Consider the following 57671-nt stretch of genomic DNA (forward strand, 5'->3'; position numbering starts at 1 on the left):
CGGGCCTGCCTTGGCGGCCGTCGAGGGGTGAATCATCGGCGGCAGACGCTTATCTCTTAAAGTAATCTTTAAAGTTATAGATAGATCTAAATTGAATAACCGAAACATCCGGATACGCCGAGGCCACGTCCTGCGCGGCCTGGCGCCGAGGGGGAAAATCTCAATGCTTTTCAGGCATAAGAAATATTCTCTAAAGGCATCGGTTCAGAGACAGCACTTACGCAATTGATCGCGCAGTTCAACAGCCACCTTCGTGAATCCCGACACCCAGTCACAGAAAATCACTTCGTCCAAGGCCTTCATCGACATCTGGGAACACAACCTGAGCAAACCGGCTTCATCCAAGGCTAACCAACACCCAGCACTGCGTCCCTGTTGAAAATTCATCTCAAGCATTCGTCGGCATCCCAACGGACTCAAGTCAGACAGGCCCATCGTGCAATGCAACGTCACACTTGCCGCATTCTTCGGCATTTCGATGATTACCGCTTCCTGTTGCCGAGCGTCGGCCAAAGCGCACACACCGTCCTGCAATGAAAAATTGCCACCAAACCTTTTGCTCAACGCCGCCATTAGCAAATTGCTAGCTTCCACCGTCATTCTCCCTTGAGTTGTACGGCACAAAGAGTGGTTAGACGGCGACTCAGAGTTCCATGCAAAGCGTAGGAAACTCTCCGCAGCAGCCGTACGGCGTTTGGAACTGCGCTCAGCAACCGTACCACTGAGCTAAACCAATCTGAGAAAAGGTAACCGCATGTTCATCCATCAATCCGTCCCTTCCATGCCCCCACTCGTTGGCGTGGAACCTCCTCAGCTAAACCAGCTTCGCCAGCACACGGCTCCACCTGTGTCGCGCAGCGAGTCCTTGATCGAAAGGGGCGCGCGTGGAGCAGATTTGACTGCCCTCCAGCAGGTTCCTCTGCCTGCTCTCCCCAAAACGACTGCCCAGCCTCAGCACACGGGCTTTGTCGACCCAGCCACTCGTTCCGCCGCAAACGGCCAAACACGACAACTGGCGTTGCAACAGACCATGAGTGCCAGGGACCTGCTCTATAACCCAGGCGAGGCGCTACGCACCGAACTGGGATTGGCCGCAGGCCGCGCGCACGACATGATCAGCGGCCTCGGTGATCTGCAGGACCCTCTGGGTGGGCACTTGTTCGGAGCAGAAGGGCTCATGCCAGGCCAGAACGCGCAGGCATTGCTCGACACCTTGAAACGCATGCATAACGACATACCTCCGGGCCGCAGCAACGCGACGGCGAAAGACCGATCGATATTGATCGCGCTCATGGGGGATATCGGCGCGATTCTGAGTGATTCCACTACGGGTGTTGAGCGTACAAAAGACCAGGACAAGCAGCTCAAGGAATTGATTCCAAAGCTACTGAACCTTGCGACGTCACCAGAGACGATCATGGCGCCCACTGCGGCATTGGGAGGCTCTGGCACCATAGGCCCGGCCAAGAAACAGGAAAGAATCAAGCCACCCAATGAGCAGCCTCCCCGCACAGGTATTCATAATCTGGGAAAAGAGGCGGATGACCAGTTAGGTATTGCGCAATCAGGACGGCTGCTCCCCAGCCGATGGGATGTGTCGCAGCTGAAAACCGAGCGAGTCCTCCAGACGACAGAGCCTTTGGTAGCCCATATGTCAGGTACCCAGGCGGAAACCCTGGCCGTCTGGGACATGCTTCGTGGAGAAAAAACACCCTACACGGGGGTAATGGAAAACCTCAGGGCACAACCACAGCAGGCAAACGACCCCATGGCCCATTTGCCTGACGACGAACGGAACGCCCGATACGCGCGTGCGGCCGGCACTGCCGCGTTCCTGATCAGCAATGGCTACCATAGTGCGGTGGAAGTTCTGGGCGGAACACTGGCTTACACAGGCCAGGATGGACAATCTGTGGTCGGCCCTGGACAAGACGCTGCGCATCTCTTCGGGCAAGGTGCCGCGACGGAACTCGTCAGCGAACTGATGAGTAAACAGAGGTCTCCTCGCACTTAAGCCGTGGCACCATGACCGGGCACGTTCATCGCCCCGGCCATGGTGCCTGTTTGATCCAGCCCATCGCTCTCACCTGCCTGCGCATAACTTTACGATTTGCCGTTGTAACGTCTGCCCTGCGGCTCCCAGGCCTCCCCGCACATACAACGCCAGACGCACCCCCTGCACCACGGGCAAACCACTGTCCGTCCCGAGCACGATATGCCCCGCCTGCACCACTCGCCGTGGCAACAGGCTGATGCCCAACCCCGCCCCCACGGCCGAACACACACTCGCCAGGCTCGCGCTTGAATAGCCGATGCGCCAGCGCCAGCCACCCACTTCCAGGTGCTGCAGCATTTCATTACGGTAAAGGCCGCCTACGGGAAATGCCACCAAGGGCAGCGGGTCACGGCCCAGGGACGGCGTACTCAGGCTGTCCACCCAGCACAGCGGCTCCGGCCAGGACGCCACGCAGTCATCGCTGTCGCCCATCTGCTTGACCAACAAAATATCGAACTCACCACCACGATACTGACGCTGCAATTCAGGGCCCAGCCCGCTGGTGACTTCCAGCCGCACTCGCGGATACGCCACAACAAACGCCGACAGCAGCGGCATCAGGCGCTCCGCGGCAAAATCCTCCGGCACACCCAGGCGCAATACACCGTCGCTCTGCTGGTTGATCAGCACGTCGGCGGCCTCTTCGTGCAGCGCCAGGATGCGTCGCGCATAGGCCAGCAACCGTTCGCCTTCTACGGTGGCCACCACGCGGCGCTGATCACGGTCGAGCACCTGGCTGCCCAGCGCGTCTTCGAGGCGGCGGATCTGTTGGCTGACCGTGGACTGGGTCAAATGCAGGCGCTCGGCGGCGCGGGTGAAATTGCCGCAATCAACCACGGCGACAAAACTGCGCAACAAGACGGGATCGAACATGGGCCTCACCATTCTATTTGCCACTGATTGGCATGGTTATATTTAATTTCAGAATACCCCTGCGGCTGCCCATACTTCACGCCTCATTGCGTACGAGGGGGTTTCCATGACTGACGATCAGCAACATCTGCATCACGCCGTGCAACTGGCCCAGGCCAACGTCGCCGCCGGTGGCCGTCCGTTTGGTGCCGTGCTGGTGCGCGACGGCGAGGTGCTGGTGGAAGCGGTCAATGAAATCCACTTGAGCCAAGACCCCACCGCCCACGCCGAGATGCTCGCCATCCGCGCCGCCAGCCAACAACTCGGCCCGCGCCTGGAAGGCTGCGTGATCTACGCCAGCGGCCAGCCCTGCCCGATGTGCCTGAGTGCGATGTACCTGTGCGGCGTGTCCCGCGTGGTCTTCGCCGCCAGCAACGAAGTAGCGGCGCCGTTTGGCCTGTCCACAGCGGCGATCTACCAGCAATTGGCGCTGCCGCTGGCGGAGCAAAAATTGCCCGTACAGCACCTGCCGCAGGCAGCGATGCAGACCCTTTACGCGCAATGGCAGGCCCTGCATGACGCTGAATAATTCGTTCGCCGGCAAACTCGCCGGCTGGGGCTTGCTGGTGGTGCTGGGGCTGAACCTGCGGCCCATCCTCAGTTCCATCAGCCCGTTGCTGGGGGAAATCCGCCTGGCCACCGGCCTGAGTTTCCAGAGCAGCGCGCTGCTCACCAGCCTGCCGGTGATCTGCATGGGCCTGGTGGCGTTGGTGGGTGTGCGCCTGGAGGCCAAGCTGGGGGAGCGCCGCGGGATCGCCCTGGGCCTGATGATGATTCTGCTGGCGTGCCTGGCGCGCTGGCTGTTTGGCCAGGCGCCGGCGCTGCTGGCCACCGCGTTGTTCGGCGGCGCGGGTGTGGCGCTGATCCAGGCATTGGTGCCGGCGATGATCAAGCGCCAGTTTCACCAGCGCGTGCCACTGGCGATGGGGGTGTACTCGGCGTCGCTGATGGGCGGCGGTGGCTTGGCGGCGCTCCTCAGCCCGCTGGTGGCCGGGCATTTCCAGCACTGGCAGGCGGGGCTCGGGATATGGTTGCTGCCGGCGCTGGGAGCGTTGTTGCTATGGGCCTGGCTGCCATTGGGCGCGGCGAAAAACCCGCAGGTGACAGCGCCATTCCAAGGCCTGCGCAACCGTCGCGCATGGCTGCTGGCGCTGTATTTCGGTTTGGTGAATTGCGGCTACATGAGCATGGTCGCGTGGTTGCCGGCCTACTATCAGCAGTTGGGTTGGGACGTGCTGCCCAGTGGCTCGCTGCTGGCGTTCATGACGATCTTCCAGGTAATCGCCGCACTGTTGATGCCCGCATTGGCGCAACGCGGCATTGATCGTCGACCGCTGCTGAGCATCAGCCTGCTGGCCCAGACCGTGGGCTATATCGGCCTGCTGACGGCGCCGCTGCAATTCCCGCACCTGTGGGTGGCGCTGATCGGCTTCGGCCTGGGGGCGTGTTTTGCCCTGAGCCTGCTGCTGACCCTGGATCACCGCCGCGACCCTCGGGAAGCCGGTCAACTGGCAGCGTTCGTTCAGGGCGTGGGCTTTTTGATCAACGCTATCTCGCCGTGGCTGACCGGCTGGCTGCGGGAGCTGACCGGCAGTTTCGTCAGCGCCTGGATGGTGCTGACGGTGACGGTGGTGGCGATGCTGATACTCACCCGGGTGTTCAGCCCGGCCACCTACCGCACCGGCTCTATGAATATGCAATTTGAGTCTAGATAAAACAATAAAGCTTCTTTGGCGGAATAAGCGAGACGATTAGAATCCCGGTTTCCTTCAGGACGCCGGAAAACTCCATGGACCTTCGCCAACTGCGCTACTTCATCGCTCTGAACGAGTACCGCAGTTTTGTGCGCGCCGCCGATGCCATGGGCATTACCCAGCCGGCGTTCAGCCGCAGTATCCAGAGCCTGGAACAGGAGTTCGGCTGTGTGCTGGTGGACCGCGCCCACAAAGACCTGCGCCCCACCCCCGAGGGCCAGGTGGTGTTGCAACATGCCCTGTCGCTGGTTCAGGGGGCGGCCCGGCTGAGCCACGAAGTTACCCGCATGACCAAGCTCGACGCCGGCGAATTGCGCTTTGGCTGCGATGCCGTGGCGGCAGTGAACCTGGTGCCCGAGGCGATCGCGCGGTTTGTCGGCGCCCATCCCCGAGTACGCAGCGGTTTGCAGGTGGATAACTGGGAAAAACTCGGGCGTAGCTTGAGCCGCGAGGAGATCGAATTCTTCATCGCCGATGTGCGCCACTTCGAGGCCGATCCGAACTTCCAGACCCAGGCCCTGACACCCCGGCGCAATGTATTTTTCTGCCGCGCCGGGCACCCGCTACTGGCCAAGGACAGCCTCTCAACCAACGATTTGTTTGACTACCCGCTGGCCACACCGCTGATCGCTCCCGGGGTACGCAAGCTGCTGGCCAACCTGAGCGGGCGTATCGACTTTTCTCCCGCAATCGAGCTGGAGCAGTTTGCGGCGCTGGCAGCCATCGTGCGCCAGTCCAATGCGATCGGCCTGGGCGCCGAGGATGCGTTTGCCGAAGACGTTGCCCGTGGCGCACTGACGGTGCTGCACTGGCGCAATGTGCCTCACAGCCTCGACAGTTTGAACAACCGCTGCGGGATCATCAGCCGTACCGGGTTTCGCTTGTCGCCGGCGGCGAAGGCGATGATCGAAACCCTGGTCACCGTGGACAGCCCCTCTGCTGAAGCAAGCTTGCTCGCCCGCAGCTAAAAAACCGGGCGTACGCGGCAACCCATTCTCTTGATTTCAATGAAACTGTTATCGGCAATCAGCGGGTTTTTTCGTCTGCCGGGAACCGACACCATTGGCTCCAGAACAGAAAAACCCGGAGCCCCGCCATGTACTTGAAATACCCACTCAGCTGGACTGCCCTTGCCTTGGCAGTGGCCCTCACCGGCACTGCCGCCCAGGCTTCCATGCCGGCGAACCTGCCCGCCGATCAGAGCGTTGGCGCCATCGAGCAGGTGCACGCCTTCCACGATGCCATGCCCACCGGCGTGAGCGTTACCGAGACCGGACGCATCTTTGTCAACTTTCCTCGCTGGGGCGACGAGGTGCCGTTTACCGTCGCAGAACTGCGCGATGGCAACGTCGTACCCTACCCTGACCAGGCGATAAACCAGGCCAACCCCAAAGACCCGGCCAAGGGATTTATCAGCGTACAAAGCGTGGTGGCCGACGGGCGTGGGCACCTCTGGATACTGGACACCGCAGCGCCTGGCTTCTCGTCTCCACAGCCGGGGGGTGCCAAGCTCGTCGCGGTTGATCTCGCCACCAACAAAGTGGTCAAGACCCTCGTATTCCCGAAAAACGTCATGCTGCCCGGCACCTACGTCAACGACATGCGCTTTGATTTTCGCGTAGGTGACCAAGGCGTGATCTATATCACCGACTCCTCCCTTACCGGCCCGGGCGCGATCATCGTCATGGACATCGCCAGTGGCACGGCCATACGCCGGCTCAGTGGTGCACCCTCGACCTCGGTCGACCCGAACTTCGTGCCCACGGTCGAAGGCCAGGTCCTGAAAGTGCGGGATGCCAAAGGCGGTACCCAACCGTTTGCCGTGGCTTCGGACGGCATCGCCCTGTCGGCGGATGGGCAGACCTTGTACTTCTGCCCGCTGTCGAGCCGGCACCTGTATTCCATCCCCACGGCACTGCTGCGAGACGCGACAGTCAGCGAAGCGCGCCTCGAGATGGCGGTCAAAGACCTCGGGGAAAAAGGCGCCTCGGACGGGCTTGAAGCCGACGCCTCGGGGGCCGTCTATGCCGGCGACTACGAAAACAACAGCGTGCGCAAACGGCTGGCGAACGGGCAATGGCAGACCATCGTCCATGATCCTCGTGTGCTCTGGCCCGACACACTGTCAATCGGTCCTGACGGCTACCTGTACTTCATCGCCAATCAGTTGCACCGCCAAGGCATCTTTCACGCAGGCAAAGACTTGCGCCAGAAACCCTACAGCCTGCTGCGAGTGAAGATCGATGCCGCACCGGCGCCCACCCACTAGCGGCGCACAAGCATGAATATCGATGCGTTGAACCTTTTCATGCGATCAACAGAACTGGGCAATATCACCGCAGCCGGCAGGGAGCTGGGACTCGCGCCCTCGGTGGCCAGCCACAAACTGGCGAAGCTTGAAGAATACCTGGGCATGCGCCTGCTGCATCGCACCACCCGCCAGGTCAGCCTGACCGAAGACGGCGCGCTGTTTCTGCCCCATGCAATCCGGGTGCTGGCAGCCGTGGACGAGGCCTATCTGGTCGCGGTGAAAGGCAAGGACGTGGCCAAGCGGGTGTTAAGAGTATCCGCCCCCGGGTCCTTCGCGCGGATGTGCCTGATGCCGGCCATTACCCGGTTCCTGCACGCCAACCCGAAGCTGAAGATCGACCTGATACTGTCGGATCAAATGCAGGACCTGACCGAGATCGGGATTGATGTGGCAATCCGCATCGCCGCCTTGAAGGACTCATCCCTGGTGGCGCGCAAGCTCGGCTGCGACCGGCGCATCCTGTGTGCGGCACCCGCCTACCTCCAGGCGCATGGCGAACCGACTTCACCGGCGGAGCTGGTCAACCATTCCTGCATCCTGCTGGGCGACGAGGACCATTGGCGTTTCGTGGGCGCCCAGCCACACGAAGTCACGGCAATCAGTGGTTCGCTCAGAGTCAATTGCGGCGAAAGCGCGCGGCTTGCCGCCGAGGGTGGGCTCGGCATCGTCTCTGTTTCACAGTGGAACGTCAGGGCCTCACTGGAAAGCGGCGCGTTGGTGGAAATCATGCCGGTGTGTGTGTTGGAGCAAACCCGGGATATCTGGGCGATCTACCCCAGCGCGCGGTTGATCTCCTCCAAGGCTCGGGCGTTCGTCGAGTTCATGATCGCCGAGTTCCAGGGCGATTTTTAGCATAGGAAAAAATCATGACGGTGACTCACCAAACTGCAGGCAAAACAAATCTCGCGAGCGGCCCACGCGTCGTTCGACTAGGGGTAACGGACCTGTCTTTCCATCGGGTTACCGCTGCGGTAGTAGCGCAGGTGTTGCAACGCATGGGCCTGACCGTCGAGCGCCACTATGCCCTGCACGAGGAAAACTTCGAGCAGTTGCGCAAAGGCTCGGTCGACATGCTGGTCTCCGCCTGGATTCCGTTCAGCCACGGGCTGTACAAGCAAGCGGTGGAGGCAGTGACGCCCACTCGCGAACTGGGCCTGCACTACCAGCCTTATGCCTTGTGGGGAGTGCCGGACTATGTCAGCGAACAGGACGTGGAATCCATCGAGGACCTGCTCAAGCCCGACGTCCGGGCCCGGATGAACCCGCTGATCCAGGGGATCGGCCCGGGTGCAGGCATTACCCGTTTCTCGCTGAAAATCATGGACGAATACGGGTTGAACAACGCCGGATATCAGTTCCGCACGGGCAGCCAGGACGATTGTATTAAGGCGTTCGAGGCGCTGTATCAGCAGCGGCGCTGGGGCATCGTGCCGCTGTGGCACCCTCAGTTCCTGCACCACCGTTATCGAATTCGCGACCTGAAAGACCCCAAGGGATTACTCGGCAGTGTCGACAGAGCGGTGCTGCTGGCCCGCGAGGATCGCTTGGTGTTACTCACGGCTGCCGAAATCCAGGTGCTGGACAATATTCGCCTCTCCAACCTCATCGTTGCCGAACTCGATGATGCGCTCAACCGTGGAGGGCAAGCCGCGGATGACGCCGCGAGCGACTGGCTGGCAAGGCATCCCGACACCTTGCGCACCTGGCTCGCCCCGCTGGCCTGACTGGGCAACGAGGCCTTTTACGAATTCTGAATTCGCGGCGGGCTGGCTACAAGGGCCCGCTCACTGAGGCTAGTTTGGCGATGCAGATGTTCTGCAATCTCCCCAAACCGAGGATTCCAACATGCTCTACCTGGTTTTCAGCGGCACCATCAAAGAAGGCAAACAGGCCGAGTTCTATCGTGATGTAGCGGCCGTCTCACAGAAACTCACCCATCAGCACGACAAGGCCGTGGTCTATCAATGGCATAAGGATGAAGAGAACCCCAACCGGTTCTTTCTCAACGAACAGTGGGAAAGCGTCACCGACCTGCACGCGCATTTCGAAACGCTCTACAAAGCCTTCGGCCCGGCGAAACCCACCGAGCGCCTGCCGGCGAAAATCCTCGCGTACCTCGATGAAGCACAGGTGAACTTCTACCAGGCCATTCAGTAAACCGTACCCGGTCACCCCAGGGTGACCGGGACGCTTGCTCAGCGCGCGGTCGTTTCCACCGGGTTGAGTTCGCTCAGCCGTCCCTCCTGGCGCGCAAACCGGTTAGCCCGGGCAAAGGTGCCGAAATCATTGAAGCGCACGCCCATCTCAGCCATCACCTTGTGCGCCGTTTTCACCGTCATCTGGCGAATGTAGAACGGCTCCTTCACCACAAAATGATGAATCCCGTGGGTGCTGCCGAAGTTGAAGCAGAACGCCTGCAACGGCCACAGCCACCAAGGGTTGAGCACCTGGGTTTGCTGGATCACATTGCCCGGTTCGATGTCGCCGTAGTAGTGCATGTTGGAGCTGACAAAGTGCAGGCAGAAGGTGCGCAGCACATTGGGGCCGATGATCACCACGGCGGCGATGTCGATGACGTGCATCACCGCCAGGGTGTTGGCCGACCAGTCGATCGGCGCGCCCAGCAGGCTGGCGATGCCATTGGCCGCATGGAAGCCGAGGAACACATACCACGCGCCCCAATGCAGCAACGCCAGCGGTGCGTAGACCAGCGTCGTACGCTTGAGAATGCCCAGCTTGTGCTTCCAGGACGGCGCCCGCAGCACCCGGATCAACGCCGACATGATGTTGTCGCCGACCATTAGCAACCGCGCGATTCCCCACGGCTCACCGTTGGTGATTGCCCGCTCCTCGATGTCGGTTTCGCTGCCGGACACCTTGTGGTGATTGAGGTGCAGATGGCGCCGCACCCAGGGGTTGATGGTGCTCGGCCGCGCCAGCCACACCAGGCCCATCATCAGGTTGTGGGGCAGGCGTTGCTTGCGAAAGTACATGCTGTGGATCAGGTCGTGTTCCAGCTCGTGGGTCAGTGACGCGAGGAACGCGTTGAGCAACAGGCACACCCACCACGCCATGTGCCCGGTGATATACAGCGCCGCCGAACCCAGCATGCCCACCAGGGCAAAGGCCAGGATGCCCGCGCCCAGCGCGTCCTGGTGCAGCAGCCAGGGGTGGCGCTCACGCAATAACAGACCCTCGGCCAGCACCACTTCACGAATGTGCGCTGAACGCTGTTGCGCGTTCATCTGCCGGGGACTTGCAGAAGTACCGTCCATGCTTCCATCCTCTGTCTTATTGATGCGTACATCCTGCCCTATGCGATCTGGCGGGACGCTAGCCCCACACGCCAACCTGTTGACCGCAAGCGCCAATCAACATGACTGAACCGACCTCCCTCGCCAGCTGGACCCGCGCCCTGCGCAAGCAGTTGGACGCCCTGGACCTCGACAGCGCCGCACTGTGCGCCAAGGCGGGGCTCGACCCGCAGTTGATGGACGATCCCAACGCGCGCTATCCGTTGTCGGCCACCACACGCCTGTGGGAACTGGCGGTGCAGGCCAGCGGCGACCCGGCGATTGGCTTGCGGGTGTCGCGGTTTGTCAGCCCCACCACCTTTCATGCCCTGGGTTATGCGCTGGTGGCCAGCGGCAGCCTGCGGGAAGTGTTCGAGCGGATCGTGCGCTATCACCAGGTGGTCAGCGATGCCCTGAGCCTGGAGCTTAGCCGGGAGGGCGAACGTTACCGCTTTCGCCTGCAACAGCCCGCCGGCACGCCCGCGCCGGCGTTTGAGGCAATTGATGCATTCGCGGCGATCTACGTGCGCACCTGTCGCAATCGCCTGGGCCGCGAATATGCGCCGCTGGCGGTGTACCTGCGGCGGCCCGAGCCGGCCGACCCCAAGCCGTGGCACACGGTGTTTCGCGCGCCGGTATTTTTTGCCGCCGAGGAAGACCGCCTGGAATTCGCCGCCCGGGACTTCGACAGCCACCTGGACGATGCCAACCCGGAGTTGGCCGAACACAATGAAACCGTGCTCAAACGCACGCTGGCGCAACTGCGGCCGCTGACCTGGGAGCGCAAGGTGCGTTCGGCCATTGAAGCGCAACTGCCCGACGGTGAGCCGAGCGCCGAGCGGATTGCCCAGGCGTTGCATTTGAGTTTGCGCAGCTTGCAGCGGCACCTGGCAGACGAAGGCTGCCGGTTTGATGCGCTGCTGAATGAGTGCCGGGAGAACCTCGCGCTCCTGCATCTGCGGGATCCCGAGTGTTCGTTGGCGGAGATCAGTCATTTGCTGGGGTTTGCCGATACCAGCAGTTTTAACCGGGCGTTCAAGCGCTGGACAGGGATGACGCCGGGGCAGTTTCGCGATGGTTTAAGGTAGTTGGAGATGCGGTGGCTGTTAGGGCCTCATCGCGGGCAAGCCCGGCTCCCACAGTTGACCGAGTTGGCTTGGGCAACAGTGTTCAAATGTGGGAGCCGGGCTTGCCCGCGATAGCGATGGTTCAGCCACCACAAATACCAGAGGCAGTCAGCGCCCCCGATCCCGCCGCAACACCTTCTTCACCCGCGCCACCAGCGCCCGGGCTTCAAACGGCTTGAGCAAATAATCATCCTCATGCAATTCCAGCCCGCGCAGCCGATCCTCAATCCCGTCGGGCGTGGTCAGGAACAGCATCGGCGTCTCGCCTTTCAACCGAATCGCCTGTTGCAGCTTCCAGGCATTCAACCCCGGCAGCATCACATCCAGGATCACCAGGTCGTATTCAGTGCTTTCCACAAAGCGCAGGGCCGCCATGCCATTGGCCGCCACCTCCACCGTGTAGCTGGCCTCCTCAAGACTGCGGCCCATCGCCTCGGCCGCCTCTGACTCGTGTTCCACTAGCAGGACGCGCATAACACACCTCGAATAATCGTGAGCGCAGGCTACCACCCTCAGGCGTGCGCCGCCTCGCGCAAACGCTGCGGGTCAAGGATTTCGATCTCGCCATAGCCCAGGCGCACGATGCCCTGGCCTTGCAGCTCCTTGAGCAAGGCGTTGGTGGTCTGGCGCGACAGGCTCAGCATCGCGGCCAAGTCTTCCTGGGGCAGTTGCAACACCTGTCGCGCCTGTTCGATGTCGCCGTAGCCTTCGGCGATCATCAGCAAGCGGTGCGCCACCCGCACCGACGCCGGCATCAGGCTCAGTTGCTCGATGTTGATAAAGGTCAGGCGCAGCTTCTGGCTCATCAACAGGGCCATATCGCGCCAGTAACACGGAGCGTCTTCGAGGATTTTCAGCAGGGCCGGCTGCGGCACTTGCAACAGCGTGCAAGGCCCGACGGCGCAGGCGTCGTGGGTGCGTGGCAAGCCGTCGAACAGGGAGATCTCGCCGAACCAGTACGGCAACTCTGCCAGGCTCAACACCGCTTCCTTGCCATGCTCGTTCACCGCGCTGATGCGCAGGGAGCCTTCCAGCACCGCGTACAACCCGCACGGCGGGTCGCCGCGCTTGAACAGGTACTGCCCCGCCGTCAGCTGCCGCAGCCGGGCGCTGGCCAGCAAGCTATTCTGTAAGTCAGCAGGCAGATGGCTGTACCAGTGACCGGTGGCCAGCCGTGGGTGCCATTTCTCTGCATCCATGAGAACTCCGAAGATTGTCGGCCAGTTGACAGTGTGTCGAAGGCCTACAGGGCATGATCAAACATCCTACAGGAGGAATAACAATGAAAAGCCTCGTCGACCATCTCAGTCAATACGCCGCCTACCACCGCGACCCGCGCAATATCGCCAGCCACTTTATCGGCATCCCGCTGATTGTGGTGGCCGTGGCCGTGCTGCTGTCACGCCCCGAATGGACAGTGGCCGGGCTGTGGCTGTCGCCGGCCGTGGTGGTGGCGCTGCTCTCGGCGTGGTTCTACCTGCGCCTGGAACTGGCCCTCGGTGTGCTGATGACGGTGCTGATGGGCCTGTCGGTGTGGGCCGGGCATGTGCTGGCGGCGCAAAGCACGCTGGTGTGGCTGAGCAGCGGCATCGGCATGTTCGTGGTGGGCTGGGTGATCCAGTTTGTGGGGCATTACTACGAGGGCAAAAAACCGGCGTTTGTCGATGACGTGTCCGGGTTGATCGTGGGGCCGTTGTTTGTGGTGGCGGAGTTGGCGTTTCTGGTGGGGCTGCGGCATGACCTGAAGCAGCAGATTGAAGAGCGCTCGGGGCCGGTGGCCGTGCGGCACAAGAACGCCACGGCCTGACAAGCAACACAAACTAAATGTGGGAACCGGTTTCCTGTAGGAGCTGGCTTGCCTGCGATGCAGACGCCTCGGAGTATCAGGTACACCGAGGGGATGCCATCGCAGGCAAGCCAGCTCCCACACAAGCCAGCTCCCACATTGGTTTTGCAGCGGTCTTAAGCTTTTTGCCAGACCTTGGGCTTGAAGAACAACGTCTCGCCCCGCGCCAAACCGGTCAGGCTGTCGTGATCCTTCACCACTTCAGCCTCGATCAGCTCGCTCTGGCCTTCGACCTTCAGGGTCACCCGAGTGGTCGCGCCAAGTGGGCGAATATCACGTACTTCAGCGGCGTGGTGGTCTTCCAGCTCATGGCGCGACAGCGACACTTCATGAGGACGGAACAGCACGTGCTTGTCCTCGCCCAAATGCAGGCGGTTGGAATCACCGAGGAAGTGATAAACGAAATCGCTGGCCGGGTTTTCGTAGACCTCTCCCGGTGAGCCAATCTGCTCGATCACACCCTTGTTCATCACCACGATGCGGTCCGCCACTTCCATGGCTTCTTCCTGGTCGTGGGTCACGAATACCGAGGTCAGGTTGATGTCTTCGTGCAGGCGCGCCAGCCAGCGGCGCAGCTCCTTACGGACCTTGGCATCCAGGGCGCCGAACGGTTCATCCAGCAGCAGCACCTTAGGCTCTACCGCCAGGGCACGGGCCAGGGCGATACGCTGGCGCTGGCCACCGGAGAGTTGTTCCGGGTAGCGATCCGACAACCAATCGAGCTGCACCATGTTCAACAACTCATGGACTTTGACCGCGATCTGGCTTTCGGTCGGGCGCTGGTTTTTCGGTTTCATGCGCAGGCCGAACGCGACGTTGTCGAACACGGTCATGTGGCGGAACAGCGCGTAGTGCTGGAACACAAAGCCGACGTTGCGATCACGCACGTCGTGGCCGGAGACGTCTTCACCGTGGAACACGATGCTGCCGTCATCCGGGGTTTCCAGGCCTGCGATGATGCGCAGCAAGGTGGTCTTGCCGCAGCCGGACGGGCCCAGCAACGCCACCAGCTCGCCACTCTGGATGTCCAGATTGATGCTGTTCAGGGCCTTGAAGGCGTTGAAGTTCTTGCTGACATTACGGACTTCGATCGACATGACTTATTCCTCACCAGCGCTTTTGCGCAGGCGGTTGATACGGTTCTCGCTCCACTGCTTGAGCAGCAGGATGAAGAGCGCCAGGATCAGCAACAGGCTCGCGACGGCAAACGCGGCGACGTGGTTGTATTCGTTGTAGAGGATCTCGACGTGCAGCGGCAAGGTGTTGGTCACGCCGCGAATGTGGCCGGACACCACCGACACCGCACCGAACTCACCCATGGCCCGCGCCGTACACAGCACCACGCCGTAGATCAGGCCCCACTTGATGTTCGGCACGGTGACATGCCAGAACATCTGCCAGCCGTTGGCGCCCAGCAGGCGCGCGGCCTCTTCTTCCTGGGTGCCTTGTTCCTGCATCAGCGGGATCAGTTCACGGGCCACGAACGGCACGGTGACGAAGATCGTCGCCAGCACGATGCCCGGCAAGGCGAACACGATCTGGATGTCATGGTCTTGCAGCCAGGGGCCAAAGAAGCCCTGGGCGCCGAACATCAACACGTAGACGAGGCCGGCGATCACTGGCGATACCGAGAACGGCAGGTCGATCAGCGTCACCAGGATGCTTTTGCCACGGAACGAGTACTTGCTCACGCACCACGCGGCGCTGACGCCGAACACCAGGTTGAGCGGCACCGAGATCACCACGGCGATCACCGTGAGTTTCAGCGCCGACAACGCGTCCGGCTCAAGGATCGCAGTGAAGAACGCCCCCAGGCCATTCTTCAGGCCCTGGGACACCACGATAAACAGCGGCAGCAACAGGAACAGCGCGAACACCAGCCAGCCAAGGCTGATCAGGATGCGTCGGGACACCGCACTGCCACGGCGGGCAGCGTTGGCCGAGGACGCGGCGGAAATAGACGATTGGGACATGTTCCGCGCCTCCTTATGGGTGTTCGATGCGCCGCTGCAGCAAGTTGATCAGCAGCAGCAGGACAAAGGAAACCACCAGCATCATCACGCCGATGGCCGTGGCGCCGGTGTAGTCGTATTGGTCGAGCTTGACCATGATCAGCAACGGCAGAATCTCGGTTTTCATCGGCATGTTGCCGGCGATGAAAATTACCGAACCGTACTCACCCACGCCTCGGGCGAAGGCCAACGCAAAGCCGGTCAACCAGGCGGGCAGCAGCGCCGGCACCAGGATGTAGCGGAACACTTGCAGTGGCTTGGCACCCAGGCAGGCGGCGGCTTCTTCGATTTCCCGGGGGATATCGGCCAACACCGGCTGCACAGTACGCACCACGAATGGCAGCGTGACGAAGGTCAGTGCCAGGGTAATGCCCAGGGGGGTGTAGGCGATCTTGAAGCCCAGGTCTGCGGCAAACTGCCCGACCAGACCTGTCGGCGTGTACAGCGCAGTGAGCGCAATACCGGCAACGGCGGTGGGCAGGGCAAACGGCAGGTCGATCATCGCATCGATGATCTTGCGACCCGGGAAGGTATAACGCACCAGTACCCAGGCCAGCAGGGTGCCGATAATGCCGTTGATGATCGCTGCGCAGAACGCGGTGCCGAAGCTCAGTTTCAACGCCGCCAGCACACGGGGTGCGGTGATGATGTTCCAGAACTGATCCCAGGTGAGTTGAGCGGCATGTACAAACATCGCCGCCAGGGGGATGAGTACGATCAGGCTGAGGTACACCACGGTGTAGCCCAGCGTCAGCCCGAAGCCGGGTATGACGGGGGAGATACGACGCGACATAAGAGTCCTTGGTTAGCGGGTAGATACCACTGTAGGAGCGCGCTTTCTGTGGGCGCCGGCTCTTCTGTGGGAGCCGGGCTTGCCCGCGATAGCGTCACCTCGGGGTGTCAGCCACACCGCAGTGATGCTATCGCAGGCAAGCCAGCTCCCACACAAGCCAGCTCCCACAGAAAGGCGCGCTCCTACCGGTAGTTTGGCTTACTGCGCCGAGTAGATCTGGTCGAACACGCCACCGTCATTGAAGAATTTCGGTTGGGCAGTTTTCCAGCCGCCGAAGTCTTTGTCGATAGTCACCAGGTCCAGTTTCGGGAACTGCTGGGCGTATTTGGCGGCGACTTTCTCATCGCGTGGGCGGTAGAAGTTCTTCGCCGCAATCTCCTGGCCAGCCGGGCTGTACAGGTGCTTGAGGTAGGCGGTGGCAATTTCAGTGTTGCCCTTTTTCTCGGCGTTCTTGTCGACCACGGCCACTGGCGGCTCGGCGAGGATCGACAGCGAAGGCACAACGATGTCGAACTTGTCGGCGCCGCCGTCTTCTTTCAGGGCCAGGAAGGCTTCGTTTTCCCAGGCCAGCAACACGTCACCCTGACCGTTGTTGACGAAGGTGATGGTCGAACCGCGAGCGCCGGTGTCGAGGATCGGCACGTGCTTGAACAGTTCTTTCACGTATTCCTGGGCCTTGGCTTCGCTGCCACCGGCTTTCAGGCCATAGGCCCAGGCGGCGAGGAAGTTCCAGCGGGCACCGCCGGAAGTTTTCGGGTTCGGGGTGATCACGGAAACGTCTTTCTTGATCAGGTCGCCCCAATCCTTGATGCCTTTAGGGTTGCCCTTGCGCACCAGGAACACGATGGTCGAGGTGTACGGGGTGCTGGCGTCCGGCAGGCGGGTTTGCCAGTTTTCCGGCAGGGTCTTGCCCAGTTTTGCGATTTCGTCGATGTCGCCGGCCAGGGCCAGGGTCACCACGTCGGCACGCAGGCCGTCGATCACCGCACGGCCTTGCTTGCCCGAACCACCGTGGGACTGCTGGATCTTGACGTTGTCGCCCGGATGCTCTTTCTTCCAGAAGCTGGTGAATTCAGCGTTGTAGTCCTGGTAGAGCTCGCGGGTCGGGTCGTAAGACACGTTGAGCAGTTCGTAATCCTTGGCAACAGCGGAACCGGCAAACACGGCACTGGCCAGTGCTGCCAGGGCATAACGGCGAATCGACGACATAGAAGGCTCCTGAAATTCTTGGGTGTTGGCTTTTTTCTTATAGTTGCGGGTCTTGCAATCGAATCGCCGATCTTGCTCAGCTCGGTTTGTTGCCCGGGTTCTGCAAACGGAATTTCTCTTTGCGTTCGATTTGTACTACCTGGGCGTTGTGCACAGTGATTTCCACCGCACCAAACCGCAGATCGCGCAGGGCGCTCTGGATCTCGCGCAAAATGGCTGCTTCGTCCTGGCCGTCAACGCTACGTAGAGATGCGCTCATGGTCGTGCTCCTGAAATGAGAAGTGCCTCGCAGTGGCGGCACTGCTTGCGGCGTGAGGGCGATAGTAGATAAGCGCGGATATTCTTAAAAATACTATTTAAGAATGTTTATATAACCAGAAAGAATTTTCTGGTGGGGCGTGGGGTTGCGCGGGGTTTGGGCCTGAAAATACCGAAGCAAGAACGAGTGCTGTACTTGTGGCGAGGGAGCTTGCTCCCGTTGGACTGCGTAGCAGTCCCATTTTTTGGGGGCGCTGCGCACCCCAGCGGGAGCAAGCTCCCTCGCCACAAAACCCACATGATGTTCAGCGAATGATCGGCGCCTTGGCCCAATCCAGCTCATTGGCCGGCATCGGCCGGCCAAACCAATACCCCTGGCCCAGGTCACAGCGCTGCTCCAATAGAAACCGCGCCTGTTCAACCTGCTCGATGCCCTCGGCATGCACCTGCATGCCCATGCTCTGCGCCAATGCGATCACCACCCGTACAATCGCCGCGTCGTCTTCATCCCACGGCAACCCGGCGACGAAGCCCTGATCGATCTTGAGCTTCTGCACCGGCAACCGCTTGAGCCGCAACAGCGATGAATAACCGGTGCCGAAGTCATCAATCGCCAGGCGCAAGCCCAGCTCCCGCAGGCGGTGCATTTGCTCAAGGGCGACTTCCGGGTCTTCCATTACCGCGCTTTCGGTGACTTCCAGCTCCAGGAACGCCGGATCCAGCCCCGTGTCATGCAGCACCTTGGCCACTTGCCCGTACAGCTCACGCCGGGCAAACAGGCGGCTGGACACGTTCACCGCGAGGAACGTGAGCGGCGCGCCCTCGGCCAGCCACTGACACATCTGCCGGCAGGCCTGGTCCATGACCCAAGCATCAATATCGGCAATCAGCCCGGTACGCTCGGCAATCGGGATAAATTCCCCCGGCGGCACCAGCCCGCGCTCCGGGTGCTGCCAGCGCACCAGGGCTTCGACGCCGATCAGGCGGCTGTCTTGCAGGTCGTGCACCGGCTGGTAGTAGACCCGCAGCTCTTGCTGATCCAGGGCACGGCGCAGTTCGCCGGCCATTTCCACGCGGTGCTGGGCGTGGGCGGTGAGTTCTTCGGTGTACAAGGCGTAGCCTTCGCGGCCGGCGCTTTTGGCCTTGAACAGCGCGGAGTCGGCGTTGCGCAGCAGTTGTTCGGCGCTCAAGGCATCGCTGGGAAACAGGCTGATGCCAATGCTGACGCTGATAAACAGTTGATGACCATCGAAGATCACCGGGTCTTTCATCGCGTCGAGAATCCGTTGCGCCAGGGCCGCGGCCTGGACCACCTGTGGACAACTTTCCGCCAGCACCGCGAACTCGTCACCACCCAGGCGCGCCAGGGTCACGCCGGGACCAAACAGGCCTTGCAAACGTTCGCCCACGGCCTTGAGCAACTGGTCACCGACATTGTGGCCGAGGCTGTCGTTGATGATCTTGAAGTGGTCCAGGTCGAGCAGCAGCAAGGCGCAGCCGCGTTTATGGATCTGCGCCGAGGCCAGGGCCTGTTCGGCGCGGTCGGTGAACAGCAGGCGGTTGGGCAGGTCGGTGAGCGGGTCGTGGTGGGCCAGGTGCGCCAACTCGTGCTCGGAGTGCTTGATGGCGCTGATGTCGGAGAACACCGCGACGTAGTGGCTGAGCTGGCCCTGCTCATCGCGGATCACCCGGATGGTTTGCCACTGTGGATAGATTTCGCCGCTTTTACGGCGGTTCCAGATCTCGCCGCTCCATTCGCCTTCGCGCTCCAGGGTCTGGAACATCTGTTGATAGAAACTGGCGGAGTGGCGCCCGGACTTGAACAGGCTCGGCTGGCGGCCCAGCACGTCGTCGCGCTGGTAGCCGGTGATTTCGATGAAGGCCCGGTTGACGTGAACGATCAGCCCTTGGGCATCGGTGACCAACACCCCTTCACGGGTGCAATCGAACACGGCGGCGGCCTGGCGCAGGCGCTCGCGGTTTTCCTTCAGGGGCTGCTGGATCAGGTTTGCCCGGGCAAAACGGGCGCAGATCAGGTAAATCGCCAGGGCACTGAGGCTGACCCACAGATAACCGCGCATCTGAAGCCAGCGGCCCAACTCCAAGGGCTCATCGATAAAGTTGATCAATACCTGATGGCTGAGCTGAATCCACACAATCGAAACCAGCAGGTACATCAGCCCCGCACGCAGGGCACCTCGGTATGAAAACAGCATATGGTCAGTAATCCTTACTAAAAAACCAGAATCGCCCTACAAACGACCCGGATTATAGAATAGGAAACACCTTGTAAGTCTTATCTGAAACGGTCACTGGTTTTATCCGAAAAGGGAGTGATAATGCGGATGCTGTTTTTTTCTTTATCTGAGGGCCATACAGCCTATGTGGTACAACGGTTTTCTTGACTTGTCGGCCTGGCAACTGGTCGCGGTCACCCTGTTGATGACCCACGTGACCATTGTCGGGGTCACGGTCTATCTGCACCGCTATTCAGCCCACCGCTCCCTGGAGCTCAATGCTGGCCTGAAACACTTCTTCCGCTTCTGGCTGTGGCTCACCACGGCGCAGAACACCCGCGAGTGGACCGCCATCCACCGCAAACACCACGCCAAGTGCGAAACCGTCGACGATCCCCACAGCCCGGTGATCAAAGGCTTGTCTACCGTGCTGCGCAAAGGCGCCGAGCTGTATCGGGCCGAGGCCGAGAACCCCGAGACCTTGCGCATCTACGGCAAGAACTGCCCGGAAGACTGGATCGAACGCAAGCTCTACACCCCGTACCCGTTGCTGGGCGTAGCAATCATGGGCGTGATCGACCTGCTGCTGTTCGGCACCATCGGCATCACCATCTGGGCCATCCAGATGATGTGGATCCCGTTCTGGGCCGCCGGCGTGATCAACGGCCTGGGCCATGCCATCGGCTACCGCAATTTCGAATGCCGCGACGCGGCGACCAACCTGATTCCCTGGGGCATCATCGTTGGCGGCGAAGAGCTGCATAACAACCACCACACCTACCCCAACTCCGCCAAGCTGTCGGTGAAGAAGTGGGAATTCGACCTGGGCTGGGCCTGGATCAAAGTGTTCAGCTTCCTGCGCCTGGCCAAGGTGCAACGGGTGGCGCCGATCGCCCACCGGGTCGAAGGCAAAGGCCACCTGGACATGGACACCGCCATGGCGATCCTCAACAACCGTTTCCAGATCATGGCCCAGTACCGCAAGTTGGTGATTGGCCCGCTGGTCAAGCAGGAACTGGAGAAGGTCGATCACTCGGTACGCCACCAGTTCCATCGCGCCAAGCGCCTGCTGTCGCGGGAAACCAGCCTGCTGGACGACCGTCACCACGTGCGCATCCAGAGCATGCTGGAACACAGCCAGGCGCTGAAAGTGATCTACGAAAAGCGCCTGGCGCTGCAACAGATCTGGCTGAAAACCAGCACCAACGGCCACGACATGCTGGCGGCGATCAAGGAATGGGTACACGAGGCCGAGGCCAGCGGGATTCAATCCCTGCGGGACTTTGCCCACCAGTTGAAGACCTATTCGCTGCGGCCTGCGGCGGTCTGACACGGCTGTAGCGAGCCGATTTTTTGTGGCGAGGGGGCTGCTGTGGCAAGGGAGCTTGCTGTGGCGAGGGAGCTTGCTCCCGCTGGGCTGCGTAGCGGCCCCAAAATCTTGGGAGCGCTGCGCACTCCAGCGGGAGCAAGCTCCCTCGCCACAGCAAGCTCCCTCGCCACAGCAGCCCCCTCACCACAGCTATCTCCCTCACCACAGCAGCCCCCTCCCCACAGCTATCTCCCTCCCCACAGCAAGCCCCCCACCCCAACAAGCTCGTCCCTACATGTTTCTGACGCCATTTCTTGGTCGCCTCAAATCGACGCTGATAACGGAACTTAGCTGCAAATTCCCCCTCTCAAACAACACTTCGCCATCCCGGCGGCCCTTGTTGTGACCGCTGCCCAACCCCGCGGCATGCCCAGAGAGAGTTGTGCCGATGGTCCACGAAAAGACCTTCACCGACCCACCCGTCCTCGACCAGCCACGACCGGCCGCCGCCGCTACGTTGCTGGCGCTGATGCATGCCCAGGGCGAAGTGGAGCGTTTGAGTGAACGCGAGCAACTGCTGAGTTCGCTGCTGGTGAGCGTGAATGCCGTGCTCTGGGCCATCGAGTGGGACACCCGCCGCGTGCTGTATGTCAGCCCGGCCTATGAGCGGGTTTTCGGACGTACGGCGGGCCTGCTGCTGAGCGACTATCGGGAATGGCGCGACAGCATCCACCCCGAAGACCTCGACTACGCCGAACACAGCCTGGCCCAGGTGCTGCACAGCGGCGCCGTGGAAGACCGCGAGTACCGCATCATCACCGCCGACGGGCAGATCCGCTGGCTCAGCGACAAGTGCTACATCAGCCAGCAGGCCGAGCCCGGCCAGCCGGTGATCGTGGTGGGCATGGCCGAAGACATCACCGACAAAAAGCAGCTTGAGCTAGAGCTGCACCGCCTGGCCACCACCGACGTGCTGACCCGCAGCAGCAACCGCCGACACTTCTTCGAGTGCGCCCACCACGAGTTCGAACGCGCCTGCCTGCAAGGCACGCCGCTGGCGTTCCTGTTGCTGGACATCGATGACTTCAAAGTGATCAACGACACCTACGGCCATCTGGAGGGCGATCAGGTGCTGCGGCGTATCGCCGAGAGCGGTCGAGGGGTTTTGCGCCGTGGCGACCTGTTCGGGCGCATTGGCGGCGAAGAATTCGCGGCGGTGCTGCCCGGTTGCGCCCCGGAGATGGCCATGCAGGTGGCCAAACGCCTGGGACACGAGATTGCGCAACTGAGCTTCAGCCATGACGGCGAGAGCTTCGCGGTCACCGTCAGCCAGGGCCTGGCCAGCCTGACCGCCGAGGACGCCAACCTGGACAGCCTGTTCGCCCGGGCCGACGCCGCGATGTACGAGGCCAAGCGCCAGGGCAAAAACCGCGTGCTCACGGGCTGACGCACCACGATTCCCTGTAGGAGCTGGCTTGCCTGCGATAGCATCACCTCGGTGCAACTGACACACCGAGGTGCCTGCATCGCGGGCAAGCCCGGCTCCTACAAAAGCCAGCTCCTACGCTGGCCCGCATCGCCTGCTAGGTTTTGCGCATACGCGCCAATTCCGGCAAACCCACCTTAAGCAAGCGCGCGGTCTTGCCTTTGGCCAGCGCCTCGACGCCTTCATGCTCGGTCAGCCGTGCCAGTTGCGCCGCCAGGTTCACCACCAGCGCTTCCCGGGAATACACCCCGCCCTCCAGCGAATAAATCGCCGCGATCAACTGGCGCAACTCCAGCGGCAAGCGCCAGCGGGTACGCAACGCCGAGCCATAGGCCGCACCAAAGGTGTAAAGCGACTCGCCAATCACTTCGTCATCCAGCTCGCCGCCGCCCTGCAGCCAGTCTTGCAGGCACCGCAGCAAGGCCAGGTCGCCGAGGCGATGGAGGATGCCGGCGCTGTAGCAGCGCTCGTGATCCAGGTCGAGCATGCGCGCCAGGCTGCAGGCGTAATCGGCGGTGCGCTGGGACAGTTGCCAGTGACGCTCGGCGTAATCCACAAGGCTTGGGTCGCTCAGCACCACGTTGTGCTTGAGGGCGAGCCCCAGGATCAGGTTCATGCTTTGCCCGGCCGCCAGCTTGTGCAGGGCCATGGACAGGGTTTGCACCGGCGAGCCGTGATGGCCGGCGCTGTTGGCCGCGGCGATCAGCACGGCGGTGATTTGCGGGTCTATGCGCACCTGTTCTTCCAGGCGCTTGAGGTCCAGGCCTTCCGGTTCCAGGCTGTGTTGCACTGCGGCCTGCACGTCGACCCGCAGCGGCGCGCCGTCGGACGCTTCGCGGCGCCGCTCCAGGAACACCGCCAAGGTCATACCCGGCGCCAGGGCCGGGACTTCGCAGTACACCGTCTCGCCTTCGTTCAGCAGCAAGTCTTGCAGGCGCTGGGTCAGGCCTTCCATGTTCAGGGGTTTGGTCAGGTACGCCGTCGGCGCCAGGGGCAAGGCTTCGCGCACGCTGGCGCTGTCGTTGCGGGTGCTCAGCAGGATAAACGGCAACAGCGGCGATCGCCGTTGCTGGCGCAGGCTGCGCAGCAGGCTCAGGCCATCGACGCCGGGCAGCTCCCAGTCGGCGATGATCAGGTCATAGGGTTTTTCTCGCAGCAACTCGGCAGCCCGCTGGCCATCGGCACACACATCCAGCCGCGCGTCACAGCGCACATTCAACAACACCTGCTTGAGCAAATCCCGGGACCAAGGATCGGCCTCGGCAATCAACACACGGGGTACCGCAGGTAAATCAACAGCAGTCATCCAGCACGCTCCATCGGCAATACCTGCACCTTAGACAAAGGAGCCGCCTGCGTACAATGAACAACCGCTGAATACCGTTCATCGGGCACAAAAAAACCCGCCTAAGCGGGTTTTTTGTCGATCAGGTCAACTTTTGATCACAGCTCGGAGAAGCACTCTTCGATGATCGCCAGGCCTTTGTCCAACTGCTCGTCCGGCGAGGTCAGCGGAACCAGTACGCGCAACACGTTGCCGTAGGTGCCGCAGGACAGCAGGATCAAGCCCTTGTCGCGAGCCTTGGCCACCACGGAAGCAACGGCTGCTGCGTTCGGCTTGTGGCTGTCGCCATCTTCGAACAGCTCGACCGCAATCATCGCGCCCAGGGCACGTACTTCACCGATCACCGGGTACTTGGCCTGGATAGCTTTCAGGCCGGTCACCAGGCGCTCGCCGACAGCCTTGCAGCGGTCCAGCAGGTGCTCTTCTTCGAACACTTCCATCACGGCCAGGGCCGCGGCGCAAGCGATCGGGCTACCGGCGTAGGTGCCGCCCAGGCCGCCTGGCGCGATGGCGTCCATGTATTCAGCCTTGCCGCATACACCGGCCAGCGGGAAGCCGCCTGCGATGGATTTGGCGAAGGTGGTCAGGTCGGCTGCAACGCCCATCTGTTCCATGGCGAAGAAGGTACCGGTGCGGCCGGCGCCGGTTTGCACTTCGTCGGCGATCAGCAGGATGCCGTGCTTGTCGCACAGTTCACGCAGGCGCTTCATGAAGGATTTAGGCGCGACGTAGAAACCGCCTTCGCCCTGCACCGGCTCGATGATGATGGCAGCGATATCACGCGGCTCGGCATCGTTCTTGAAGATGCGTTCGATGCTGGCGATGGAGTCGTCGTCGCTCACGCCGTGCAGTTCGTTCGGGAACAGCGCGCGGAACACGCCGCCTGGCATCAGGCCCATGCCGGCCGAGTACGGCACGACTTTACCGGTGAGGCCCAGGGTCATCATGGTGCGACCGTGGTAAGCGCCGGTGAAGGCGATCACGCCGGCACGGCCAGTGGCGGCACGGGCGATCTTCACGGCGTTTTCTACCGCTTCGGAACCGGTGGTGACCAGCAGGGTTTTCTTGGCGAAATCACCTGGCACCTTGGCGTTAACTTTTTCGCACAGCTCAACGTATGGCTCGTAGGCCAGTACCTGGAAGCAGGTGTGAGTCAGCTTGTTCAGTTGCTCGGTCACGGCCGCGATGATTTTCGGGTGCACGTGGCCGGTGTTCAACACGGCGATACCGCCGGCGAAGTCGATGAACTCGCGACCTTCAACGTCGGTCACGGTGGCGTTCTTTGCCGACTCGGCGAAGATCGGGTGAATCTGGCCAACACCGCGGGGTACAGCGGCTTCGCGGCGTTTCATCAGGGATGCGTTGGTCTTGCTCATAAAGTCCTCATTCGCCACTCATCGGGTGGCGTGGTCCAAGGAATACGTGGCGGGGAGGCAACTACGGCAGCATGCGATGATCGACTGCCACAGCTTTCCCGGCCACTACGAATAACGGGGTGAAACACGCAAAGGGACAGCGCTCTCGTGCCCTTTGCGTTTGCAGCAATCCTTTACCCGGCTTAGATGCCCAGGCAGAGGTATTTGATTTCCAGGTAGTCTTCGATCCCGTACTTGGAACCTTCACGGCCCAGGCCCGACGCCTTGATGCCGCCGAACGGCGCCACTTCGTTGGAGATCAACCCGGTGTTGACGCCGACCATGCCGTATTCCAAGGCTTCAGCCACACGGAACACACGGCCCAGGTCGCGGGCATAGAAGTAGGAAGCCAGGCCGAACTCGGTGTCGTTGGACATCGCGATCACTTCGGCTTCGTCTTTGAAGCGGAACAGCGGCGCCAGTGGGCCGAAGGTTTCTTCCTTGGCGACGGCGGCGTCTTTCGGCACGTTGACCAGGATGGTCGGCTCGAAGAAGTTGCCTTCCATCACCTTGCCGCCGGCCAGCAACGTTGCGCCTTTGCTCAGGGCATCAGCGATGTGCTCCTGAACCTTGGCTACCGCTTTCTCGTCGATCAGCGGGCCGGTGGTGGTGCCTTCTTCCAGACCGTTGCCGATCTTCAGCTTGGCCACGGCCACTTTCAGTTTCTCGGCGAACGCGTCGTACACCGAATCCTGAATGTACAGACGGTTGGCGCAGACGCAGGTCTGGCCGTTGTTGCGGTACTTGGAGATGATCGCGCCTTCGACGGCCTTATCCAGGTCGGCGTCGTCAAACACGATGAACGGCGCGTTGCCGCCCAGTTCCAGAGAGACCTTCTTGATGTCCTTGGCGCATTCGGCCATCAGCTGGCGACCGATTTCGGTGGAGCCGGTGAAGGACAACTTACGCACGATCGGGTTGCTGGTCAGCTCGCTGCCGATATCGCCGGCGCTGCCGGAGACCACGCTGAACACGCCTTTCGGAATGCCGGCACGCTGGGCCAGTTCAGCCAGGGCGAACGCCGAGAACGGGGTTTGCGACGCAGGCTTGAGCACCATGGTGCAACCGGCGGCCAGGGCCGGGCCGGCTTTACGGGTGATCATCGCGGCCGGGAAGTTCCACGGCGTGATGGCAGCGGTAACGCCGATCGGCTGCTTGATCACGATCAGGCGCTTGTCCGGCTGGTGGCCGGGGATGACATCACCGTAGACGCGCTTGGCTTCTTCGGCGAACCACTCGATGAACGAGGCAGCGTAGACGATTTCGCCCTTGGCTTCGGCCAGTGGCTTGCCCTGTTCCAGGGTCATCAGGCGGGCCAGGTCATCCTGGTTCTCGATGATCAGTTCGAACCAGCGACGCAGCTTGTTGGCGCGGTCCTTGGCGGTGAGTGCACGCCAGGCCGGCAGGGCCTTGTCAGCTGCTTCAATGGCGCGACGGGTTTCGGCGGCGCCCATTTTTGGCACGGTACCGAGGATTTCGCCGGTAGCGGGGTTGTTGACCTTGATCGTTTGACCGTTGTCCGCATCGACCCAAGTGCCATCAATGAAGGCTTGCTGGCGGAACAACTGGGTGTCTTTGAGCTGCATGTCGGCTTTCCTTAACAGCACCGCGCACGCGCGGAGCGAATTAGAGTTGTTGAAAGGCGCCTTGAGGGCTGCCGTCAGGGAAATCATTCACTGGGCTGAAGCACGTAAATAGCGCACGGATGGACAGATGTGCGGTTCAGCACCCAGACAAGAGCGTTTGAAATCTCAAACGAATCCTAGGATCAATGGGGGTGCAGGGCAATAGTCTGTTCGAAAAAAAGAACGAAAACGGCGCATTTGCTCCATTTTTCTGATCAGCGTATTTCAGGTGAGTTCCACCCCGATGGGCCAAGACGCCCGGCACAGGGCTTCAGCGGCGCGTAATCCTACGGGCGGGCGGGCGAAAAGCGGCATGGACGCCCAAGGTCGACATGGGTATGATGTCGCCCGCACAAGCATCCGTAGCTCAGCTGGATAGAGTACTGCCCTCCGAAGGCAGGGGTCGTGGGTTCGAATCCCGCCGGGTGCACCAGATACAGATGAAAAAGCCCCAGGTCGAAAGACCTGGGGCTTTTTTGTGGGCGCTGACTTATGGCTTCTGCAACGCCTCCAACCGCGCCGGCAAATCCTCCTTGGGAAAGCGCTTATGCAACTCCAGCAGTTTCTCATCCGCCGCCTTGGCCTCTCCCGCCTGGCGCAACCGCAGGATTTCCTGCAAGCCTTGCTCCAGCGGCGACAGCACAACAGCCGCGCGTTTGCTCATCTTCGCTACTGGCTCATCCGCCAGCGAACCCGCGACTTCTGCCTGCACCTGCGGCGCGCTATCGGCCTGCGGAGCCACAGAGAATCGAGCCATCGGCGCGGCTGCCGGGGCTGGCCGGGCCAGTTCTTGCGGGGCGGCCGCGTAAGTCCCTGTGGATAACTCCGGCTGCGGCACCGGCGAGCGCGTTACCAAACCAATCATCAGCGCCACGCCGGCCACGGTGGCGAATGCCATCTGCCAGCGCGGCCGTTGGCAGGCCTGCAACCAGCGTTGCCAAAGGTTGGGCTGGCGCACAGGGGCTTCACGGTGGGCGGTGGCCAGGATGAAAGCGTCCAGGGAAGCCGGCGGCTCACCGCTGGCGTGTTGACGGAAATGCTCGATCAGCAGGTCGTCGTTTGAATCCTGGGTATGTCGGGAGTCAGTCATGCGGGTACCTCCTCGGCCAGCAGTCGGCGCAGTTTCTGCTGGGCGTAACGCAAGCGGCTTTTTACCGTTTCCAGTGGGGCGCCGGTGAGCGCGGCAATTTGTGGCACTTCCAGGTCGCCGTGCAGGCGCAGCAGGAACACTTCGCGCTGGTCTTCGGGCAAGCTTTGAAGTGCGGTGTCCAGGCGCGCCTGGTCGCGGCTCAGGCTCAGCTGTTGCTCAGGCCCGGCGCTGTCGTCGGGCTGGCCGTGCAGCTGCTCATCGTAGCTGTCGTGCAGCGGGTTGTGGATGCCGTGCCTGCGCCAGTGGTCGATCAGGCGGTTGCGGGCAATCTTGAACAGCCAGGTACGAAAACTCGCCCGCCCCTGTGGCTCGCTGGTGCTGCGGATCAGGCTGAGCCAGGTGTCCTGGAACACTTCCTCGGCCAGTTCGGCCTTGTTGCTCAAGGACACGAGGAAACGGTACAGGCCCTGTCGATGCCGCGCATACAGGGCCTCGAACGCTGCGCCGTCGCCGCTGCGATAGCGGGACAGCAGGGCTTCGTCGCTGGGTGAATCCATCAGGTGGCACACTCCTTTGAGGTGAATCAGTGTTTGGCCGGGGCCTGGAGGCTCTGGGCCAATTCGACCAGTTGCACAAACTCGCCGCGCAAGCCGAAGGGGTCGTCGCCCCGGGCGGAGCGGGCCAGTGCGGCCGTGTCCTTGAAACTCATGCTGCCAGTGTAGCGGCCATCACCCTTGAGTTGCTGGGCGAAAGCGGCCACGGCGGCAGAGAAGCGCAGGTCGTCGCTGGGTTTGGCGCTCTGCTCGTTGCTGATCGGGCGTTCGATCAGTCGGCTATTGCCACCTTCAGCCGGCTTGTAACGTACCCGCAGCATGGCGAATTCGGAGGTTTTACCGTCAGCGTTGGGTGGCGATGCGTAGCGCAGTGGCTCCAGCCAGCCCTGTTCGCCCTTCGGGACAATTTCATACAGAGCCGTCACCGTGTGGCCTGCACCGATCTCTCCGGCGTCGACCTTGTCGTTGTTGAAATCCTCTCGTTTCAAGGCACGGTTTTCATAGCCCAGCAATCGGTATTCACTGACCTGCGCCGGGTTGAATTCCACTTGCAGTTTCACATCCCGGGCCACTACCGCGAGGGTCGAGCTGAGTTGGTCCACCAGCACCTTGCGGGCTTCGCGCAGGTTATCGATGTAGGCGTAGTTGCCGTCTCCGGCATCGGCCAGTTGTTCCATCAGGTGTTCGTTGTAGTTATCCACACCAAAGCCGAGGGTGGTCAGGGACACGCCGCTTTTGCGCTGGTCCACAGCCATTTGCTTGAGGCTGTCGAAGTCGCTCACGCCCACGTTGAAGTCGCCGTCGGTGGCCAGCAGGATGCGGTTGATGCCTTTGTCGATAAACCCTTCGCGGGCCATTTGGTAAGCCATCTCGATACCCGAAGCGCCTGCGGTGGAGCCGCCGGCGGTCAACTGGTCGATGGCGTTGCGGATCGTGGTTTTGTCCCGACCCGAAGTGGGCTTGAGCACCACCCGCGATTCGCCGGCGTAGACCACCAGCGACACGCGGTCCTGGTCGCGCAATTGATCCACCAGCAGCTTCAGGGTGCTCTTGACCAGTGGCAGGCCTTCGCGGCGGTTCATCGAGCCGGACACGTCCACCAGGAACACCAGGTTGGCCGGTGCCAGGTCGGCCACGGCGCGGTCCGAGGCCTTGATGCCGATGCGCAGCAATCGGGTGTGGGGGTTCCAGGGTGACGGTGCCACTTCGGTGGTCACGCCAAAGGGCGAGCCATCGGTGGGCAATGCGTAGTCGTAGGGGAAGTAATTGACCATTTCTTCAAGTCGCACAGCACCCTCGGGTGGCAGGCTGCCTTGGTTGAGGAAACGTCGTACGTTGGCATAGCTGCCGGTATCAACATCGACGCTGAAGGTGGAGACCGGCGTTTCGGCCACGCTGCGGATCGGGTTGTCCGGGAGGTTCTGATATTGCTCCCGGTACTCCATGGCAGCCGAGTCACGCATCACCAACTGCGACGCCATCGGTGCCGGCGCAACCATGCGCTTGACCATGGCGCCCTGGGCGCGGACGGGTTCGCTTTGCAGCTCCACAACAGGCGCAGTGTCAGCGGGCTTGGCCACATCACGGGATGAAGAAAGCCCACACCCGGCAAGCGCCACCAGCAGGGTCACGGCAAAGCCTTGGGCGGCAGGACGCAACAGCAGAACAGGACGGGACATGGTCTGAACCTCGTGAGTGAATGATCCGTTCACAAGGTCAGACGCAAGGGATTGGTGATTCGGGTTAAAGCAACTTAGCGCGACGGAATATCGCGCAAATCATCGACGATAAAGCGGCTCAACACGCCCGTGTAAAAAGGCTCGACGCTGGTGTTGCCGGTGTTGCTGATGACCCCGCCCATGGTCTTGTACTGCTGCCACTGGCCCAGCACACCGCCGGGCACCAGGCCACTGCGGTCCTTGGCAAAGTGCAACACCTCGGCACCGCCCTTCTTGACCTTGACCTGATAGCTGAAGTCGACACTCAGCAAGATGGTGTTGTCATCAACAAGCACCGTGGCGAGTCCGCCCTTGGAGTCCTGGATATGGCGGGTGTAGACCAGATTCACGTCCAGCAGGTAATCGGCGGTTTCTTTGCTGGTGGCGTAGCGCTTGGCCTTGAGCAGGCGGTTGACCAGGTCGACGCCCAGTTGCTCGCGGACTTTTTCATCAGGCAGGAAGCGTGTGTTCTTGCCCACCACTTCAACATCGAAGGTGTCGAGCCAATAGGTGGCGGTCTTGGGGATGTGAACCGGTGCGGGGGAAATGTAGTAAGCCGGCTTGGAGGCGCAGCCCGCCAGAAAGCTGAAGGCCAGGAGTAAAGCAAAAACGCGCATGTCTGAGTTCTTCCCTGAGTGATGTCAATTTGACTTCATTTTACGGAATTGTCCGCGCCTTTTCGAGCCCGACCTCAATTCGAGGCCTGGCGAACTTTTCTGACATAAACATAGACATGGCAGGGGATAAACAGGCACAGCAGTGCATGCACATTCCCCGAGCGCCGGGCAGCCGCCAGCGCGTGACCTTCATTTCAGCCGCGGTATCCGCCGCGGGCTTAATCGCCACCTTTACATCGGCGTCAGCCTGCAGCTCCTGTCGCCGCTGCCACAGTCGCCACAGGGATACGCTCATTGGGCGCAGTCACGTCATACACATGCTGCTCACAGCCCTTCCCGATAATCACGAACTCCACCAGGTAAACCTTCTGCTTCTCAGGCTTGAAGGTCGAACTCATGGGGCCGCATTCATATACATAGGTTTTGACGAGGCCGACGTAGTTGGCGTTGTAGACCCGTGACTCACCGATCACTTCAAAGGGCTGCCCCGGGTCAGCCTGCGCTTCCAACTGCGGGAAGCGTTTGACGACAGCGCTGTTGGTGACCTCGCTCATTTTGGCGATCCAGCCGAACACTTTGCCGCGACCGGAATCCACGACTGTCCCGAGGATTTCCGGACGCTGGTCGGCATCGGAGCTGCGACGTATGGAGAACTGCACCGGGTAGGTGAAACCGGTGGCCCGCATGATGACCTTGGCGTGTTCGCTATCGGCCTCGACCTTTTTTTGCTGCAACTGCACACCGTCCGTGAGCAGGGTTGGCGAGGAGTTCCTGGCGGTGGAGTGGCAGCCGGCCAGAGCCAGGGCGAGGATCAGGAGTGAGGTCTTTTTCATTGGGTTTTTCCCTAAACGCATTTAAAAATCCGAAACTACATTCAAAGCCGCCAATACGACGGCCACAGTAGCTTTGCCAAAAGAGGGATCAATTGATCCCAATGCACTCCCCCGAAGGTACCTTTCTGAAACGCAGGCGCGCGCATGGGCGCCGACGCCGGCGGTGACAGAGAAAAGGTTGGGGGGGCGAGGTTCACATTAATCCTTAATGTCATTTGGAAACGCGGCAGTCCATGCAGCCCGACCGGTTGCGGGTGGGCGGGGTAAAGACACTGGAATATACAAAATGTTCAAGATGCTGCGCGTTATGGCACCGGGGCCTACCCCGCAGGCTCAAGCGCTAACCGAACAAAAAGCTCGGGCACATTCTGCGCGACCGGCTCGGCATACTGGCGCTCCATACCGATAAGGGGGATGCGCACAATTGGCATCGAAGCCTCATCGGTGTCAAAACCGTAGCCTTCGCCACCACCATCGCAAGCAAATAGAAAGATGCCCGGGGCATAGGTTCCAACCTCGTACTCACGATTGAAGTCAGCCAGTTCCTGCGCTTGCCAGAAGACGATGTAATGGTCGCCGATAAAGCCATCACCGCCATCGTGTGCTTTGAGAAAATCGAGGTAGCTCGGCGGGAGCGCGACGCCCAGTGCTGCGTTGAGACCGTCGACAAATGCAGCCTCGGCGGGGCCGTTCAGTTGGCCTTCGGTGAAGTTGTAGAGCTCCATGCCTGCCTCCTTTCGATCAAATCTTTTACATAAGCCAGCTTATTAAAAATGAAGCTCGAAAAGTCTTCAGACACGACTTCAACCTCATCGATTTCAGCGTCCAGCTCAACGATCGCCCAATTGCCCCGAGTATCAAAAGCGTATGAAACCTCACAGGAGTCCCCCGCGAAGATATTTTCTGATCTGCTCGCGGAGCTACTTGAGCTCTTTCACCAGATACCCCCCGGAGATCTGCGTGATACCCGTCAACGCGCGGCGCAACGCCTCAGGATCCGTGCGATAAGTGAGCGGTGTGTAGCCATAGACATTCTGACCATTGAACGGCGTGACCGACTCCACCGTGCGCCAGAGCATCTCGTCGCCACGGTCCATGCGCGCCACCACGGTAAGCGTCGGGTAGACCACGCTGCTGAAACCCTGGGTCAGGCGAAAGCCCCACTCGCCCACTGTCAGTTGAATCTGCGCATCGGCCGGTTCATCGTCGCCCACCACCTTCAGCGATGACGCCTTACCCAAGGCCTCGATAAACGCCTGCTTGAGCAACACGCCCAAGTCGATATTTTCGGCGTCCATCACCGTGAGGATCGCCGCCGGCGTCGACATCTCGGCCAGTTGCCCCGCCTTCATACCGGCGGCAAACCCCGCGCCGCTCAGGGCCGCCGTGCCCAGCTTGGAGGCACCGCTGGCCATACCGACGCCCGCGCCAAGCCCGGCTCCCAAGGCTGCACCCCAGGCTTGTTCACGGCCCATGTAGACCATGTTCTTTTCCCATTTCACGGGCAGCACTTTGACTGTCTTGACCTGCGCACGATGCTCGGGCGTGAGGGGCTGGCTGACACAGCCGCCGAGGATGAGGGTGGAGAGGAGAACCAGGAGAAGGTTTTTCACATCAGTCCTTTAATGTTGGTGGTGGGTGGATGCGTTTAATCATCGCCAGGGTTTCGGCAATGGGGGTGAAGACATGAGGCATTGGGATTGGGCCAGTACTTTGCTGCCTTGCGTGGGTTTGGGTGGGGGCTTATAGTCCGGGCCGTCGCCCACATGGCGATTCAGAGCTGTGCATGATATGGCGGCTGTGCGCGGGAGACCTTCGGGTCTGCCGGTTTACTCTGTTGCCGGTTCGCCAACCTGCGTACAGCTGCCACCCATTCGTTTGGCGACGAATGAGTGGTGGCTTAATCCACCAACAGAGTACTGACAATGAATCGATACATGCCCCTCACGGGCCACGACTGCACCGTCCCCGCCCTGCTTATCGACACCCATGCGCCCCTCGATGTCCTCCATGACGCCGCCGTGTACCGTATTCGCGCCGTCACCCAACTGCTGGCGATTCCGTTGCGCGATGGGTGTGATTTGCTGGATGTCATCAGTCGCCGGCTCAATGCCGATCCATCCTGAGTAAAAGCCGGGCGGCGGTAGCGCCGCCCACTTGATGGCCAGGGCGGAGATAAAAACGGGGCTTTGACCGCTTTCATGTTCAACCAAAAAAACGCCTGTAAGCGGATTCAACCCTTACGACCAATTCGTCAGGTGAGAAAACCAAGTGTCTCGATGCCGCCGCTCCCACGCAAAGCAGCGGGTTCGTCACGGTAGGTGATAGCAGGCCAAGCTGTTGGCGCACCCGGTAAATCGCGCCGACTTCCACCAGCAACACATCAAACGGCGGGCTTTTGAATTCGGGTTTCCAGGCGCCGCCATTGTCCTCGGCATTGGCCAAGTGATATCGACCAAGCTCCTCCAGCACCACTGCCAACTGCTGCTCTTCAGCCCAGTTGTCGATCACCGACTGATAAATCCCCAGGTTCATCGACCCGATCTGCGCGGCGGCCTCCTCCTGCGAATAAACGGAGTAAAGCCACAACATGAACGGCTCAAAGTGGCGTCCTTTCAAAAAGCGCGCATCAACGGCGCCCGGCACAGACAGCATCCCGGCCAACACATCGGCCGTCGATGACGCCAGGTCACGCCGGTTCGCCGCCATGAAGGCCGCGAGCAAACACGCCGCATGGCTCAGATGATTGCTCAGGTCAGGCACCGTCTTGATGCCTTGGAGAAAACGCGTGTTGGAGAAGGACCTGGCTCTCAACATCAGTGCCCAGTAGCGATACATCATCGAACGGGCGACGTTCTCCCAGCCGGTTTCATCGCCGTCGAAAATGGCCACTTCGCCCTGAATGCCGTAATGGACCGCAAGCATCCCCAGCGAGTCCGAGACGTTGTCAAACCCCAGCAACGAGTCACTGGCCAGGTCCTCGTCCAGGAACTCAAGCTCTTGAGCAACCATGACAGGCGAGCGGGACAGCCAATGCCGGTGTTGTTCAAGAATGCGGTTTAATTTTTTCATGATCGTCCTTGTCAGCCATGCTCGTATATCGCTCACAGATATCGGGGCAGGACACCAGAGCACCGTCAATTTTCTTCAGAGCACAATCGCTCACGGTGACACCCCTCCCCCCTCAATAAGCCCCTGCACTCACATCCGCAATGGACAGCCAGTAGGCCACTACCTTATCGAACGCTTCATCATCTGCCTTAGCCTGCAACGCTATAAGGGCTTGCCTTGCGTCGGCAATCAAGCCCCACCGCGTCGGCGAACTGCTCAAGCTCCGGTGTGATGCCGTCGTCCACACTCATCGACATCATCGCGATCACGGCAAACAACTGCGCGGAGGTCCTGGCGATTTCATAGGTCATGCAGTGGGGCCGGAACCGTCACTCCAGATAGGCGTAAGCGCAGGTGGAAAGCAATACCAGGCTGCGGGGGCTTCCAGCGTGCAGATAGGCACGCTGATGGCTTCCTGCGCGCAGGCCAGCAACGTCTCGGGCAGGCTCAACGCGGTGGCTATTTCGCTGATCAGCTGTCGTATTTCAGGTGTATTTTTCATTGCCACTCACCTGAGATTTCCTTATCTGCTCGATAAAATCCATAAAGCGGGTGTGCCGTCTGGGGCTGCCGACCCAAACCGATCAGAACACCTATTTTTTTGCGCATCTACTCGACGGGACTTCTGCGACAGCGCCAGGCGCCTCTACGCCGGAGAGCAACCGAATTACCCCACCGCATTGCCCGCCTTGCCTCTGAAGGTATGCCTCATAGTCTTTACCCGCCTCAGGAACAAACACGCGGGGATCTGGCACACAAAACGCCTCGCCGGAAAGCATTTTCATCACCACTACAGACGGTAAACCCGCAGGTATAACAAACTCTGCGTAAGACTCGCCGTAGCTCAGGTGATCACTTCTCCAGGAAGCAGGCATTCCGACACTTCGTTTGGTGTGTTGCCCCAAGGTGGAATTGACCTTATCCGCAAGGGTATAACCGTAGGCATAAAGAGGCTCTTTACTCGAAGCGCAGTCTTGCCCTGGATTGATGGCAACCGGCAAACCGTTGTTCCCAAAAAGACGGATGCGTGCGGTGGTTGCCTGATCATAGGGAATAGGCTTCTCATAACTAGTAGAGCCGCAGCCGCTCAGCAACAGAGCAGAAAAGAGGGCTAGCGAAAGGGTCTTCAAGATAACTCCTAGGCTTACATATCAAGCTGTTATGGGTAATTTATTGAGGGGTGAATAGGGGCATACTACCAATATTCGCCGTATCAAGAGAAATAGGGGTCAGACCACTATTAATACTATTAATGATTTAATTAGAAAACCGTGGTCTGCACCCTATTTCTACACACTTCAAACTTTACTTCTGACATGCACATAAGTAACAAATCGACTTTCGGCATCATAATGAACCGTTATCACTTTCTGCTTTAATAGAAAATCACACCCAGGACTTGTAGGTGCTCTTCCGGGAATACGTATGGAGGGTACATCCCGCGCAGGTTGTCCAAGAAGATCGATTGAATCGTCGACAGTCGCAATATCAAGACACTCCTTTTTTGTTTCGGAGCCAGCATGATAATACTCATCCGTGGCCTGATAATAAACTCTGTAAGCCGCAATAACTCCGTCGCTACCGGCTTGAAAATATACGCCGAATTCGGGCAACTTTAAAAACTCATCATCTTCAACTTTGGCGTAGTCAACCATCGATATGGACTTCCTAAAGCTCACTAAAGTTTCAATCAGTAGCTCGCCTAAATAGTCATTTGGATTCATACTTAATACCCATCCCATCAAAGAAAAATAGGGGTCAGACCACTATTCTTCTAACTCACATTTTTGGACGTCCTGCTCTACCCCGAGAAACTCTTTTACCTAATGCCTGTGCGACCTCTGAAGCAAACTTCTGACCACCCAAAACGTAATTGCCGTTTGTAGATAGTCGAATTTGCTCTATTAGCTCAGGGGAAAGCCGGTCTTTGAATAGAGACCGGTAAGCTTCTGCTCGTTGCGAGATGTTGCTGCCTAAGTTTCTATAAACCGCATGCGGGTTGATAAAATCTGATGGCTCGCACTGTGCGTTCACTCTATAGCTGGTCCATCGATACTCCCCCGGATGAGCAACCATACCCGCTCTAACTGGGTTCATTTCTATATATCGATAGCACGCCAAAACATAGTCATCTTGCTGAACCAAGCAAGAGCGAAAGCGGCCTTCCCAAAGAGTGCCCGTCCGTTGATATGTTCGATTTACATATTGGACGTAACGCTGCCCCAGCCCTTTCATAAGTAAACCAGCTCCTGCACAGCAGGCGGGAGTCAATAATAAATGCACGTGATTTGTCATCAAACACAATGCGTGGACTTTACAGCCATGCATTTCAGCAAGCACAGTTAAGGTATCAATGTAAAAAATGTAGTCGTCATCCGAATAAAAACATGCAGACCTGTTATTTCCCCGTTGAATAATGTGCAATGGGATATCTGGCAATAAAACCCTAGGACGTCGAGGCATAGAAAACTCATAACTGGACAAGAGTTTTGAGCTTAGCCGCTTATCACGAAGGCGACAAAAACAGAACAATTAAAAAATAAATCAAGTTTTTAAAGAGCAACTCTGCCAGCCTTAAACGTGGTCTGACCCCTATTTCTCACCACAGGCGCGGGAGGCACGACTTCACCTGCCGCTTTTGCACCAGCTAATCAAGCGAGAATGATGAGAAGTAAAACGACAGCTTTTTATCCTCAAGATCACTCAGTTGATAACGCATCCTATCGAAGCCAGAATCCAGCTTACTAACGTTCATGTGCATCAGCTGAGTTAATCCGCCGCCAAAATCACGGGACGTAAATTGGCTAATATCAATGAACCTGATACTCACCACATCAGCCCCTACCTTTTCAGAGGCAGAAATCGATAAAGATAAATCATAAGCCATCCCGTCAACATTCAACTGAATACTAATTGCATGCAGGCAGTTGTGAGCAACAAGCAATTCATTCAATTCTGGAAGACTAATCATTATTAATCCTCGTCTCTTTCCCATTGGAGCCATAGCCTGGACCATATTCATAGGTATGCGTGTGGGGGTCGGAATGATATTCCGCAGGCTTTTCTTGGTTTCCATATCCGTGATTAGTGTAATCCGTTCTTTTAACCTGCCGGCCAGGGAAATAGGGGTCAGACCACTATTTTTTCCCTCTAGCTTTAAAGATAAAGCTCTTTAACAACTGCAATTTCTGCAGCAACCTGCTCAGATTTAACACCCAACCCACCCTTCTCGGCCTCACTCAATAAATCAAACTTTCTAAATGCATCAGATAGAATCTCCAACATATCCTGAGCATATACACTTTCCTTCGAAAGTTTAACTCCATGAGCTGCACCCCACTTATATATTGCTGTTTGCAAAATAATATTAGCGAGTGGATCATCATTATGGAGAAGCTCCGACTCATCTTGTACGTAGGCAAATGCCTGCTCAGGCTTCAGATTTAGCTCTCCCAACGCCTTATTGTAAAGCCGCTGCACTACCTGCTGAATTTCGTCGTACGTGATTTTCTCGTAGGGCATTATTTATCTACCGTAAAAATATTGAGTTGAATTTTTGGATATCGGTCACGAAACTGCTTAATCACATCACTACAACTAGGACACACCATCTTCTCCGACACAAGGTTAATGCGCCCCGCTGCCGCCGTGTTATCGCCCAAGCGCTGTGCGACTGTTTCAAGGATTTTAAACTCCGTATCCATATCTCTCAAGTAAGCTTCGGGTGTACCAATATATCTCGACGTGGCCGGCTGTGGCTTTAACAGCCAAGAATCTAAATTGCCAGCGGGCTTTGGCAAAAACTCACCGACGCGGGCGTCATATTGACTAAAAGACTTCATTACCATTACTTCTTTGGACAAAGCATCAATATTGACTTCCGCAAACGCGGCATTACCTTCTCGTGGTAAATCGCGACGGATATCCGCGATTGCCGATGAAAGCCGCTCTCTAATTTCGGGAGCACTTGGAAATAGGGGTCAGACCACTATTAATACTATTAATGATTTAATTAGAAACCCGTGGTCTGCCCCCTATTTCTTATGACCCCTATTTCTTAGCGGTAACTCTTAGCAGAAAGGGTCAAAGGGGATGATTTTATTTAATCGACTCATCTGGAGTTTTTAAATTTAAAATAAACTCGTCCCCTTTTACACTCGGCCAAACAACCTCACTTACCATGGAGCAAAACTTTTAAAGCATCTTTAGAAACGCACACTATGCGCGCCCACTCTTCTTTTTCCAAATACTCTTTATCAGAAAGATCAGTACCATACTTTTCAAAAAGTGCGTCAATATCTTGAACCACGGCCTCGATGGCTCTAGCTTCCTGATCGTTTTTTAAAACTAGCCCTATCCAAGCGTATGCATTTTCAGCGAGCCCTGTATCGTCATATAAAAAATGTATTGTGTAATCAAGTTCATCATAAACCAAATCCGGCGATGAACGTTCTACCCAGGCACGGTACTGGTAATCTGAGTCCGACAAGCCTGCCAGATAGGAAACCAGTTCCTCTCTCATACTCGGAAACTTTAATTCGGAGAGTTCCAAGTTTTCCATTTTTTATACTCACTCAAAGGTATGTGAACTTGTTCCGCATTTTCCTTAATTGTGCCGATCACAGGCTTCCCATCTCTACCTATCACCTGCCCATTAGATCTAACAATAACGTGATCCACTTGCTGAGTAGGCTGACTCAAAAATAGGGGTCAGACCACCATTAATACTTTAATTAGAAAACCGTGGCCTGACCCCTATTTCCCGCGCCCGAGTCTCGCTCTAATTCACGCGTTAAACAAAATTTTTCTCAGCAAGGCCTGCCTCTCTGCCTGAGCCCCTACCGCTGTAGTGAAGCACTGGTCATAGGCAGCAATTTTCAAAACGCCGCCCAAACCTTCTACTGCAAAGCAGTCGATATCCATTAACTTTTTTTCGTCGACACCCACTACCTGAAGCAAGGATTTGCTTACCCACATGAAAGCGCCAACCGCCTCAATGTAGCCGTTTCTTAAAATCCAACACCCAGGTTTTTTTGATGTATCTACGATCTCTTGAGTTAGCGGAAAAGGCAGCCCATTATTTTTCTTGGGCAGATGAGCGTGTTCAACGCGCTCAACTTCAAAGAGCGTAAGACTCTCGGCATTTTGCCATCGATCATACTCGGCGTCGTAAATTCGAGCCTGAACAAAGCCGGGCTCATCAATTAAAGCTTCAATCAAGAGCTGTGCAACTTCAATCGAATTCGCCAAGCGTTTTATATCAAGCCGATAAAACGCTTTATCTGCCACATACGAAAACTCGACAGAACCGTTCGCCAGCTCAATAAAAAAACTCTGGCACTTGTTTTTCTTCAAGTAATTCGAAACATCCGCCAACCCCATTTTCTTGCCGGTAAAGCCATCAATGACGGCATACTCATTAAAGCTTTTGAGCTGTTGTATCAGCCGCCCCCATACAACTGAAGCGCCATCATGTAGCCTCTCGCTAAAAACAACTTCAATTTCAGCCATATGATTAGCCACCGAACTCTTTAATAATCACAGTAATATTACGTTGCTTTCCATACTCTATAAGCTTGCTCGCGTCAGCCATTCCGCCCGGTTGAACTCGGATGTCCAAAATTTTCGTTGCCGGTACGCCATCCACGGTAATTTTTGAACTTAACAGAAATAGGGGTCAGACCACTATTAATGATTTAATTAGAAAACCGTGGTCTGACCCCTATTTCTGCTCTATTTCTAGGGGGTAAAGGGCCTTCTGATGCACCTGGACCACGGGGCGTTATGACTTTGTAACTTGACCCGAGATCAGTGGTAAGTGGCGCTGGCTGAGGTGAAACAGGAATTGGCCCTTTTGCACCTAATCAGCAGCTGTAAAAAAATGCTTATCCAGATCAACAGGAGGAAACTGACTAGGTAGAATTTTTGACGAAATATCTCTGCTAAGCAGCTTTAAAAGAAACTCAACACAACCGAAGTTGTAGACCTCTTCCTCCCCCTGATCCGAGCTATGAATAGCAACTTTCCATGAGTCTGGCTCTCCTTCAACCAACCAAACAAGAGTTTCTCCATTATCCGTTACCGCCCAAGGAAGAAAAGAACCTTCCGCAGGGTAATCTGGTCTTGGATAGTCCGATAAAAACTCCTGCCTCATTACAGCATATGCATCTACAAAGTACTTACTTTTTTCAAAGTTCAAATTTGGGTTTTTTGAAAATGGGTCTAACACCCATACGAAATCGTCTACTGCTCCACATCCGTAAATCGATATAAGCTGTTTAAAATCATTTGGCAATCGCAGACCTACCTCAGACTCAAAAGTCGCCCAAGCCGCATTATCGAAGTTTCGCTGAGAGGGTGGCGAAAGAAGACTAATCAGTTTATCTATCATTCTTACTTAACTCCACTCACGTTCGGAATTGATACATCAAGGGTAAAACCGCTTGACCCACGAGCAGACAACGTTACACCGGTTGGCATTAGGTTTGTGCCTGTATAAACAGGCACCGCCCTATAGCTTACTGTTTCACCACTCTGCACTGCGCCCCTGACTTGACGCTCAAATGAACTCATATTCGGATGATTTGCGTTGCGCTGGAAAAGTGTTACCAAATTTCTTGCATCATCACCAGCCCCTCCTAGTGAATTTGCAAGCAAATGTCCTCGCGCATGGTTAGCAGGCTGCCCCTCAAAACCTGGAGGTCGAATCGCTGGGTTAGCGCTTGACCCCCCGCCCAATGAATCCTCCCTAAGGACTGCTGTAACCCCAGTAGGTCGACCAAGTGAGTCAAGCTCGCCAAGAATTACACTGCTTGGGGCATTTGGACTTGGCTTGGCAATCGACGGGTAGCTACTTTCTGGAATTGCTTTTGTCCCAAAATACCCCTCCGGCAGCGCACACGGCCCCGTATTGTGCACCCACGTCTTCAAATCCCCAACGTAGAACGTATGCCCCACATCAACCGTCAGGTTGTACGTTTCGCCCACTGGCAGATAGAGCTCCAGCGACTCAACCTCAGATGACGTGTTGTCCGTGTCGCCATCTGCCAAGGATTGCAGCAGGTCCCCAGGCTTCAGATCGATTACAGAGATAAAGTCGCGCTTGGCCGGTACGTAGAACGGATGGCCGGGGGTGACCAGCAGGGTTTCGCCTTCCGCTTTGCCGTCTGCGCGAACGCTTTTCAGTTTGAGGCGGTAAATCGGTTGGTCGGTGCGTTGATGGGTGGCCAGAATTTTTGCGGCGAAGGGTTTGCCGCCTTTTTCGGGTTTGCTCCAGACCACGTCGCCGACTTTGAGCGACTCGATGGTACGGTCGCCGTTGGGGGTCGAGACTTTAGTGCCGGCCGCGAAGCAGCAAGGCTCTTTGTAATTCGAGAGAACGACGTCATCGCGTCGAGTCGCGAACAGGTCATCGGCCCTGGCGAAGCTGCCCACATCACCGGTGTAGGCGGTTTGCTCGTATTTCCCAATCGAAGTTGTCGGGGCTGTCGCATTGGCGCCGGTGCGCTCGAAGCGCACGGCCGAGTCAAGGCTGTTGGGGCTCAGGCCATAGTTGGGGATGTCATCCGCAACGCGTACGATTCCGTTGCTGCCAAGCGTTTCCTGGCGCCCCACGTTGGTCAAACCGACGTCGCTACGGGCCACAAGTGCGCCGTCGGCCCTGACGACGCTTGAAGCCTCGCCAACCTTGGAAACCTGCCCAAATCGGCCGGAAGGCGCGATCATGGTTAAACCATCAGTCATTAACTCAGTGACTTGCGCCGCTGACTCATAGCTGTTGCCTTGCAAGCGCGAGACAAATTCTCTGCCCGTCTGCCTGGTGATCATTTGGCCGCCACGGTCCACCGTCGGGTCGGCAATCGGCCCCAGCAGGCCGTTGGTCATTTCCAGTGGGCTGCTATTACCTAAAAGCCCACCGACAGTCTTGGCAAAGCCTTGCACTGACCCCCATAGACTGCGGCCAGCCCCTACTGCCAGGCCTTTGGCAACGTCGCTGTAGTCAGTCGGTTTGCCGCTGTAATCCAGGTTAGTCTCGTAAAAATCCACCAACCCTTGGGTGTTGCGCCCTTTCGGATCACCCAGATAGTCGATGTTTATAGTGCTGTCTTTGTAAGCAGTCGGCCGAGTCGCGTGGAAATCAAGAATCAAGGCCGCTGTTTCATTACCTGAGTACCCCCGCTTACTGCCGTCTGCGGAAGCGTCGGTTCGGGCGTATTGATCTGCAATAGATGCAAGCGCAACACCCAGATGCTGCAAAGTAGCCGTGTCGATAGCGTCTACGTCTTTTTGCGAGATCGACTTGTTCCAACCTTCATCGGTGTTGTACGCCAGGGCAACGCCCATCAGTCGCGTGGCTTCTTCGACACTGATGCCTTTTTCCGCTGCCAGCGCCGGCGCTTGCTTTTCAATCAACTCAGGCGCGCTTGGGTGCAACTGCTCGTTGTACCGCTCAACATTGCCCGCCACCCAGGCGGCGTCATTCGGGTTGCCGTTAACCAGCGAGCCGGCGGCGATACCGATGAGCTGCGCGGTGGCGACTTTGAATTGATCATCGGTAGCGAAACGCTCATCCAGGTACTTACCGAGGTTCTCGTTCGCAATCGCCGTCAAGCCCTCCGCCGCACCGGCGGCAATGGCGCCGGTTTTGAAGTCGCCGCCTCGGGCCGCTGAGAGCGCGCCACCGAGAAGAGCATGCATCAAGACCTTCTGCGTCGAGCCGGGGCTCAGGTCCAGCTCGTTCGCGAGGTTGCCAAGGCCTTTGTTACCCGCTGCTGCGGCAAGGTCGAAACCTTGCGACACCAAGGCCGAGCCGAGGTTGTCTTTCAAGCTACCGCCGTTGATGGCGGTAGAGATGCCACTTTCGATGACGGCATGGGTGCCACCGCGCAGCACCGCATCCTGCGCTTTCTGCCAACTGAGCCAGTCACTGGAATAGCCTGGGTTTTGCACCGGCCCCGCCGTGGTGACTTTCGCGCCCGCACCGTCGGCCGGGCTTGCGCCCTTGAACCAATTACTGTCTGCGTAGTTCAACGCGCCGGTTGCAAGGCCGGCGATGGCGGCGTTTTTCAGGCTGCTGCTGCTGAAGGTGTCCTTTAGCGCAAGGCCGAGGTTGCCTTTGTTATTGATCGTGCTCACAGCACCGGTACTGGCCAGCGAGGTCAGTGCGGCGGTGGCCATCATGTTGCCAAGCCCGGCACTGGTGGCTGCAACCGCAGCCGACGTACTGGTCGCCGCAACCGCAGCTGTGCCGGCGGCCATGGTAGAACCGGCGCCTACAGCACTGCCCGCTGACGCTGCCAATGCGCTTGCACCCCCAGCCGTCACAATGGTGACAATGATGATGACCGCCAACATGGCACCCTGGCCCATGCCCGAGTTGCTGTACTTGAAGGAGTCATGCAGCTCTTTTACCTGGCGCCAATCCACGTCGCCGCGTTTCTCGGCATCCTTTAGCCAGGCCAACTGCGGGTCGGCCTTGACCATGGTGTCGATGGTCTGGCTGACGGTTTGCTGGTCGACTTGCTTGACGTCGATTTTCAGGCCATTGACGGCCTCGATGACGGTCTGCCCTTTGGCAACCAGTTCGCTCTGGCGCAGGGTTTCATCGGTTTTGCCTTTGCCCTTCATCGAGAACCAAGCCATGTCGCTCTTGCTCTTGGTATGGCTCTCGTCGTGATAGTCCTTCACGCCTTCAAACGTCACGGCGCCGCCGCTTTTCAGGGTCAGGTCGTTGCCGCTGTTGAGCTTGGCGACCTGGTAAAGCTGGTCGCCGTTGCTAACCAGTGTCAGGTTGCCTGCGGTCTTGATTTCAGTGCCGACGTTGGTGGTTTGGGTGACTTCGTCGCGCTTGGCTTTCTTCGCGCCCCAGCCAGCGTTCTCCTTCATGTCATACAACGTATGCGTACTGTTCTGCGCCGCCAGCAGGTTCAACCTATCCCCGCTGTACAGATACGCCTCATTCCCCGCACTGATCTTGCTCGCCACCAACGTGGTGTCGCGCCCGGCCTGGCTCGTAAAGTCCCCGCCTGCCGTCAACACACTGGCTAACTGCGTGGTCTGCTCATCCGCCGTCTTGATACGTTTCTTGCCGTCCTTCTCTTTGCCTTCGACGTTGTGCACATCGCTGACAGACGCAACGTTGAAATCGCGCCCAGCCTGAATATTCAGGTCCTTACCGGCAGTGGCGGTGCTGCCAATAATGTTGACGTCTTGCCCGGCCTGCATGTTGACGTTGCCGCCCGCCGTGACGCTGGCTGCAAGGTTTTTGACGTCGGTGGTGATGGTGGATTTTTCGCCGCCATCAATGGTGTTGTGGATCACGCTGGTGTCGCTGACGGCGACGAGGTTGAGGTCGCGGCCGGCGGTGAGGGTGGCGTCGTTGCCGGCGACCAGGGCGCCGTGGTTGTTGAGGTCGCGCCCGGCTTCAATGGCCAGGTTGCCGCGCGCGCTGATGGTGCTCGCGCTGGCATCGGTGAGGGTGCGCATGCCGACGCCTTCACGCACTTGGATCGCGGTGTTGTCGTTGGTGATGTCGCCTTTGAGGGTGGTAAGGCTGACTTGATTGCCGCGAATTTCGCCGCCCATGGCGTTACGGATGCTGTCTTGGGCCAGCAGGCTCAGGTTGTTGCCGGCTTCGATCAGGCCGCCGTTGTAGAGGCTGCCACCACTCGCGGCGCTGAGGCTGTTGCTGGCGCGCAGGGTGCCGACGTTAACCAGGTCGCCGCCGGTGACGAGGTTGAGGTCACGGCCCTGGATCAGGCTGTTGCCGCGTACGTTGCGCGATTCGGCCTGGGCCAGGTAGAGCACCGGCACGAGGACGGTCTGGCCGTCGACCACGCGGTTTTCCATCCACACGATGTCGTGGGTCAGGGCGCCGACTTGCTGGCCGGTGAGGGACACGCCGACGCTCAGGCGCAGCGCGTCTTTGCTGGCCAGGGCGTTGTCCATCAGGTAGCGGAACTGGTCGGCGTCGCTGAGCAGGCCGCCGGCCAGGAAGCGTTGGCCGGTTTGTGCGAGTACCGCGTCGCGAATCAGGCGCGTCTCGTATTGGCCATCGCCGAGGCGGCGCCAGGCGTTGTCGCTGTTGAAGCCGAGTTTGCCGAGCATGTAGTCGGAGCTGAAGAAGCCCGATGCAGTGGTGAACTCGGGGTTGGTTTCGATCAGGTAGTGGCTGGTGGGGTCGGCGCTTTTGACGAACAGGCCGTATTCACCCTTGGGCAGCTGGAAGTACGGCGAGGTGGTGGGGTCGACCGGGGCGAACGGCGTGCCGGTGTAGTCCACGGGCACGAAGCCGCCACCCGGCGCGAGGGTCACCACCGGCAGCACGGTGCCGGGCGCCTGGGCGCTGGCGTCGTTGACGTGCTTGCTGAGGTTGATATTGATACCGCCGACGGGGATGCCGGTCTGGTCGTTGTCGAGGGTGCCGGTCAGCTGCGCCAGGGTGTTCTCGTGCAGCGTGCCGTTTTGTACTTTGTGGGTGACTTTGGACAGGTCGACGGTGCCGCCGGCTTGCAGGGTGGCGTCGTAGGCGAGGCCGCCGTTAGGGGTCCAAGTGGTGACGTCACTCGATTGCCGGAACGGATCGCTATTGGGCGACAGCGCTTTCAGCGCTTCAAACGTTGCCTTGTTGAAATTCCCGGCCGCCGTCGCGTTGTTGAACGCAGGCACATCGACGTATTCCATGCGTTCCCACAGGTGCTTGTCGACATGCCCCGGCGTGCCGATGACGATTCTGCGTTGCCCGGTGCGCGTGCTGGAGCCTTCGTTTAGCAAATCCTGTGCGGTGATGCTCAAGTTACCGTTAGCGGCCATCAGGCTGTTGCGGTTCTGCACGGTGTCGCCTTGCAGCAGCATGTCTTGGCCAGCCACCAGCCGCGCCGAGGCCGAATCCTGGATCGCTGCTTCAAGGTAGGTCTCATTGATGGTGATGGTGCCGCGCCGCCAGCTGTCCTTCTCGCCGCAGTGCTGCCCGCACACCCAGCTCAAGCTGCCGGTCTGGAGAGTTTGACCCAACTCGAACTTGTCTTTGGCGTTTTCGATAAAGCCTGCGCTGATGCCGATGTAGCCTTCGCTTTCCACGGTGCCGGAGCGGTTGCTGAACAGCACCGCACGCCCGCCGTCCACGCCCGCAAACGTGAGGTTGCCTTTGCTGTAGACGTCGCCGTAGCTGTTGGCGAAACCGTTGGCACGCAGGCTCAGGTCGCCACCGCTGAACAGCAGCGAATCGGCGCCATTGGTGATGCCGTTGACGGCGGTAAGATTCACCGCGCCCTGGGCACCCATCGTGCCACGGTTGCCGATTTGTGCCGCTGCAATATCCAGTTGCTGACGTGCGGTGAGGAAGCCGAGGTTGTCGAGGGTACCGCTCAGTTTGAGCTGGGTGGTGTTGCCCGCCAGGCGTCCGCCGTTCTGGCTGAGGTTGCTGGCCGTCACGCTGAGGTTTTGCTGGGTGGCAATGCGGCCGCTATTGTTCAGGTCGCCGCTCAGGGTGATGCTCACGTTGCCGTCGCTGAGCAGTTCGCCGCCGTTGTTCAGGCTGGCCACGTCGAGGGTCAAGCCCTTGCTGCTGGCCATGCGGTCGCCGGCTTTGAGGGTCAGGCCTTGGGCGCTTCGATAAGTGAGGGCTTCGTTGAGCTGCAAGCGGCCCAGGCCGTCGACGCTGCCGAATGCCCAGTCAGCGGTGCCCATGCCATTGATGCTGCCCTGGCTGCCGGTGAGGCTGGCGGTGTTGATGCGGAACAGGCCGTTGCCCGCGTGCTGCAACTGGCCACCCTGGTTGTTCAGGTGCGTAGCATCAAGGCTGAAAGCTGTGCTGCCGAACTCGAGGGTGCCGTCCTGGTTGTTCAGCGTGCCGCTGAGGTCAAGGCTGCTGCTGGAACCGGCCAGCGCACGCAGTTGCCCGCGTGCGCTGTTGTCGAGGTTGCCACCGTTGAGGGTCAGGCCCTGGTTGGCTTCAATCAGGCCGCCTTGGTTGGTGAGCGTGTCGCGTGAAGTCAGGTTGAGTTGGTTGCCGCTGATCTGGCCGCCCGCGCTGTTGTTGAGGGTGTTGCCTGTGATCGTCACCTGTTCTTTACCGAACAGCTTGCCACCTTGGTTGGCCAGGGCTTCGACGGTCAGTTGCAGGTTGCCGACCAGGCTGGCCAATGTGCCGTTGCTGGCGTTGTTCACGCTGTCGGCGGTGACGGTCAGGGTGTCGCCTTGCACGGTGCCGCCCGTGTTATCCAGGCTGCCGGTATCCAGTTGGGTATGTGCGCCGCCGCTGAGCATCAGGCCTTTGCGGTTGGTCGCGTCCTGGCCGCTGTAGCTCAGGCCCTGGTTACCGGCCAGCAGTTGGCCGCCATCGTTGTTCAGGTGCTGTGCAGCGATGTCCAGGCGCTTGCCGCGCAGGGTGCCGCCGCTGTTGTCGAGGGTGGTGAGCGCCTTGACCAGCACGCTGCGCTCACCAGCGTCGATGACCCCGCCAGCGTTGGTCAGCAGGTCGCTGACGTTGAGGGTCACGTCGCTGCCATTACTGACTAGCGAGCCTTTGTTGCCGTTGTTGAGGGTTTGCGCGGTGACGTCAACCGAGGTGCCGATCAGGATACCGGCGCTGTTGTCCAGCCGCTCGCCTTGTACCTGCAACAGGCCTTCACTTTGAATACGGCCCTGGGCATTGAGCAACTGGCCCGGGCCCTTGAGCAGCAGGCTCACGCCCGGCGCGCCACCGGCCAGCAGGCCCGCGTTGCGGTTGTCGAGGCCAGAGGCGCGCACGTCGAGCTGGTCGCCCACCACGCGACCGGCGCGGTTGTCGATGTCACCGCCGGTCACGTCGAGCAGCAGTTGTTTGCCGACGATTACGCCGCTCTGGTTATCCAGGTTCGCCGCGTGCAGCTCGATATCGCCCTGCCCGGCCTGCAAGCGTCCTTGGGCGTTATTGAGCTGTTGCGCCGTGACGAGGGTCAACTTACCGGTGTTGGCGCTCAGTACGCCGTTGGCGTTGCTGCTGAGGTTGCCGGCGCTGAGGTTCAGGTCGGTGCTGGCCTGGGCAAAACCCTGGCTGTTGTTGAACCCATTGGCGACGGTGAGGTTCAGTGCGCCGTTGTCGGCCTGGATCAGGCCCTTGAGACTGTTGTCGAGGTCGCTGGCGTTCACCGTAAGGGCACCGGCGATCAGCTTGCCGTTCTGGTTATTCAGGCTGCCGGCGTTGACGGTAAGGGCGTTGGCGATAACTTGCCCGCCGCTGTTGTTGAGTGCGGCGCTGGTCAGCACCAGGCTGCCGCCGGACATTTCGATGCGGCCTTGGCGGTTGTCCAAAGAGGCGCTGTCGAGGGTCGCGGCCTGGCCTTCGCCGAAGCGAATCAACCCGCCCAGGTTGACGATGGCCGGTGCGCTGATCGCCAGGCTCTGCTCGCCGTACACACGGGCGGTGGCGCCCTGGTTGGTCAGCTTGGCGGTGCTGATGCTGACGGTCTTGGCCTGGATGATACTGCCCTGGTTGGTCAGCGCCTGCGCGGCGGTGATGGCCAACGCGCGACTGGCCAGCAGATCGCCGCTGGTGTTCACGGTTTGCGCGTTCACCACCACATCGCCCGTGGCATTGCGGCTGTTGTCCGCCTGTACGCCGGCTTCGATGATGCCCGGGTTGGTAACCTTGATCGCGTTGAGTTCGATACGTTGGCCGGCGGCCAGGCTCTTCTGGTTGACCAGTTCTTCGGCGCTGCTCACCTGCACATTGCCGGTGGCGTAGACCTTGTCCGTCAGGTTGACGCTTTGCGCGGTGACCTTGAGGTTACCGGTGGCTGCCGTCTGCGCCATGCTCAGGTGCCCATTGGCATCGAGCTGGATATCGCCGCCACTGGCAGCCAGTGTGCCGTCGAGCTTCACGCCCACGCCGGCCTCGGTGCCCACCAGTTTGATGGCGCCTGCGTACATGCCGCCCAGCGCCGAGGAGTCGATGGCCAACTCAGGCTTGGCGCTCCCGTCATCGGCGCGTGCGGTGGCTTTCAGACTTTTGGCATCGACGTCGTTACGCCCGGCGATCACGGTCAATTCCCGTGCGTTGATCTGCGCGTTGATCTTGGCCGAGCGGGTGATGATTTCGAAGCGGTCGACGTTGCTGGCGTTCAGGCCCTGGCCGTCGATGGTCACGGCGCCGCCGTCAACCTGATAGCGCTGCAACTGGCCGTTCGCGTCGAGCACCGGTTTGCCGGTGGTGAGGGTCACGTTGGGGGTGTTGATGAAGCCGCAGCCGCTGCACGTGACGCCGTACGGGTTGGCAACGATGACCTTGGCCGACTGGCCCGCCACTTCGGTGTAGCCGCGTAACTGGCTGGGGCGGCCGCCGTTGACTTCGTTGAGGATAACGCTGGCCGCGCCGCCCTTGAGGTTGGGGTTGCCGACGATGTAGCCACCCAACTGGGTATTCGTCATGGGGCCGCTGGCGTTGTTGAGGATCACGCCGTTGGGGCCGACGTTGTAGTCCTTGAATTGGTTGTGGGACAAGCCACTGCCATTGGGGGTGGCGATGTTCACCACCGGCACGCCATTGCCGGCCTGGCCGACGGTGGTGCCCGGCGCACTGACCACAATGCCTTCGGCCTGGGCCAGCAGCGGCTGCCAGAACAGCGCGTTGGCCAGGATCAGCACCAGGCCGCGCTTGGGCAGGCCGAAGAACGAGTCTCGCGGTTTCAGCGCAGCAGAAGGTTGGCGGGCCAGGAAGGCAAAGTGGCGAACATCCATTGTCATATTCTCGATGTAACGGGGCGTTGAATTACAGGAAGAAATCCATGCGGAAGTAGATCGGCGCTTCGCGCTCGCTCATCACTGCCGGGCGTTCCAGGGAATGGGCAAAGGTCACGCTGGTGCTGACGTATTTGCCGCGGGCAAACAGCTCCAGGGAGTTGCTCGAGACCCGGCCGTGCACGTTGTCGTTGTAGCGGTCGTTGCGGATCACGCCCTGGTCGTAGCCGACGCTGGCGCCGTATTCAGCGAAGGCCGGGCGCATCCAGTCCCAGGTCACCGGGCGCGCCCAGCGCACGTCGTTGCGCCAGTAGCCGCCGCTGTCGCCGGTGAGCTGCTGGTCTTTGAAACCACGCACCGAGGCCGAGCCACCCAGGCTCATGCGCTGGGGGCTGAACAGGATGTCTTCACTGCGTTGGCCGGTGGCCAGGCTGGAGAAACTGAACGACTCGCCCCACAGCGTGAAGGGCTGCAGGTAGCTGACGGTGGCGGTGTATTTGCGATAGCGCGCGTTGGCCAGGCGATTGCCGTACTGATCGCGCTCGTTTTCGGCTTGGGCATCGAAGGCGCCGATACCGTTCTGCATGCCCAGGTCGAGGTTGACGAAGGCATTGCCGATGCGCCGGCCGTGGTTGATGCCCAGTTGCAGTTCGCTGAGGCGGTTACTGCTGGGCTCGGTGCGCACGTCGAGGATGTAGTTGTTGGTGCGCAGGTGCGACAGGCCGACGTTCACCGAGGTCTTGCTCACGTCGTCACGATGGATCACCCGCTCGGCGCGCAACTGGTGGTTTTCGTTGTCGCCGTTCTGCTTGAATTTAAAGTCGTTGGTCACGCCAAAGGTGCGGTAATCACTCTCGCTGTAGGTGTAGCTGAAGTTCCACCAGCCCCACGGTACGTTGTAGTAAAGCATGGTGTTTTTCGAGGTTTTCTGGTGATCGCTGACGGCGTCGTGGCCACCGCGCAGCACCAGTTGGTCGGCCAGGCCGAGCGGGCTGTCCCACTCAAGGCCCGCGCCCCATTGCTGTTCGCCGGTGCTTTTCTGCCCGTCGTTGTTACGCGACAGACTCGCGCGCCAGGGCTTTTGCGGGACGTTCTTGACCTGTACTTCACTGCCGCCCACCTGGCTGCCGGGGGTCAGTTCCATTTGTGCCTGCTTGGACGGCAAGCGATTCAACTGGTCCACCAACTGCTCGATTTCCCGCAGGTTCAATTGCTCGCCGACCTTGCCGGGAAAGGCCATGGCCAGCTCGCGTTGGGACAGGTTGCTGCCATCGGCGCCCTTCAGGCCTTCAAGTTTGCCTTCCACCACCAACACCTGGAGGTGGCCGGTAGAAAGGTCCTGCTGCGGCAAGTAAGCCCGGCTGGTGACCATGCCTTTGTCGATGTAGTAGTCGGTGATCGCCTTGAGCACCTGATTGAGCTGGGAGACGCCCAGGCACTGGCCGATGTAAGGCTTGAGCAGGCGCTCGCGATCCTTGGCGGGCAGGCTGTCGGCGCCCTTGAGCTCAATGTCTTTGATCGGGAAGCAACGGGTGTCGACCGGGGTGGCAGGCGCCTGGGGTTTGGCTTCTTTACCGGGCAGATCCTTGAGTTCTTCAAGGCGCCGGCGCTGTTCTTCCAGCAGACGGTTTTGCCGGTCGCGGATCAGGTCCTGATCCCCAGGCGTAGGCGCCGCCACCGCACTATTGAGTGCGAAACAAGTCAGCAGGCAAACGCCCAGCAGCAGCCGAGTCCGTGGCAGTAATAAAGACATGTTCGATCCGTCGAAAAAGCGGGGGCCGGCAAACTAACATCGAACTTCCGGTGGGCCAAGATTCTGGCTTAGTTGGAAGCCATGATTAACAGGCCTATAAGTTGCTGATTATTAACAATAAATAAATCATGCAACGTTTAATCGCTTGCAATTGGAATTTTTATTCCGACAAGCGGTAACAGTTTTAATACAACTTTAACGGGGCACTTAGAGTTGCCACTAGTTAGCCATCAAGTTGTATCAAGACTGATTAGTAGCCAAAAGACGAGAAAAGTTCGCACTGATTTTGTGAATTGGATCCCATTTATCGGCCTGAGGCTTCCTTGATCCGCTCCTGTTCCGCTACCAACTTCAATCCCGGCCGCTCCACATGCCGCGACACGTGCGCGGTCACTTCCTGCACACCGCCTTCGTGGTCGTTATGAATCACCAGCACACCCGGGCGGCGCAGTTGCTCCAGGTCGCCTTCGCCCAGGCTGAAACTTTCACTCAGGCGCTGGTCGCTCAACGCCTTGGCTGCCGAACGCCGCTGGGCAAAACGCTTGCCGCGCCGCTGCTGGTAACGTGCCCAACCGATCAGCACCACGGCGTTGAACACCGCGATCCACAGGTAAATCTGCAAGGTATCCAGCGCTGCAAAAATCGGCGCTTCGACCCGGGGGCCGCCATGGCTGTCGAGCATCGGCACCAGCCCACGCACCAGCAGGATGATCAGGCCGGCCCAGGCCAGCAGGGTCAGGAACACGTCGATCGCCCACATCACCGGGCGTTGTTGGGTACGAATCAGGTTCATGGTTGCAGTTCCTTGGTGGGGGCTTTGATACCGCGATCCGGGCTGACCCAGCGCGCGCGTTTCTGGTGTTGGCGGAACAGCACTTTAGGGAAGCTGACCAGGGTGGTGAACAGGCTCACCAGCCAGAACACCAGCGGGTACCAGACGGTCCAGAACAGGGTTTTCCACAGGCCCTTTTCATAGCGCCGGTCGATCATGATGCTCACCGCGAACTGCACCAGGCACACCACCGCCAGCAGCAGGCCGGTGAAGGCCGGCGGCATCAGCGAGTCGACGGCAATGGCGGCGGGCAGCGTCACGACTTTGCCCACCGCCCAGAAAATCACCGAGAGCAAAAAGGTGAAGGCCCAGCCGGTGGACAGGCAGTATTCGAACAACAGCGGCCACAGGTAGCGATGGCGCCACTGCCAGATGCCCCGGATATTCTTGAACAGCACTTCGGCGCCGCCCTGGGCCCAGCGCAGGCGCTGCTTCCACAGGCCGCCGAGGGTTTCCGGCATCAGGATCCAGCACAGCGCGCGGGGCTCGTAGAAGATGCTCCAGTGGTCCAGTTGCAGCTTCCAGCTCACGTCGATGTCTTCGGTGATCATGTCGGTGCTCCAGTAGTCGACCCGGTCCAGGGCCGCCCGCCGAAACGCCACCACCACGCCCGAGACGGTGAAGATCCGCCCGAATACCCGCTGGGTGCGCTTGATCAAACCGATGATCGAAGAGAACTCGCCCACCTGCACCCGGCCGATCAAGGTCGAACGCGTGCGGATCCGTGGGTTGCCGGTGACAGCCCCCAAGCGAGGGTTGTCGAGCATCGGTGCCACCAGGTACGCGGCGGTGTTCGGTGAGAGCAACGCATCGCCGTCGATGCACACCAGATATTCACTGCGCGCCGCCACCGCGCCCATGCGCAGGGCCACGGCCTTGCCCTGGTTCTGCGCCAGGTGCAGCACCCGCAGGCGCGGCTCTTTCAATGCCAACGCGTCGAGCACGGCGGCGGTGTTGTCGCTGGAGCCGTCGTTGATCGCGATCACTTCGATGTTGCGGTACTGCTGGGCCAGCGCAGCGCCGATGGTCTCGGCGGCGTTGTCGCCTTCGTTGTAGCAAGGGATCAGGATCGAGATCAGCGGCTCGCCGGCCAACACCGGCGCCGGGGTGTCGTCAGCCCACGGCCAATGGCGCTCCCAGTGCAGCCAGAAGTACAAGCCGCCGGCGATCCACAGCCCGGACATGAACAGCGGATAGAAGAACACGAAGTCCATCAGGAACTGCCCGGTGACCAGAAAGATCAGGCCCAGGGGCACACCCAATACCAACGACAAGACAATAAGCGCGAGGATTCTGTCGAACATGAGTCAAGGATTCCACTGGTTGGAAAGGGCCGGACGCACGGTTTTCAGATCCGGCGAATTCTCCAGGAAGTTGTCGGGGTAGTAGCCAAAACTGGTCACGCCCTGGCGCTTGAGCACGCCCATCCACTCGGCCATTTGCGCACCGGACAGGTCCGGGGCGGCCGGGGTCCGCCAGTCCTTGGCTTGCAACTCGAACACCGTGCGTTGCAGTGCACCGGGGCGGGCCTTGACGGTGGCCACGAGTTTTTCCAGCCAGGCGTTGGAGCCCTTGAGGTCCTGGCCTTCCATCAGCGGCATGGCCATCGGGGCGGTCCAGTCGTAGCTGGTGAGGAAGTCGTCGAGGTTCTGCGCGAACCAGGCTTCGCTGCCGGGGTTGAGCATCGGCTCGGCGAAGATATTGCGTGCGGTCTGCACTTGCGGGCCGCGCAGCGTGCGCACCTTGGCGGTCAGTTCGTGAGTGAAGTCGATCAGGTAGCGGCTCTTGAACCGGGTCCAGCGCTGCATCACCGTAGGGTCGGCGCGCAGGGCTTCGATGCTGTCGGGCAGGCCGTTGGCGGCGTAGGCCTTGAGCGCCAGCGGGCTGGCGTCTTCAAAGTCCGACAGCACCGCGTCGTCGTGGAACAGCACGCCGTCGATGGCACTGGTGCGGGCCAGGTCTTCGTAGATCTCACCGATGATCTGCCGCACCTTCGGGTCAAACGGCGACAGGCGCTGGTACTGGTCGGGGTCGATGGCAACCTTGCCGGTTTCCGGGTCCCAGCGGGTGACGCGGGGCAGCTTGGCATCCAGGGCGAAACTGAGCACCGGCATCCAGGCAAACACATTCACATGGGCCCGGGTGCGCAGTTGCCAGGTGACGCGGTTGAACAAGTCGGCGCGCACCGGCAGGTGACGGTTGGGGAAGTACAGCGAATGCACCAGGCCATCGCCCTTGGGGTCGGCGAAGGCTTGCAGGAACACGGTGCTGGCGCCCATGTCGACCACGCGCTGGATCAGCTTGTCGAGGTTGCGCACCTGTTGTTCCGGGTCCGGGTCGTAGACGTTGTCCAGGTCCACATGCAGCACCCGCAGCGGCGCTTCGGTCTGGGTCGCGACGATGGCATTGGCGTAATGCTCGCCGTCCGGGTCGGAGGCCACCAGGAACCGCGGGCTGCTCATCAGGTTGCCGAGGCTGTCGAGGCCGTCTTCCAGGGTCAGGGCCATCTGGTAGCCCTGCTCGCCCACCACCGCCAGCGAGGTGCCATCGGCAGCGCCGTAAGGCCACACCCACACACGCGGCGCCTTGCCAGTGACGGCGCGGATCTTGTTGGAAATCGCCGTGACGTCGGTGCGCATCCGCGCCTGGAACTGGGCTTCGGTTTCGTAGCGGTTGGTCTTTGGATCAAAGCGTCGGGTGGTGGCAGCCGGTTGCAGGTTGCCCTGGGGGTTGGCCAGCACGCCCTTGTGATTGGCGTCGGTGTGCGCGGCGATTTCCACCAGGCCGGACTGGGCGATTTCCCGCACCTGCTGCCAGGTCAGGAAGTCGGAGCGGGGCCGTGGTGTGCCGGCGAAATCCACCGGCTGGTTCAGCGGCGTATCCACCCATGCGCCCACCGGCGCCAGCAGCGCGTGCCAGTTGTAGCTGCGCAGGATCGGCATCACACGGGTATAGAAGCTCGCGTAGCCGTCGTCGAAACTGAGCATGATCGCCTTGGCCGGCAGCTCCGGGCCACCGCTGCGGGCCGCCAGGATCTGGTCGACGGTGACCGGCTGGTAGCCGTTTTCCCGCAACCACGCCAACTGCTCGATCAAGCGTTCAGTGCGTACCGCCACCACCGCTTGATCGGGGTCGCGGTCCTCGATGTCGTGGTAAGCGATACCGAGAAAATGGTTCTTCGGCCACGCCGCTTCGCTGGCAGGCTTGAGCCGCTCGGCGGGTGGAGTGAAAGGCGCGGGTTGCTGGGCGCAAGCGCTGCTCAGCATTAACCCCAGGGCCAACAGGCAACGGGACAAGACAGGCATGATCGGACTCTTCTAGAAGCGGTACGTGAGGTCGACGATCAGGCGCAGGTCGCTTTCGCGCTCACCGTCATAAGGTCGGCTGATCCAGCTGAGGTTGGCGCCGGTTTCGAGCACGTCGTTCCAGCGAAAACGCTGGCCGTAGCCCACCAATGCAACGCCGCCGGTGCCGTAATCGCGCTGGCTGTAGGTGCCCGCACCCACCTGGAACTGCTGGCTCCACTGGGTTTCGTAGCGGTGGTAGAGCACGTGGTTGACGGTGGCCGTGGGCAGCACGCTGAAGTCCGAGCGCGGGTTGAAATACGGCGTGTCTTCCTTGGTGTTGCGGCTGGTGCCGACTTCCAGGCCAAGGTCAACTTGCACGCCGGGCGAGCTGTACACGCCTTGGCGGCCGGTGAGCAGCGCTTCGAGGCGGTTGTTGCCGTCGCTGAAATGGGACGGGCTGAGGGCCAGTTTCCATTCGCGGCTTTCGTTGGCGCGCCAGCGGATAAAACCGCTGCCGCCGTTGGCGGTGATGTCGGCGTTCAGCGCCCGCAACGGGGTGCTGGCGGAGAGGTAGTCGAGGCTACCGCCGTACTGCCATTGGTCATTGATGTCCCGGGCAATCGCGACCCGCGCGCCCTGCTTGGAGCCAAAGCCGTAGGAGTGGTTGGACACCTCAGCCTCCAGGGTCATGTCGCGGGTGCGCCGCTCTACGCCGAGGCGCTGCCAGCGGTGCTGGCCGGTGCCTTCTTCGAAATCGGCAGTGGCGTAACCGACACCGCCGAACACCCGCCAGTCTTCATCGATGGGCGGGCTGTAGAGCAAGGTCTCGATGCCGAAGTCGCGGCTGCCAGACACCGCGCCCGCGCCGTTATCGCCGCCACCGTTGCTTTTGCCGGTGTAGGCCTCGACGCGCAGTTCGGCCATGTCGTGCACATCCCGCAGGCGGCTGAGGCGTTGCACCTGGCGGTTGTCCGGGGCACGGTCGACGACGTCGTCGGTAAGTGCGTCGAGTTGGCGCCACTCCTGCAAATCCAGGGCGGTGTGGCCCTGGGAAACTTCCAGGCCGATGTCACGCGGGGCCTGGGCTTCGGTTTCCTTGAGAGTATTTTCGGCGCGCCGTGGCCAGTCGCGGGCGCGGTACATGTCGGCCTGGGCCAGGCGCAGGCCGATA

General features: G+C 59.7%; 52 protein-coding genes and 1 tRNA gene (1 of these 53 cut by a window edge). 14 read left to right on the top strand and 39 right to left on the bottom strand.

Features of this window, described 5'->3' with window-relative positions; all coding sequences use genetic code 11:
• Positions 1-204: 204 nt before the first annotated feature.
• Positions 205-594: a type III secretion system chaperone gene (locus M2400_RS05630; RefSeq protein WP_259195165.1), complete on the bottom strand. Its 390-nt coding sequence runs from the start codon at positions 592-594 to the stop codon at positions 205-207.
• Between the two features lie 301 nt (positions 595-895).
• Between M2400_RS05630 and M2400_RS05635 the strand changes: the two genes are divergently transcribed.
• Positions 896-2014 carry a hypothetical protein gene (locus M2400_RS05635; RefSeq protein ID WP_259195164.1) on the top strand — a complete coding sequence of 373 codons (1119 nt, stop codon included), beginning with the start codon at positions 896-898 and terminating at the stop codon, positions 2012-2014.
• A 69-nt stretch (positions 2015-2083) separates the two neighbouring features.
• On the opposite strand, the gene M2400_RS05640 is transcribed toward M2400_RS05635, so the two are convergent.
• Positions 2084-2929: a LysR family transcriptional regulator gene (locus M2400_RS05640; protein WP_259195163.1), complete on the bottom strand. Its 846-nt coding sequence runs from the start codon at positions 2927-2929 to the stop codon at positions 2084-2086.
• Positions 2930-3035: 106 nt separating this feature from the next.
• Between M2400_RS05640 and M2400_RS05645 the strand changes: the two genes are divergently transcribed.
• The 7 genes from M2400_RS05645 to M2400_RS05675 all read left to right on the top strand — a co-directional run bounded on the left by M2400_RS05645 (position 3036) and on the right by M2400_RS05675 (position 9190).
• On the top strand, positions 3036-3497 hold the full coding sequence (locus tag M2400_RS05645) for a nucleoside deaminase (protein WP_177116164.1): 462 nt from the start codon (positions 3036-3038) through the stop codon (positions 3495-3497).
• The gene (locus M2400_RS05650) at positions 3484-4683 is read left to right on the top strand and encodes a CynX/NimT family MFS transporter (RefSeq protein ID WP_177042282.1); all 1200 of its coding nucleotides are present in this window, start codon (positions 3484-3486) and stop codon (positions 4681-4683) included. The genes M2400_RS05645 and M2400_RS05650 overlap by 14 nt, the downstream gene beginning before the upstream one ends.
• A 74-nt stretch (positions 4684-4757) precedes the next feature.
• A complete protein-coding gene (locus M2400_RS05655; RefSeq protein WP_177042284.1) occupies positions 4758-5690 on the top strand; it encodes a LysR family transcriptional regulator in 933 nt (310 codons plus the stop codon).
• A 128-nt stretch (positions 5691-5818) separates the two neighbouring features.
• Positions 5819-6991 (top strand): L-dopachrome tautomerase-related protein, encoded by a 1173-nt coding sequence (locus tag M2400_RS05660; protein WP_310503511.1) that lies wholly within the window; start codon positions 5819-5821, stop codon positions 6989-6991.
• A gap of 12 nt (positions 6992-7003) precedes the next feature.
• Positions 7004-7885 carry a LysR family transcriptional regulator gene (locus tag M2400_RS05665; RefSeq protein ID WP_259195162.1) on the top strand — a complete coding sequence of 294 codons (882 nt, stop codon included), beginning with the start codon at positions 7004-7006 and terminating at the stop codon, positions 7883-7885.
• A gap of 14 nt (positions 7886-7899) precedes the next feature.
• A complete protein-coding gene (locus M2400_RS05670; RefSeq protein WP_259195161.1) occupies positions 7900-8757 on the top strand; it encodes a glycine betaine ABC transporter substrate-binding protein in 858 nt (285 codons plus the stop codon).
• Between the two features lie 121 nt (positions 8758-8878).
• A complete protein-coding gene (locus tag M2400_RS05675; RefSeq protein ID WP_177042292.1) occupies positions 8879-9190 on the top strand; it encodes a putative quinol monooxygenase in 312 nt (103 codons plus the stop codon).
• Between the two features lie 38 nt (positions 9191-9228).
• On the opposite strand, the gene M2400_RS05680 is transcribed toward M2400_RS05675, so the two are convergent.
• Positions 9229-10308, bottom strand: a complete 1080-nt coding sequence (locus M2400_RS05680; RefSeq protein ID WP_177042294.1) for a fatty acid desaturase — start codon at positions 10306-10308, stop codon at positions 9229-9231.
• Positions 10309-10409: 101 nt separating this feature from the next.
• Here M2400_RS05680 and M2400_RS05685 point away from each other — a divergent pair, with 101 nt between their 5' ends.
• Complete coding sequence (locus M2400_RS05685) at positions 10410-11414, top strand: AraC family transcriptional regulator (protein WP_177042296.1); 1005 nt, start codon at positions 10410-10412, stop codon at positions 11412-11414.
• A 147-nt stretch (positions 11415-11561) separates the two neighbouring features.
• Here the strand turns inward: M2400_RS05685 and M2400_RS05690 are convergent, their stop codons facing one another.
• Positions 11562-11927: a response regulator gene (locus M2400_RS05690; RefSeq protein WP_003218132.1), complete on the bottom strand. Its 366-nt coding sequence runs from the start codon at positions 11925-11927 to the stop codon at positions 11562-11564.
• Between the two features lie 38 nt (positions 11928-11965).
• Positions 11966-12652 (bottom strand): Crp/Fnr family transcriptional regulator, encoded by a 687-nt coding sequence (locus M2400_RS05695; protein WP_259195160.1) that lies wholly within the window; start codon positions 12650-12652, stop codon positions 11966-11968.
• 83 nt (positions 12653-12735) lie between these two features.
• Here M2400_RS05695 and M2400_RS05700 point away from each other — a divergent pair, with 83 nt between their 5' ends.
• Positions 12736-13260: a DUF962 domain-containing protein gene (locus tag M2400_RS05700; protein ID WP_169386667.1), complete on the top strand. Its 525-nt coding sequence runs from the start codon at positions 12736-12738 to the stop codon at positions 13258-13260.
• A 155-nt stretch (positions 13261-13415) separates the two neighbouring features.
• Here the strand turns inward: M2400_RS05700 and M2400_RS05705 are convergent, their stop codons facing one another.
• The 6 genes from M2400_RS05705 to dibA all read right to left on the bottom strand — a co-directional run bounded on the left by M2400_RS05705 (position 13416) and on the right by dibA (position 19787).
• Positions 13416-14396 carry a sulfate/molybdate ABC transporter ATP-binding protein gene (locus tag M2400_RS05705; RefSeq protein ID WP_177042302.1) on the bottom strand — a complete coding sequence of 327 codons (981 nt, stop codon included), beginning with the start codon at positions 14394-14396 and terminating at the stop codon, positions 13416-13418.
• A 3-nt stretch (positions 14397-14399) separates the two neighbouring features.
• The gene (gene cysW, locus M2400_RS05710; RefSeq protein ID WP_177042304.1) at positions 14400-15272 is read right to left on the bottom strand and encodes a sulfate ABC transporter permease subunit CysW; all 873 of its coding nucleotides are present in this window, start codon (positions 15270-15272) and stop codon (positions 14400-14402) included.
• A gap of 13 nt (positions 15273-15285) precedes the next feature.
• On the bottom strand, positions 15286-16104 hold the full coding sequence (cysT, locus tag M2400_RS05715) for a sulfate ABC transporter permease subunit CysT (RefSeq protein ID WP_177042306.1): 819 nt from the start codon (positions 16102-16104) through the stop codon (positions 15286-15288).
• Between the two features lie 198 nt (positions 16105-16302).
• Complete coding sequence (locus M2400_RS05720) at positions 16303-17313, bottom strand: sulfate ABC transporter substrate-binding protein (RefSeq protein ID WP_010168832.1); 1011 nt, start codon at positions 17311-17313, stop codon at positions 16303-16305.
• Between the two features lie 76 nt (positions 17314-17389).
• Positions 17390-17572 (bottom strand): sulfur starvation response protein OscA, encoded by a 183-nt coding sequence (gene oscA / locus M2400_RS05725; protein ID WP_003170956.1) that lies wholly within the window; start codon positions 17570-17572, stop codon positions 17390-17392.
• A gap of 304 nt (positions 17573-17876) precedes the next feature.
• On the bottom strand, positions 17877-19787 hold the full coding sequence (gene dibA, locus M2400_RS05730; RefSeq protein ID WP_259195159.1) for a phosphodiesterase DibA: 1911 nt from the start codon (positions 19785-19787) through the stop codon (positions 17877-17879).
• Positions 19788-19953: 166 nt separating this feature from the next.
• Between dibA and desA the strand changes: the two genes are divergently transcribed.
• A complete protein-coding gene (gene desA / locus M2400_RS05735; protein WP_010168824.1) occupies positions 19954-21138 on the top strand; it encodes a delta-9 fatty acid desaturase DesA in 1185 nt (394 codons plus the stop codon).
• 427 nt (positions 21139-21565) lie between these two features.
• Positions 21566-22564: a sensor domain-containing diguanylate cyclase gene (locus tag M2400_RS05740; protein WP_259195158.1), complete on the top strand. Its 999-nt coding sequence runs from the start codon at positions 21566-21568 to the stop codon at positions 22562-22564.
• Between the two features lie 136 nt (positions 22565-22700).
• Here the strand turns inward: M2400_RS05740 and M2400_RS05745 are convergent, their stop codons facing one another.
• The 3 genes from M2400_RS05745 to gabD all read right to left on the bottom strand — a co-directional run bounded on the left by M2400_RS05745 (position 22701) and on the right by gabD (position 26949).
• On the bottom strand, positions 22701-23909 hold the full coding sequence (locus M2400_RS05745) for a response regulator (protein WP_259195157.1): 1209 nt from the start codon (positions 23907-23909) through the stop codon (positions 22701-22703).
• 137 nt (positions 23910-24046) lie between these two features.
• Positions 24047-25324, bottom strand: a complete 1278-nt coding sequence (gene gabT / locus M2400_RS05750; RefSeq protein WP_003218153.1) for a 4-aminobutyrate--2-oxoglutarate transaminase — start codon at positions 25322-25324, stop codon at positions 24047-24049.
• A gap of 182 nt (positions 25325-25506) precedes the next feature.
• Positions 25507-26949, bottom strand: a complete 1443-nt coding sequence (gene gabD, locus M2400_RS05755; RefSeq protein WP_259195156.1) for an NADP-dependent succinate-semialdehyde dehydrogenase — start codon at positions 26947-26949, stop codon at positions 25507-25509.
• A gap of 395 nt (positions 26950-27344) precedes the next feature.
• Between gabD and M2400_RS05760 the strand changes: the two genes are divergently transcribed.
• Positions 27345-27421, top strand: a tRNA-Arg gene (locus M2400_RS05760).
• Positions 27422-27478: 57 nt separating this feature from the next.
• Here M2400_RS05760 and M2400_RS05765 read toward each other — a convergent pair.
• The 7 genes from M2400_RS05765 to M2400_RS05795 all read right to left on the bottom strand — a co-directional run bounded on the left by M2400_RS05765 (position 27479) and on the right by M2400_RS05795 (position 33413).
• A complete protein-coding gene (locus M2400_RS05765) occupies positions 27479-28078 on the bottom strand; it encodes a hypothetical protein (RefSeq protein WP_177128562.1) in 600 nt (199 codons plus the stop codon).
• Positions 28075-28635 carry an RNA polymerase sigma factor gene (locus M2400_RS05770; protein ID WP_177078941.1) on the bottom strand — a complete coding sequence of 187 codons (561 nt, stop codon included), beginning with the start codon at positions 28633-28635 and terminating at the stop codon, positions 28075-28077. The genes M2400_RS05765 and M2400_RS05770 overlap by 4 nt, the downstream gene beginning before the upstream one ends.
• A 26-nt stretch (positions 28636-28661) precedes the next feature.
• On the bottom strand, positions 28662-30311 hold the full coding sequence (locus tag M2400_RS05775) for a VWA domain-containing protein (RefSeq protein WP_259195154.1): 1650 nt from the start codon (positions 30309-30311) through the stop codon (positions 28662-28664).
• A 74-nt stretch (positions 30312-30385) separates the two neighbouring features.
• Positions 30386-30967 carry a hypothetical protein gene (locus tag M2400_RS05780; protein ID WP_177042341.1) on the bottom strand — a complete coding sequence of 194 codons (582 nt, stop codon included), beginning with the start codon at positions 30965-30967 and terminating at the stop codon, positions 30386-30388.
• Between the two features lie 242 nt (positions 30968-31209).
• Positions 31210-31800, bottom strand: a complete 591-nt coding sequence (locus M2400_RS05785) for a hypothetical protein (RefSeq protein WP_177042342.1) — start codon at positions 31798-31800, stop codon at positions 31210-31212.
• Between the two features lie 320 nt (positions 31801-32120).
• Positions 32121-32525 (bottom strand): SMI1/KNR4 family protein, encoded by a 405-nt coding sequence (locus M2400_RS05790; protein WP_177042343.1) that lies wholly within the window; start codon positions 32523-32525, stop codon positions 32121-32123.
• A 195-nt stretch (positions 32526-32720) separates the two neighbouring features.
• On the bottom strand, positions 32721-33413 hold the full coding sequence (locus M2400_RS05795) for a hypothetical protein (protein WP_259195153.1): 693 nt from the start codon (positions 33411-33413) through the stop codon (positions 32721-32723).
• A gap of 324 nt (positions 33414-33737) precedes the next feature.
• Here M2400_RS05795 and M2400_RS05800 point away from each other — a divergent pair, with 324 nt between their 5' ends.
• Positions 33738-33926, top strand: a complete 189-nt coding sequence (locus M2400_RS05800) for a hypothetical protein (protein WP_177116155.1) — start codon at positions 33738-33740, stop codon at positions 33924-33926.
• Between the two features lie 79 nt (positions 33927-34005).
• On the opposite strand, the gene M2400_RS05805 is transcribed toward M2400_RS05800, so the two are convergent.
• From M2400_RS05805 to pgaA, 18 genes are all read right to left on the bottom strand, one after another.
• Positions 34006-34872: a hypothetical protein gene (locus M2400_RS05805; RefSeq protein ID WP_259195152.1), complete on the bottom strand. Its 867-nt coding sequence runs from the start codon at positions 34870-34872 to the stop codon at positions 34006-34008.
• A gap of 188 nt (positions 34873-35060) precedes the next feature.
• Positions 35061-35222 (bottom strand): hypothetical protein, encoded by a 162-nt coding sequence (locus M2400_RS05810; RefSeq protein ID WP_177078933.1) that lies wholly within the window; start codon positions 35220-35222, stop codon positions 35061-35063.
• Positions 35219-35413 (bottom strand): hypothetical protein, encoded by a 195-nt coding sequence (locus M2400_RS05815; RefSeq protein ID WP_177042354.1) that lies wholly within the window; start codon positions 35411-35413, stop codon positions 35219-35221. Before M2400_RS05815 ends, M2400_RS05810 begins: the two co-directional genes overlap by 4 nt.
• A 91-nt stretch (positions 35414-35504) precedes the next feature.
• Positions 35505-36041: a hypothetical protein gene (locus M2400_RS05820; RefSeq protein ID WP_177042356.1), complete on the bottom strand. Its 537-nt coding sequence runs from the start codon at positions 36039-36041 to the stop codon at positions 35505-35507.
• Between the two features lie 168 nt (positions 36042-36209).
• On the bottom strand, positions 36210-36566 hold the full coding sequence (locus M2400_RS05825) for a hypothetical protein (RefSeq protein WP_259195151.1): 357 nt from the start codon (positions 36564-36566) through the stop codon (positions 36210-36212).
• Between the two features lie 124 nt (positions 36567-36690).
• On the bottom strand, positions 36691-37374 hold the full coding sequence (locus M2400_RS05830) for a transposase (protein ID WP_259195150.1): 684 nt from the start codon (positions 37372-37374) through the stop codon (positions 36691-36693).
• Between the two features lie 184 nt (positions 37375-37558).
• Positions 37559-37882: a hypothetical protein gene (locus tag M2400_RS05835; protein WP_256348442.1), complete on the bottom strand. Its 324-nt coding sequence runs from the start codon at positions 37880-37882 to the stop codon at positions 37559-37561.
• A gap of 185 nt (positions 37883-38067) precedes the next feature.
• Entirely contained in the window at positions 38068-38433 is a 366-nt protein-coding gene (locus M2400_RS05840) for a hypothetical protein (RefSeq protein WP_177042365.1), read from the bottom strand.
• Positions 38433-38867, bottom strand: a complete 435-nt coding sequence (locus M2400_RS05845; RefSeq protein WP_310503516.1) for a deaminase domain-containing protein — start codon at positions 38865-38867, stop codon at positions 38433-38435. Before M2400_RS05845 ends, M2400_RS05840 begins: the two co-directional genes overlap by 1 nt.
• Before the next feature lie 215 nt (positions 38868-39082).
• A complete protein-coding gene (locus M2400_RS05850) occupies positions 39083-39472 on the bottom strand; it encodes an SCO4402 family protein (protein ID WP_259195148.1) in 390 nt (129 codons plus the stop codon).
• 224 nt (positions 39473-39696) lie between these two features.
• Positions 39697-40422 (bottom strand): hypothetical protein, encoded by a 726-nt coding sequence (locus tag M2400_RS05855; RefSeq protein WP_259195147.1) that lies wholly within the window; start codon positions 40420-40422, stop codon positions 39697-39699.
• Positions 40423-40771: 349 nt separating this feature from the next.
• On the bottom strand, positions 40772-41302 hold the full coding sequence (locus tag M2400_RS05860; protein ID WP_259195145.1) for an SMI1/KNR4 family protein: 531 nt from the start codon (positions 41300-41302) through the stop codon (positions 40772-40774).
• Positions 41303-41304: 2 nt separating this feature from the next.
• Positions 41305-50628 carry a DUF637 domain-containing protein gene (locus M2400_RS05865; protein ID WP_259195144.1) on the bottom strand — a complete coding sequence of 3108 codons (9324 nt, stop codon included), beginning with the start codon at positions 50626-50628 and terminating at the stop codon, positions 41305-41307.
• A gap of 31 nt (positions 50629-50659) precedes the next feature.
• Positions 50660-52381, bottom strand: a complete 1722-nt coding sequence (locus M2400_RS05870) for a ShlB/FhaC/HecB family hemolysin secretion/activation protein (protein ID WP_177042371.1) — start codon at positions 52379-52381, stop codon at positions 50660-50662.
• Between the two features lie 304 nt (positions 52382-52685).
• Complete coding sequence (pgaD, locus tag M2400_RS05875; protein WP_259195143.1) at positions 52686-53174, bottom strand: poly-beta-1,6-N-acetyl-D-glucosamine biosynthesis protein PgaD; 489 nt, start codon at positions 53172-53174, stop codon at positions 52686-52688.
• A complete protein-coding gene (gene pgaC, locus M2400_RS05880) occupies positions 53171-54517 on the bottom strand; it encodes a poly-beta-1,6-N-acetyl-D-glucosamine synthase (RefSeq protein ID WP_177042374.1) in 1347 nt (448 codons plus the stop codon). The genes pgaD and pgaC overlap by 4 nt, the downstream gene beginning before the upstream one ends.
• 3 nt (positions 54518-54520) lie before the next feature.
• The gene (pgaB, locus tag M2400_RS05885; RefSeq protein WP_259195142.1) at positions 54521-56518 is read right to left on the bottom strand and encodes a poly-beta-1,6-N-acetyl-D-glucosamine N-deacetylase PgaB; all 1998 of its coding nucleotides are present in this window, start codon (positions 56516-56518) and stop codon (positions 54521-54523) included.
• Between the two features lie 12 nt (positions 56519-56530).
• Positions 56531-57671: the 3' portion of a poly-beta-1,6 N-acetyl-D-glucosamine export porin PgaA gene (pgaA, locus tag M2400_RS05890; protein ID WP_259195141.1), read on the bottom strand. The gene runs 1313 nt beyond the window's last position; 1141 of the gene's 2454 nt are visible here — the last part of the coding sequence; its start codon lies beyond the right edge, outside the window; it ends in the stop codon at positions 56531-56533.

It is taken from the genome of Pseudomonas sp. BIGb0558, from assembly GCF_024807515.1.
Taxonomy (GTDB): domain Bacteria; phylum Pseudomonadota; class Gammaproteobacteria; order Pseudomonadales; family Pseudomonadaceae; genus Aquipseudomonas; species Aquipseudomonas yamanorum_A.

Bases quoted from the DNA above. Each gene is read 5' to 3' on its own strand.
- M2400_RS05640 (WP_259195163.1), bottom strand. From the start codon at position 2,929: ATGTTCGATCCCGTCTTGTTGCGCAGTTTTGTCGCCGTGGTTGATTGC.
- M2400_RS05645 (WP_177116164.1), top strand. From the start codon at position 3,036: ATGACTGACGATCAGCAACATCTGCATCACGCCGTGCAACTGGCCCAG.
- M2400_RS05650 (WP_177042282.1), top strand. From the start codon at position 3,484: ATGACGCTGAATAATTCGTTCGCCGGCAAACTCGCCGGCTGGGGCTTG.
- M2400_RS05655 (WP_177042284.1), top strand. From the start codon at position 4,758: ATGGACCTTCGCCAACTGCGCTACTTCATCGCTCTGAACGAGTACCGC.
- M2400_RS05660 (WP_310503511.1), top strand. From the start codon at position 5,819: ATGTACTTGAAATACCCACTCAGCTGGACTGCCCTTGCCTTGGCAGTG.
- M2400_RS05665 (WP_259195162.1), top strand. From the start codon at position 7,004: ATGAATATCGATGCGTTGAACCTTTTCATGCGATCAACAGAACTGGGC.
- M2400_RS05670 (WP_259195161.1), top strand. From the start codon at position 7,900: ATGACGGTGACTCACCAAACTGCAGGCAAAACAAATCTCGCGAGCGGC.
- M2400_RS05675 (WP_177042292.1), top strand. From the start codon at position 8,879: ATGCTCTACCTGGTTTTCAGCGGCACCATCAAAGAAGGCAAACAGGCC.
- M2400_RS05680 (WP_177042294.1), bottom strand. From the start codon at position 10,308: ATGGACGGTACTTCTGCAAGTCCCCGGCAGATGAACGCGCAACAGCGT.
- M2400_RS05685 (WP_177042296.1), top strand. From the start codon at position 10,410: ATGACTGAACCGACCTCCCTCGCCAGCTGGACCCGCGCCCTGCGCAAG.
- M2400_RS05690 (WP_003218132.1), bottom strand. From the start codon at position 11,927: ATGCGCGTCCTGCTAGTGGAACACGAGTCAGAGGCGGCCGAGGCGATG.
- M2400_RS05695 (WP_259195160.1), bottom strand. From the start codon at position 12,652: ATGGATGCAGAGAAATGGCACCCACGGCTGGCCACCGGTCACTGGTAC.
- M2400_RS05700 (WP_169386667.1), top strand. From the start codon at position 12,736: ATGAAAAGCCTCGTCGACCATCTCAGTCAATACGCCGCCTACCACCGC.
- M2400_RS05705 (WP_177042302.1), bottom strand. From the start codon at position 14,396: ATGTCGATCGAAGTCCGTAATGTCAGCAAGAACTTCAACGCCTTCAAG.
- cysW (WP_177042304.1), bottom strand. From the start codon at position 15,272: ATGTCCCAATCGTCTATTTCCGCCGCGTCCTCGGCCAACGCTGCCCGC.
- cysT (WP_177042306.1), bottom strand. From the start codon at position 16,104: ATGTCGCGTCGTATCTCCCCCGTCATACCCGGCTTCGGGCTGACGCTG.
- M2400_RS05720 (WP_010168832.1), bottom strand. From the start codon at position 17,313: ATGTCGTCGATTCGCCGTTATGCCCTGGCAGCACTGGCCAGTGCCGTG.
- oscA (WP_003170956.1), bottom strand. From the start codon at position 17,572: ATGAGCGCATCTCTACGTAGCGTTGACGGCCAGGACGAAGCAGCCATT.
- dibA (WP_259195159.1), bottom strand. From the start codon at position 19,787: ATGCTGTTTTCATACCGAGGTGCCCTGCGTGCGGGGCTGATGTACCTG.
- desA (WP_010168824.1), top strand. From the start codon at position 19,954: ATGTGGTACAACGGTTTTCTTGACTTGTCGGCCTGGCAACTGGTCGCG.
- M2400_RS05740 (WP_259195158.1), top strand. From the start codon at position 21,566: ATGGTCCACGAAAAGACCTTCACCGACCCACCCGTCCTCGACCAGCCA.
- M2400_RS05745 (WP_259195157.1), bottom strand. From the start codon at position 23,909: ATGACTGCTGTTGATTTACCTGCGGTACCCCGTGTGTTGATTGCCGAG.
- gabT (WP_003218153.1), bottom strand. From the start codon at position 25,324: ATGAGCAAGACCAACGCATCCCTGATGAAACGCCGCGAAGCCGCTGTA.
- gabD (WP_259195156.1), bottom strand. From the start codon at position 26,949: ATGCAGCTCAAAGACACCCAGTTGTTCCGCCAGCAAGCCTTCATTGAT.
- M2400_RS05765 (WP_177128562.1), bottom strand. From the start codon at position 28,078: ATGACTGACTCCCGACATACCCAGGATTCAAACGACGACCTGCTGATC.
- M2400_RS05770 (WP_177078941.1), bottom strand. From the start codon at position 28,635: ATGGATTCACCCAGCGACGAAGCCCTGCTGTCCCGCTATCGCAGCGGC.
- M2400_RS05775 (WP_259195154.1), bottom strand. From the start codon at position 30,311: ATGTCCCGTCCTGTTCTGCTGTTGCGTCCTGCCGCCCAAGGCTTTGCC.
- M2400_RS05780 (WP_177042341.1), bottom strand. From the start codon at position 30,967: ATGCGCGTTTTTGCTTTACTCCTGGCCTTCAGCTTTCTGGCGGGCTGC.
- M2400_RS05785 (WP_177042342.1), bottom strand. From the start codon at position 31,800: ATGAAAAAGACCTCACTCCTGATCCTCGCCCTGGCTCTGGCCGGCTGC.
- M2400_RS05790 (WP_177042343.1), bottom strand. From the start codon at position 32,525: ATGGAGCTCTACAACTTCACCGAAGGCCAACTGAACGGCCCCGCCGAG.
- M2400_RS05800 (WP_177116155.1), top strand. From the start codon at position 33,738: ATGCCCCTCACGGGCCACGACTGCACCGTCCCCGCCCTGCTTATCGAC.
- M2400_RS05805 (WP_259195152.1), bottom strand. From the start codon at position 34,872: ATGAAAAAATTAAACCGCATTCTTGAACAACACCGGCATTGGCTGTCC.
- M2400_RS05810 (WP_177078933.1), bottom strand. From the start codon at position 35,222: ATGACCTATGAAATCGCCAGGACCTCCGCGCAGTTGTTTGCCGTGATC.
- M2400_RS05815 (WP_177042354.1), bottom strand. From the start codon at position 35,413: ATGAAAAATACACCTGAAATACGACAGCTGATCAGCGAAATAGCCACC.
- M2400_RS05825 (WP_259195151.1), bottom strand. From the start codon at position 36,566: ATGGTTGACTACGCCAAAGTTGAAGATGATGAGTTTTTAAAGTTGCCC.
- M2400_RS05830 (WP_259195150.1), bottom strand. From the start codon at position 37,374: ATGCCTCGACGTCCTAGGGTTTTATTGCCAGATATCCCATTGCACATT.
- M2400_RS05835 (WP_256348442.1), bottom strand. From the start codon at position 37,882: ATGATTAGTCTTCCAGAATTGAATGAATTGCTTGTTGCTCACAACTGC.
- M2400_RS05840 (WP_177042365.1), bottom strand. From the start codon at position 38,433: ATGCCCTACGAGAAAATCACGTACGACGAAATTCAGCAGGTAGTGCAG.
- M2400_RS05850 (WP_259195148.1), bottom strand. From the start codon at position 39,472: ATGGAAAACTTGGAACTCTCCGAATTAAAGTTTCCGAGTATGAGAGAG.
- M2400_RS05855 (WP_259195147.1), bottom strand. From the start codon at position 40,422: ATGGCTGAAATTGAAGTTGTTTTTAGCGAGAGGCTACATGATGGCGCT.
- M2400_RS05860 (WP_259195145.1), bottom strand. From the start codon at position 41,302: ATGATAGATAAACTGATTAGTCTTCTTTCGCCACCCTCTCAGCGAAAC.
- M2400_RS05865 (WP_259195144.1), bottom strand. From the start codon at position 50,628: ATGGATGTTCGCCACTTTGCCTTCCTGGCCCGCCAACCTTCTGCTGCG.
- M2400_RS05870 (WP_177042371.1), bottom strand. From the start codon at position 52,381: ATGTCTTTATTACTGCCACGGACTCGGCTGCTGCTGGGCGTTTGCCTG.
- pgaD (WP_259195143.1), bottom strand. From the start codon at position 53,174: ATGAACCTGATTCGTACCCAACAACGCCCGGTGATGTGGGCGATCGAC.
- pgaC (WP_177042374.1), bottom strand. From the start codon at position 54,517: ATGTTCGACAGAATCCTCGCGCTTATTGTCTTGTCGTTGGTATTGGGT.
- pgaB (WP_259195142.1), bottom strand. From the start codon at position 56,518: ATGCCTGTCTTGTCCCGTTGCCTGTTGGCCCTGGGGTTAATGCTGAGC.